Here is a 56,931-nt window from a genome sequence, read left to right on the forward strand (position 1 = left end):
GCCCGGGGGGGGGGGGGCGGGGCACGGGTCCCCGCCCGCCGCCCCACGCCCATGGGGGAAGTACGGTGGTCGGCGCCGGCTCGCCCGACCGGCACCGCCGCGGGTTCCCCGGAGGCAGTTCATGACCGACGCGGTCGCGTCGCGGACGTCCGCGCTCGTGGTGGACGACGGCACCCGGATCGCCTTCCACCTCTGGGAGCCGGCCGCAGGGGTGAAGCCGGATCCCGTCCCGGTGGTGCTCCAGCACGGGTTCTCCGCCCACACCCTGGTCGAGTGGGCGGACAGCGGCATGGTCGCGGCGCTCACCGCGGTCGGGCGCAGGGTGGTCGGGATCGACGCGCGCGGGCACGGGTCGTCCGGGAAGTCGGCGGACCCCGCGCGGTACGGCGAGCCGCGGATGGCGCGTGACCTGCGGGCGGTGGTCGGCGCGCTCGGGGTCACGGCGGTGGACGTGGTCGGCTATTCGATGGGCGCGGTGATCGCCCTGCTCACGGCGGCCGAGGAGCCCGCGGTGCGCCGGTTGGTCGTCGGCGGGGTCGGTGCCGGGGTGGTCGAGGTCGGCGGCGTGGACACCCGCGTGCTGCCCAACGACGTCCTGGCCGAGGCGTTCCTCGCCGACGGGCGCGGTCCCGTGCCGCCGGAGGTCGCGGGCATGGTCGCGTTCGCCCGGCAGGCGGGAGCGGACTTCCCCTCCCTGGCCGCGCAGGCCCGCGCGGCGCACCAGGGCGGCGTCGACCTCGCGGCCGTCACGGCCCCGACGCTGGTGATCGTCGGTGACGACGACTCGCTCGCCCGACGTCCCCAAGTGCTGGTCGACGCCCTCGCCGACGCCCGGCTCCACGTGGTGGCGGGCGATCACGGCACCGCGGTGGGCAGTCCCGCGTTCCGGGCGGCGGTGCTGGACTTCCTCGCCAACTGATCACTGGGTGTTAGCGCTAACGATCCCTCGGTACCCGACCGTCGGTCTTGTCGACCGCGAACGCCGTGCGCTACGGTCGGCCTGGGAACGCTCCCAGTCGTGCTGACCCGGCACTCGGCGACGACCGCAACGCACCTGCTCGCAAGGAGGCGAAGCATGGTTTCACGTGCGCGTACCAGTCCCGGGTCGTTCCCGTTCCGCTCCAGACCCGGCCAGGTCCTGTCCGCGACCGCTGCCCGGCGCATCTAGGAACAACTTCCGCTCGACCCCCCTTCGGTGCACGTCGACCGCCATCGACGCGGCATTCCGCCGCCTCATTTTGTTAGCGATAACAAGGCGATTGGCCTTGCCTTCCGTGAGAGGAAGACCATGCGAGACCCCCTCGCGAGCAGGAAGAACGCCGCCCACCGCCCGCGCCGCCGAGCGGTCTGGGTGGTGGCGTTGTCGGTGCTCGGCGTCGTGCTCCCGGTCCCCGCGGCGACGGCCGCCACCGTGGACACCAGCGCCTCGTACGTGCTGGTCAACCGCAACAGCGGCAAGGTGCTGGACGTGTACGGGCGCAGCACCGCGAACAACGCCCGGATCTCCCAGTACAGCCGCAACGACGGCGCCTGGCAGCAGTGGCAGTTCGTCGACTCCGGCGGCGGCTACTACCGGATCAGGTCCCGGCACAGCGGCATGGTGCTGAGCTTCCCGTCCACCGCAAACGGCGCCGGCCTGGTGCAGACGACCGACGCCAACCTCGCCGGGCAGCAGTTCCGGTTGGCCGACTCCGCCGGCGGCTACGTGCGCCTGCTCAACCGGGCGAGCGGCAAGGCCGTCGACGTGCTGAACTCCTCCACCGCCGACGGCGCGCGGATCGTGCAGCTGCCCGACACGGGCGGCGCCAACCAGCAGTGGCAGCTCGTCCGGCTGGGCACGGACACCACGCCGCCGACCGCGCCCGCCAACCCCCGCACCTCGAACCTGACCTGCACCGGGGTGACGTTCTCGTGGTCGGCGTCGACCGACGACGTCGGGGTGGCGTTCTACGACGTCTACCACGACGGGCAGCTCATGACCTCGGTGCCGGGCACCGCGCTGTCGGCGAACCTGACCGTCAGCCCCGGCGCCACCTGGGGCCTGTACGTCAACGCCCGCGACGCCGCCGGCAACGTCTCCCAGGCCAGCCCCACGGTCACGATCACCGTGCCGCAGTGCCAGGCCGACACCACGCCGCCCAGCACGCCCACCGGCGTGACGGCGACCGCGTCGGGCACCTCGGTCATGGTCCGCTGGTCACCCGCCACCGACAACGTCGGCGTCACCGGCTACGAGGTGCTGCGCGACGGCGTGCAGGTCGGCTCGACCAGCGGCGCGACCACGACGTCGTTCACCGACAGCGGCCTGGCCGCCAACACTCGCTACGAGTACCGGGTGCGGGCGCGCGACGCGCAGGCCAACCGCTCGGCCCTCAGCACGGCGGTCGCGGTCACGACGGGCGCCTCCTGCGCCACGGCGCTGTGCGCGGTCACCAGGGTGACCACCGAAACCGACCTGCCCTGGGGGCTGACCACCCTGCCCGACGGGCAGGTGCTGTTCGGCCGCCGCGACACCTTCGAGCTGGTCCGCCTCGACCCCGCCACCGGCGCGAAGACCGTCGTCGGTCGCGTGCCGAACGCGGCCGGGACCGACGGGGAGGGCGGGGTCCTCGGCATCGCCCTGGCCTCGGACTTCACCGCCGACCCGTGGGTGTACGTCATGCACACCAGCTCGACCGACAACCGCGTGGTGCGCATCCGCTACACCGACGGCGTGCTCGCGGGCACACCGCAGGTGCTGCTCACCGGCATCCCGCGCAACAAGTACCACAACGGCGGGCGGCTGCGCTTCGGGCCGGACGGCAAGCTCTACATCGCCACCGGCGACGGGCAGAACGGGCAGTGGGCCCAGGACCGCGCCAACCTCGCCGGCAAGGTCCTGCGCATCAACCGCGACGGCAGCGTCCCGTCGGACAACCCGTTCGGCACGCCGGTGTGGAGCTACGGCCACCGCAACCCGCAGGGCTTGGCGTTCGACTCCCAGGGCCGGTTGTGGGAGCAGGAGTTCGGCAACTCCGTCATGGACGAGACGAACCTGATCGTCCGCGGCGGCAACTACGGCTGGCCCGCCTGCGAGGGCACGACCGGCAGCTGCGACGAACCGGGTTTCCTCGCACCCAAGCGCACCTACCCCGTGGCCGATGCTTCGTGCAGCGGCATCGCCGTCGTCCGGGACGCGCTCTACATCGCCTGCCTGCGCGGCGCGCGGCTGTACCGGGCCGAGATCTCCGGCGAGAGCCTGACCAACGTCCAGCAGTACCTCACCGGCACCTACGGGCGGCTGCGCACGGTGGAGCCCTCGGCCGACGGCAACCTGTGGCTCACCACCAGCACCCGCGGTGACAAGGACAGCATCGCGAACAACAGCAACGAAAGCATCCTGAAGGTCGAACTCGGGCGATGAACCGGGCCGCCACCACGAAAGGGAGTCTCCCCATGACTCACCGCACGACACCGCGCCGCCACCGCACGCGGACGCTCGCAGCGGCGGCGATCGCCATCGCGGGCACGGTCTTGCCCGCCGTGCCCGGCGCGTCCGCCCAGGCCGCGACGGCCTGGCCGTGCACACCCGGCGCGGTCTACGGCCAGCCGCTGCCGTCGGCGTCGGTGACGGCCCAGCTCGTCCGGGGCGGGTTCAACTTCCTCGAAGGCCCCACCTGGGACCAGCGGACGGGCACGCTGTTCCTGTCCAACATGCAGAACCCCACCGGCCCCCAGGGCGTGCAACCGTCCTCGGTGCTGCGGTTCACGCCACCCGCCACGTTCGAGACGTTCATCGCCAACTCCGGCAGCAACGGCCTCGCGATCGCACCCGACGGCTCGCGGCTGCTCGCCGCGACCCACGACAACCGCACCGTCTCCTCCTACACCCTGCCCGACCGCGTCCGCACCACGGTGGCGGCCAACTACCAGGGCCGCGCGTTCAACTCGCCCAACGACCTGACCATCGGCCAGGACGGCACGACGTACTTCACCGACCCCAACTTCCAGCGCGGCAACCGGGCCGACGAGCAGGGCGGTCGGACCAGCGTCTTCCGCGTCCGCAACGGCGTGGTCAGCCTCGTCGACGACACGTTGTCGCAGCCCAACGGCGTCGTCCTGTCCCCCGACGGCAAGACGCTCTACGTGGGCGGCAGCAACTCGATCGTGAAGTACGCCGTCGCGGCCGACGGCTCCACCAGCAACCGCACGACGTTCGCGAGCATCCGGACGCCCGACGGCGCGACCATCGACTGCGCGGGCAACCTGTACTGGGCGTCGTACGAGGAAGGGCTCGTGAGGGTCTTCTCGCCGTCCGGGGCCCGGCTGGGCACCATCTCCGCGGGCCGCAACATCACCAACGCGGCGTTCGGCGGTCCGGACGGTCGGACGCTGTACATCACGTCCGGTGTCCCGGGCTCGTTCGGCCTCTACCAGGTGCGACTCAACGTGCCGGGGAACCCGTACTGAGGGCTGTCGCCGATCTCGGCTGACGGGGAACGGCGTCGACGAGAAGTCCACTGTGGACCACACAGTGGACTTCTCGCACGACAGCGGACATTTCACGACGTATGCCGCATACCGCGAGACGTCTTGACAACCGGTGTGGTCTAGTCCAATTCTGGGGACCGGTCGCCACCGCCGGGCCCCACCGGGCCCGCGTCCCTTCCCCTGCTGGAGCGCACATGCGTCCGTCCAGAGCCCTGGTACTCCTGGTGGCCTTGCTCACCTCCCTGCCCCTCATCCCGACCACCGCCGGCGCGGCGGTCACAACGGCGGCCAAGCCGCTGCCCGACCGGGTGTTCGCGCCCTACTTCGAAGCCTGGACCGGCGAGAACCCGGCCACCCTGGCGCAGCAGTCCGGCGCGAAGTACCTGACCTTCGCGTTCCTCCAGACGGCGACCAAGGGCTCGTGCACGCCGTTGTGGAACGGCGACACCGGGATGCCGATCTCGTCGAGCGTGTTCGGCAGCGAGATCAACGCCCTGCGCGCGAACGGCGGCGACGCCATCCCGTCGTTCGGCGGCTACACCGCCGACCACACCGGCACCGAGATCGCCGACAGCTGCACCGACGTGGCCAAGATCGCCGCCGCGTTCCAGAGCGTCATCACCACCTACGACGTGAGCCGGCTCGACCTGGACATCGAGGTCGAGTCGCTGGACAACGCGGCGGGCATCGACCGCCGCAACAAGGCGATCAAGCTGACCCAGGACTGGGCCGCCGCCAACGGCCGCAGCGTCCAGTTCTCCTACACCCTGCCCACCACCCCGACCGGCCTCGCGCCCAGCGGGCTGGCCGTGCTGCGCAACGCGGTCACCAACAACGCCCGCGTCGACGTCGTGAACCTGATGACGTTCGACTACTACGACGGCCGGCAGCACCAGATGGCCAACGACACCAAGACCGCCGCGCAGGGCCTGGTCAACCAGCTCGCCACGCTGTGGCCGGGCAAGACCGAGGCCCAGCGGTGGGCGATGGTCGGCGTCACGGAGATGATCGGCGTCGACGACTACGGCCCCGCCGAGACCTTCCAGCTCGCCGACGCCCGCACCGTGTACGACTGGGCGGTCGCCAAGGGCATCAACACCCTGTCGTTCTGGGCGCTCCAGCGCGACAACGGCGGCTGCCCCGGCGGCGCGGCGGCGGACAACTGCTCCGGCATCGCGCAGGGCACGTGGGAGTTCACCCGGATCTTCGCGCCGTTCAGCGGTGGCGGGCCGCCGAACCCGGTCAACGACTTCGCCCTGGGCGTCACCCCGGCGGTCGCGGCGATCGACCCCGGCGGCTCGACCACCGCGACCGCGGGCACGACGGTGGTCTCCGGCACCGCCGAGACGGTGTCCCTGACAGCCGGCCCGGCCCACACCGGTCTTACCGCGACCCTGTCGGCCTCCAGCGTCACGGCGGGCGGTTCGGCGACCTTGACCGTCGCGGCGGCGACCACCGCGGTGCCCGGTGACTACACGGTCACCGTCACCGGCACCACCCCTTCGGCCACGCACTCCGCCTCGTTCTCGGTGAAGGTCAAGGGCACCGTGCCGGACGGCGCGGTCGTCAACGGCGGCTTCGAGGACGGCACGCTGACGCCGTGGACCGCACCCGGTGACGCGATCGTCGGCACGCCGGCGCACTCCGGCACGCACGCGCTCCAGGTCACGCCGACCGGGTCGGGCAACGGCCAGGCGTCCCAGACGGTCACCCTGACCCCGAACAAGGCTTACACGCTCAAGGGCTGGGTGCGCGGCAATTACGCGTTCATCGGCGTGAGCGGCGGGGCGACCGCCGGCGCCTGGACGTCGGCGAGCGACTGGACGCAGCTGTCCGTGCCGTTCACCACCGGGACGTCCGGCACGGTCACCGTCTACGTGCACGGCTGGTACGGCCAGCCCGCCGTCTACGCGGACGACTTCACGATCAGCTAGCGGATCGACGGGTGAAAACGGCGGGTGTGTCCTGGATCAGGGCACACCCGCCGTTCTCCGGTCATGTCCTTTTCTGTCGACAGTTCCCCTTCCCGGCCGACCATAAGTGCGGTGGATGCCCACCTTGAATGACCTTTCGAGTCGCGGACGCGCAATGGTGCAGAGGCGACCGGGTACGCGCACCCGGGCCGCCCGCGCGAAACCCGCCCTTCCCGGTGTCCGCGTGGTCCCTGTCGCGCGATCGAGAGGCAGACCCATGAGAAGCGCTCGCCTGTTGAGCCGTGCCGCCGTCCTCGGCGCGGCCCTGGCGCTGGTGGCCGGTGCAGGGCACGACGCCTTCGCCGCGCCCGACGAACCGCCGGTGGAGGTGCAGGTCATCGGCGGCCACAACGCCACCGAGGTCTACCCGTTCCACGCCCAGATGAGCAACGGCTGCGGCGGCAGCCTGGTGGCACCGCAGTGGGTCGTCACCGCGACGCACTGCGGCAGCGCCGGTTCGGCCCGGCTCGGGTCCAACACCCGCGGCTCCGGCGGCGAGGTCCGCGGCGTCGACCGCGTGGTCAACCGCCCGGGCACGGACCTGACGCTGATGCACCTGTCCCAGTCCTCGACCTACACCCCGGTCCGGATGGCCACCGCCAACCCGGCCGCGGGCAGCCCGGTGCGGCTGATCGGCTACGGCTGCACGAGCTGGCCCTCGTGCGCCAACCCGGTCACGCTCCAGGAGATCGACCTGACTGTCCTGCCGTCCAGCCGGTGCGCGGCGGGCGGCGGCACGGCCACCGACGTCTGCGTCTCCGGTGACCGCACGCACTCCGCGTGCCACGGCGACTCCGGCGGCCCGGCCCTGGTGGGCACGCGCGGCGACTGGACGTTGGTCGGCGAGACCCACGGCCCGGGTGACAACAACGGCGAGTGCGCCACGACCACCCTGTACACGGGCATCGCCGCGAACGTCGCGTGGATCAACCAGCAGACCGGCGGCACCACCCCGCCCGTGGGCAGGAAGTTCGAGAACACCGACAACCTCGACATCCCGGACTACGGCGCGGCCGTGACCAGCCAGGTCACCGTGTCCGGCCAGGCGGGCAACGCCCCGGCCGGGCTGAAGGTCAACGTGGACATCAAGCACCCGTACCGCGGCGACCTGGTCCTGGACCTGGTGGCACCGGACGGTTCCGCGTACCGGATGAAGTCCTCGTCGTCGGACTCGGCGGACGACGTCCTGACCACCTACACGGTCAACGCGTCGTCCGAGGTGGCCAACGGCGTCTGGCAGCTCAGGGTCCAGGACGTCGGCCCGCAGGACGTCGGCTACCTCGACGCGTGGAGCGTCGAGCTCTGAGCACCGAGGGGCGGGGGCCCCGCGCCCCCGCCCCGGTGGGTTCAGAGGTAGCCGACGCCGGTCAGCTCCTCGGCCGCCGCCCAGAACCGCTTGCCGACGGCCGGGTCGGCGGCTTCCCGGCTGAGCCGGGCCTCGGTGACGCTGCCCCGCGTCTCCCAGAGCCCGGACGGGCCGAAGAACTGGCCGCCCCGCACACCGACCCCGGTCGCCGCACGCAACTGCGGCAGCGCGCCCTGCTCCACCGACTGGGTGGCCAGCAGACCGAGCCGCGCGATCACCCGCCCCAGCCGACCGCGGTGCTCCCAGGCACGCGGGGTCAGGTTGGTGCGGGTGAGGCCGGGGTGGGCCAGCACGCTGAGGATCGGTGATCCGGCGGCGCGCAGGCGACGGTCCAGCTCGACGCCGAAGACCGTGGTGGCGAGCTTGGACCGGCCGTAGGCGGCGGTCGCCCGGTAGTCGCGCTCGGACATCAGGTCGTCGAAGTCCAGGTGCGCGGTCTTGTGGGTGATCGAACTGAGGTTGACCACCCGTGCTCGCGGCGCCGCGGCCAGGTTGTCCAGCAGCAGGCCGGTCAGCGCGAAGTGGCCCAGCGCGTTGGTGGCGAACTGCAGCTCGAAGCCGTCGGCGGAGGTGCGGCGCGGGCCGAGCAGCACCACGCCCGCGTTGTTGACCAGCAGGTCGATCGCCGGGTGGTCGGCGGCCAGCTTCGCCGCGAAGGCCCGGACGGAGGCGAGGGAGGCCAGGTCCAGCTCGCGCACCTCGACGTCGCCCCCGATCCGGTGTGCGGCCCGTGCGCCGGCGGCGGTGTCGCGCACGGCCAGCACGACGTGCGCGCCCCGGCGGGCCAGCTCGGTGGCGGTGACCAGGCCGAGGCCGGAGTTCGCGCCGGTCACGACGGCGACCCGGCCGTGCTGGTCGGGGATGCGGTCGGCGGTCGGTTCGGTCATCTGCTGCTCCTGGGGCTGGTCGGTGCGCTGCACCGCCGAAGCTAGGAGCGATTTGGGGCGGGTCGCTGGTCCTCGCCTGCCTGGGTCTGGGCGACCTACCTTCGGCCGTCGGGGCCGGGGCACACTGGCGGCGTGAGCAGTCCTCGTCCCCACGCCCGTGAGCTCGGTGACTTCCTGCGCGCCAGGCGCGGCCGGCTGCGCCCGCACGACGTCGGCCTGGAGCCGGGCGGCCGGCGCAAGGTCACCGGGCTGCGACGCGAGGAGCTGGCCCTGCTGGCGGGGCTGAGCACCGACTACTACCAGCGGATGGAGCAAGGCCGGGAGGTGCGCCCGTCCGACGACGTCCTGGACGCGCTCGCCGGCGCGCTCGGCCTCGACGACGAGGAACGCCGGCACCTGTTCGCGCTGGCCCGTGCCGCCCGCCGGCCGGTGCCCGCGCGGGTGGACCGCGACCCGGAACGGGTGCCGGACAGCACCCGGCGCCTGCTGCGGGTGATGGACACCCCGGCGGTCGTGCTCGGCCGGCACCTCGACCTGCTCGACTGGAACCCGATGGCACAGGCCCTGCTCGGCGACCCGGACGCCTACCCGTCCGACCGGCTCAACATGCTCCTGCTGCTGTTCGACGACACGCTGACCGGCCGGCGGAGCTGCCCGGACTGGGAGCGGCAAGCCTTGGACTACATCGGCATGATGCGCACCGCCGTGGCCACCGACCCCACCCACCCCCGTGCCACCGCGATCGTCGGTGAGCTGAGCATCCGCAGCGCCGAGTTCCGGAGGCTGTGGGCCCGGCATGACGTGCGCGAGTCGGTCAGCGGCACCAAGACCTTCCGGGTACCGGAGGTCGGCGACATCACCCTGGACTGGGACACCTACCCGCTGCCGGGCAACCCCGGCCCGGTGATGCTGGTCTTCACCACCGACCCCGACAGCACCGACGCGGACCGCCTGCGCCTCCTGGCATCGCTGCACGCGACCCGCTCAGCGCTCCCCCACAACCACTCCTCCCAGGCCGGCACCACACCCAGACCGTGCCGTGCCGACGGATGAGCGGGCAAACCCAACCTCGCCGAGGTGTACCACGAAGTCGGCTACGTCCACCGAGCGATCATGCTCAGCACGGAGGCGCTGCGGTCCATGGAGGAGACACCCGCGTCGACGGAACCCCGGTACGCGTGGATGCGCACGAACCTCGGCAGCATGTTCCCTGGCCGCCGCCAGTGAGGCGTTGGCGGCGCTGTACGTGGACCAGCGCCGTCTCACCGACGCGGAAGCCGCGTCGCGGTCCGCGCTGGAGGTCCGCCGAAACGCCGGACAGGCCGAGAGCACGGCCTGTGCGGCCGGCATCGGCTCGCTCGCCAACCTGTACCTGAGCAGTGGGCAGCTCGACCAGGCGCGGCGCATGCTGCTGGAGAGCGATCCTCGACCGACAGGTCGGGCCCGTGCGTCCGGCCGGCGCCACGGTGCTCATCAACCTCGGCCACGTCCACGTGATGGAGGGTGATCTGCGCGGTGCTTTCGACCTGACCTTGCAGCCGAGGAAGCCCACTACGGGGCGCGGCTACACCTACCTGCACCCCGCGGTCGACGGCTTCTCCCGACCGGACACCGAGGTCCTGCCGAGTACGCGAGATCGCGCGGCTGTCCCTCCAGGTCGGCGGCGAGTCCGGCTTCGTCGCCGACCCGCCGACCGGGCGGGTCATCCGTCGCTCAGATCGGGTGGCCGATGGCCTGCTCCGGGAGTTGTGCCGCAACCACATCGGAGCCGACACCGTGCTTCGCGCTCAGGTCGAGTCCACGAAGCGGGCGCCGGGGCCGGGCGTGCGGTGGATCGCGGACGGCGGCAGGTCCCGGTGCCCGGCCGCGCACTCCAGCGAGATCCGCACCGGTTCCTCGCAGGCGTGCTCGTCGTCGGCGGAGTGGTGGCGGACCACGACCGACGGTCCCTCCGGGTCGGCCAGGTACCGGTCACCCCATTCCAGCAGGGCCAGCAGCGTCGGCCGCAGGTCGAGACCGCGCCTGGTGAGGCGGTACTCGTAGCGCTGCCGGGTTCCCGGCTCCCGGTACGGGACGCGCAGCAGCACGCCGGCCGCGACCAGGCTGTCGAGGCGGGCGGCGAGCAGGTTGCCGGCGATGCCCAAGCGGTCGCGGAAGTCGTTGAACCGGGTCACGCCGTCGATGGCCTCGCGCACGATCAGCAGCGACCACCGTTCGCCGACCACCGACAGCGCACGTGCCACCGAGCAGTTGACCGGGTCGATGCGCCGTGTTCCGCCCATGGGCTCACCTCACCGAGCCTGAGTTGACAACCTGCACTCAGCGATCGTAGCGTGCCGAGCCTGAGTTGAGAAAGTAAATCTAGGAGGCTCCCGTGCCGATGCTGGACGTCCACATCCCGGAAGGCACGTTCACGGCCGACCGCGAAACGGCGCTCATGAACCGGATCACCGAGATCCTCATCCGCCACGAGGGGTTCGACCCGACCGATCCGACCACGCGATCGGTCTCCTGGGTCTTCCTGCACCGCCCGGCCGCCGTCTACGTCGGCGGCGCGCCCGCGGACGCGCCCCGCTACAAGGTGGTCCCCTCCGTCCCGGAGGGGCAACTGGACGCCGCCGCGCGTGCCGGAGTCGTCCGCGAGGTCACCGAGGCGATCCTCGACGCCGAGGAGGGCGCGTGGCCCCGCGACCCCGGCCGGGTCTGGGTGTTCCCCACCGAGATCCCCGAGGGTCACTGGGGCGGACGCGGCGAGATCACGCCGCTGGAGCGCATCCTCGGCCGACTGACCGGCGGCGACGCCGACCTGGCGGCCGAACTCGCCGCGAAGCGCATCGCCGCCAGCCGCGCCGAACGCACCCGACTCCCCGACGGCCCTCGCTGAACCTCCGGTCCGCGGTCACGGAGCGGGCCCGTGGCCGGTCACCAGGCAGGCGACGGGGAACGGAACCGGTCGGAACGTCACTCGCCGATTCGTCAAGCGCTATTCCAATTCGATGCGATTGTCGCCGGGACGACCGGACGTCCCGCTCTCAGTGGACAATCCCGCGGTTGCCCCAATCAGCGGCACGTCGACCACCGCACTCCTTGTTGAAGTATTCGCGCAGACCTGCGCCCAGGGTGGCCGGCTGATCGGCTGGTGCCAGGCAGCCTCCGGCGCAATGGGGGAACTTGCGTCGATGGAATTGTCTCGAGATTGACTTGACGCCCCCCGGGGGTCACCCACGAAATGGGGCACACGCTCGGCCTGGGCCACAACACGTGGTCCGGGGACGTCATGCACTACGCGGCGAACATGCTTGAGGACATCGGCGGCGAGAACCCGGCGTTGTTGGCCTCGATCCACTCGATCTACCGCTGGTGCCGGGTCATCGACAGGGCGGCATCGGCTCGGAAGTCCGTTCCGGGGCGGGCTGCGGGTTGGTGCCCGCCTCCGCTGTCGTGGGCGTCGCGTCGTTCGGGCTGGTGACGCTGCGCAACCTGATCCGGCGGCGGCCGGGGCGCGGTTCGGGGTGCCGGTGGCGTCGGCCGACGGGGATTGATCATGCGCGGGCGATGCGGAGATCGCCTGCCGGGATCCTTCCTGGACAGCGGCCGCGCGGGGAGCACGGCCTCCGGCCGCACCTCCGAGGGCCGGGTGAGGTCGGCGCGTGCCCCGAAGTCCGCCCTCGTGGACGTCGACGTGTGGCGGTGGCGTGGGTAGGTTCGCCGGACCGCTTGAGGGAGGGGTGATCCACCGTGCTCGTGCGCGCGCAGGGACCGCAGACCCAGGGGTTGCACTACTACGAGGACACCAGGACGCCGGCGTCGATCTTCGACTCGATCGACGCCAAACCCGGCTGGTACCTGGACCTCACCAAGAGCCGGGAGGTGCGGTACCTGACCGACACCCACCAGTACCAGTTGGCCGGCGGGCTCTGGTGGGACCCGGTCCACGACCGGGAGTTCACCGAACAGGGTGGCTGGTACGCGGCCACCGACCAGTCCGGTGACTACCGCTACGACGGAACGCACTACCGGTCACGGGTCGACCTCACCAAGGAGTGGCTCGCCGAGAACTTCGCCGACACGCGGTCGAAGGCCGTCCAGATGATCGGCGCGGCGCGCTGGTCGGACCGGAAGAAGGCGTGGGAGCTGCTGGACAACTGGAACTTCGCCTACCCGAACCAGTCGATCACCCCCGAGCAGGTCGAGCTCAAGGCCGCCGACCGGGCGCGTGACCTCGCCCAGGCGCCGCAGCCCGCGCAACCCGAGGTCCAGCTTCCCAAGTTCACCAGCCGGTCCTACCGGCTGCGGGACAAGCCGACGCCCGGTGCCCCGATCGACCTTCCCAGCGACCAGGAAGTCCAGGCCAACACCGACTTCTACTGGCGAGGCCGGGGTGACGAGATGGGCGGCGACGCCGCCGGGCGCAAGCAGGAGAAGCACGGCTTCGACCCGTTGGCGGGCTACCGGTTCGCTCGGCAGAACCGCGCGCGGTGGTTCGCGCAGCGGGGCACCAACCACATCATCTTCCACAACTACCCCAACCCGGGTGGTGTAGTGCACATGGCGGTGTGGGACTGGACCACCGGGCAGATGGTGACCTACTACGACGTCGAGCCGAGCCGGGTGGGCGACGTCGGCCAGTACCTGAGGGACAAGGGGATGTAGGCCGCGCTCACGATCCGGACCTCGCCCGCACAACGCGACTGACGCGTTCGTTCGGTGGTTGTCGGGAAAACCGCCTGATGGCAAGATCGGCCGGGCCGCCACCGCCGTCGTCGCGGCGGACGGCACCGCGAGCTACCGGACCGTGCAGGCCGCGGTGAACGCGGCCGGCGCCACGATCTCGATCGGCAAGGGCACCCACCGGGGGACGGTGACGATCCCGAGCGGCAAGACCGGCCTCACGCTCGTCGGCGCGGGGTTCCGACGGAGGGAACCCGGTCGGGTGACCGTGCCACCAACGAAGGCGGAGGGGTAATCGTGCTGGGGAGAAGACTCGTCATCGGAGCCGCGGTCGCCGCGGTGTTGTCCGGCGGCGTCGCGGTCGCGACGGCGTCCGCGGGAACGGTCGGGCTCGGGCTCGACTACACCTGCGGACCCGGGGTCGTCGTGCACGCCGACGTCACGGCCGTTGTGCCCGACGAGGGGATGGCGGGCGGGAACGTCCCGTACCTCGAACCCGCGTACATCGACGTGGACGTGACGTTCGCCCTCGACCGCGCGCCGGCCGGCGTCCGGATCGACGGTGACAGCACCGCGTCGCTGGCGGCGACCGTCGTCGGCCCCGCCGGGACCACGGCCACCGCGGCCGCGCTGAGCTTCGCGCCGACGCTGCTCACGTCGTCCGGCGGGTTGGTGAAGGCCGCCGGCGGGTTCCCGCAGCTGGGCCTCTACCCGGCCGGGGACTACGCGATCCACCTGGGCGACCTCACGCTGTCCCTGCGGCCGGAGCGCGCGGACGGGACGCCTGCGGGCGCCGCCACCACCGTGACCTGCCGGCGCTCCGGTCCCGACGACCTGCTGACCGTGGTCAAGTCCGAGTCGAGCATCATCGAGCACCCGGTGCGGCCGTCGCAGCTGCAGGTGACGGCCGTGACGCCGACCAGCGTCTCGCTGAGCTGGTACTCGACCTCGTGGTGGTTCCCCACGATCGGCTACGACGTGTTCCTGGACGGCGTGAAGGTCGCCTTCGTGACCGACAAGCAGGCGACGCTCACCGGGCTGAGCCCCGACACCCAGCACCGCGTCAAGGTCACCACCAAGGATTCGTACGGCTTCTCGTCCCCGAAGAGCCAGGGGTTGGTCTTCGCGACGCCGCCGCGCGGCCGGTGATCGTGAAGGGCCGGAGGAGCTAGACATAGCTGCCCTGGGCACGTCCTTTTAGCCGGCGGTCGCCGGTCGCGTTCCGACGCCACCGTCACGGTCTGCTCGCAGCGGTCGTGGAGCCGGGAGTCCTTCGCGGCCTCCCGCTTCGGCCACCGCGATCGCCGGCGGCGAGGTCGTGGGCCGGAGGCCGCCTCCGAAGTCCGCGCTCGGCTTCCCGGTCACCTCGATCGTCGCCGCGGTCCACCTCGACACCGTCGCGAGTCGCGCGACGCGGAGTGGCGGCCGGTCGGCGTGGTCGCCGCGCCGATCCCCGTCGTCCTCCGCGTCGCGCTGAACCTCCCGGCCGTACTGGTCAGCGATTCCCCTGGTCCAGGGCTCGCCGTGCGTAGGCCCGCACGTCGGCGTCGCTGTCGGTCGCCGCCGCCGTGAGCCCGGACCGCACGGCGGGGACCCGGACCCACTCGGCCAGGGCACGCACTGCCGCCTTGCGCACGTCGCTGTCCCCGTCCGCCAACAGGGGCAGCACGGCCTCCGGCTCGTCCAGCGCCCAGGCCGCGCCCACGCGCACCTGCCAGGCCGGATCGGTCGCCGCCGTCCGCGCCGCGGGCTGGAGCACGGCGGGCCTGCCGATCCGCCCCGCCGCCTCCAGCGCCGCCGCACGCACCAACGGGTCACCGTCGTCCGCGAGCACGCCCAACGTCGCCGCCGCGCCCCGATCGCCCAGGCTGCCCAGTCCCTTGGCCACCTCCACCCGCAGCTCGCGCCGGGGGTCACCGGCCAGCGACTCGACCAGCCACCGTTCCCGCAAGGAGACCAGGCCGCGCAACGCCGCCGAGCGCACCTCGTGATCGGCATCGGCCAGCGCCGCCGCGTACACCTCCGCGGTGCCGAGCTTGAGCGCCCACAACACCTCCAAGGCCACCGACCGCGCGGGCGACTCCTCCAACGCCCGCCGCAGCGCGTCACCACGCGGCACGACCTCGACCAGCTCCCGCAACCCGGCCGCGGCCGCCGCGCGGACCGCCTCCTCCCCGTCCGACATGGCCCGCACCAGGGCGAACTCGAACCCCTCCGGCACGACCTCGGTCAACGCCACCACCGCGGCCCGCCGCACCGCCGGGTCCGAGTCCGCCAGGTACTCCTCGAACCGCGCCAGCCCCGGCCGCTCCTCGGTCAGCGCCACCAGTTCCAGCACCCGACCGGACCCCGCCACCCCACCGCCCGCGCGGGTGCTCGTGACCGAGGCCGCGCGCACCGACAGCGTCCCGAGCTCCTCGACCTCGCCCGACCGGTGCTCCAGACCGTCCACCGGCACGAGGTACGGGTGCACCGGCCGCTTCACGAACTCCATCTCCCCCGCCGCGTTCTTGCGCAGGTTGAGGTGGTGGAACCACTTCTCGTCGTCGCGGTCGGGCGTGTCGAGCCGGTCGTGGTAGAGACCCCACCGGCTCTCCGTGCGCACCAGGGAGGACGTGGCGGCCATCTCGGCGCAGTCGCGGATGAACGTGACCTCCGCGCACCGCATCAGCTCGTGCGGCGTCGTCGCGCCCATCGCCGCGATCTCGCCCTCCATGCGCGCGAACGCCTCCCGCGCGATCTCCAGCCTTGCCTCGGTCTTCGGCGGCGCCACGTAGTCGTTGACGAACCGCCGCAGCTTGTACTCGACCTGGTGCTGCGGCGGGCCGCCCGGGTTGCGCAACGGCCGGTAGACCAGTTCGTGCGCGGCGGCGACCTGATCCTCGGGCAGGGGTCCCGGCGGCACGCCGTGCGACGCCGCGTGCGCGCCCGCGAGGTCGCCGAACACGAACGCCCCGATCATGTAGTTGTGCGGCACGCAGGCCAGGTCGCCCGCCGCGTACAGGCCGGGCACGGTCGTGGCGCCGTGCTCGTCGACCCACACGCCGGACGCCGAGTGCCCACCGCACAACCCGATCTCGGAGATGTGCATCTCGATGTCGTGCGTGCGGTAGTCGTGCCCGCGGTTCGCGTGGAACGTGCCGCGGGTCGGCCGCTCGGTGGTGTGCAGGATGCCTTCCAGCGCCGAGATCGACTCCTCCGGCAGGTGCGTGACCTTGAGGTACACCGGCCCGCGCGGCGAGGCGATCTCCCGCGCCACCTCGGCCATCATCTGCCCGGACCAGTAGTCGCAGTCCACGAACCGCTCGCCGAGTCGGTTGACCTGGTAGGCGCCGAACGGGTTGCCGACGTACGCGCACGCCGGGCCGTTGTAGTCCTTGATCAGCGGGTTGACCTGGAAGCACTCGATGCCGGACAGCTCCGCGCCCGCGTGGTAGGCCATCGCGTGGCCGTCACCGGCGTTGGTGGGGTTCTCGTAGGTGCCGTAGAGGTAGCCGCTGGCGGGCAGGCCGAGCCGCCCCGCCGCGCCGGTGGCGAGGACGACCGCACCGGCCGAGACGGTGACGAACTCCCCGGTGCGGGTGTTGAACCCGGCCACGCCGACCGCGCGGCCGTCCGACACCAGGACCCGCACCGGCATCACGCGGTTCTCGATGCGGATGCGGTCGCGCATCCGGCGTTCGCGCATCACCCGGTACAGCACCTTCTTGACGTCCTTGCCCTCCGGCATGGGCAGCACGTAGCTGCCCGAGCGGTGGACCTGGCGCACGTGGTAGTCGCCGTAGGAGTCCTTCTCGAACTTCACCCCGTACCGCTCCAGCCGCTGCACCATGTCGAACCCGCGGGTGGCGGTCTGCATGATCGTGCGCTGGTCGACGATGCCGTCGTTGGCCCTGGTGATCTCGGCGACGTAGTCCTCCGGGGTGGCCTTGCCGGGGATGACGGCGTTGTTGACGCCGTCCATGCCCATCGCCAACGCGCCTGAGTGCCGCACGTGCGCCTTCTCCAGCAGCAGCACGTCCTTGCCGTGCTCGGCGGCGGTGATCGCGGCCATGGAGCCCGCGGTGCCGCCGCCGACCACGAGGACGTCGCAAGACAGGTGCGTCCGCTCGACGAGGTCCGGGATCTCCATCACGACCGCACCGCCGCCAGGATCGCCTCGCGCCGCACGTCGACCTCGCCCGTGCCGAGCACCACGACCCGGTCGCCCAGCCGCACGGCCTCGTCCACGTCGTGCGTGACGAACACCGTGGTCGTGCCCGCTTCGCGCAACACCTCCACCACCAACTCCTGCATGTCGGCCCTGGTCTGCGCGTCCAGGGCGGCGAACGGCTCGTCCATCAGCACCACTTTCGGTCGTTGGGCCAGCGTGCGCGCGAGCTGCACGCGCTGCCGCATCCCGCCCGACAGCTCGCGCGGCAGGTGCCGCTCGAAGCCGGCCAGGCCGACGCGGTCCAGCCACCGCCGGGCCGCGGCCCGCCACCCCGACCGGTCGACCCCTTGCAGGGCAAGGGGAAGCTCGACGTTGCGCTGCGCCGTGCGCCACGGCAGCAACCCGTCGTCCTGGAACACCATCGCCCGGTCCCGGGACGTGCCGCGCACCACCTGCCCGTCCACGACCACCCGACCCGCCGCGACCGGGACCAGGCCCGCGACCGCGCGCAGCAACGTCGACTTGCCGCACCCCGACGGCCCGGCGACGACCAGCAGCTCGCCGGTGCGCACGGCGAGGTCGAAGTCCCGCAGCACGACCGCGTCGCCGAAGCGCACGGTCAACCCCTCCACCAGGACGCTCACGCCGTCGCCTCCCTCGGCAGCCACCGGGTGGCGCGGCGGCCCGCCAGCTCCACCGCGGCGGACGTCACCCAGCCGAGCAGGCCGATCGTGACCATGCCGACGATGACGCCGGGGTAGTCCACGATCGTGTAGGCCTGCCAGGTGCGGTAGCCGACTCCGTACCGGCCGGAGATCATCTCGGCGGAGATCACGCAGATCCACGACACGCCCATGCCGACCGACAGGCCGCCGAACACGCCGGGCAGGGTGCCGGGCAGCACGACGTTGAGCAGGACGTGCCGCCGGTCGCCGCCCATCGTGCGGACGGCGTCCTCCCACATGGTCGGCAGCGCCCGCACCGCGTGCCGCGTGCTCACCAGGATCGGGAAGAACGCGGCCACGAAGGTGATGAACACGATGCCCTGCTCGTCGGTGGGGAACAGCAGGATCGCGATGGGCACCAGCGCGATCGCGGGGATCGGCCGCACCACCTCCAGCAACGGCTGGAGCACGTCGCCGAGCACCTTCGACCGCGCCACCACGATGCCGAGGGTGATGCCCAGCGTGGCGGCGAGCAGGAACCCGACGGCGATGCGGCCCAGGCTCGCGGTCAGGTCGGTGTAGAACTCGGCGGTGCCTGCCTGCTCGACCAGCCGCTGCGCCACCTCCACGACGGTCGGCAACCGGTCGAACCGCAGCCACGCGGTCGTCCCGGTCGCGGTCAGCACCTGCCACAGCAGCAGACCGGCGGCCAGCGAGCCGATCCGCACCACCCACCGCGCGCTCATGGCGCACCCGCCGCGGTGTCCACCCGGGCGCTCACGGCGTGCCCGCCGCGGCGAGGGCCTGCGCGTAGTCCAGCGCCCCGGCACCGGCGGCGGCCTTGGTCGTGTACGGCTTCAGGGTGCCGTCGTCCGCGCGGACCCAGTGCGCGTGGTCGGCGAACCACCGGGTGCCGGTCCCCGCGTCGGGCACGTAGGCCACGCGGACCTTCTTGCCGCTCTGGTTGATCAGCTTGAGCAGGCAGGTCGGGGTGGCGGCCGGGCGGGTGGCCTCCTCACCCTCGAACCACACCTCGCTCGCGGTCGCCGGGTCGGTCACCTCCACGCCGCACGCGGTGTCCGTGCCGGTGATCCGGGCCGGGTTGGCGGTGTCGGCGGTGCCTTCACCGACCGCGGCCTTGAGCGGGCCGTCGTCGATGAACCGGTCGACGTCGAGCTCCTCGATGTTGCCGATCGACTTCAGCAGCGGCACGTCCTGCTTCAACGCCTCGCGCAGCAGCGGCTTGAGGCTCAGGTCGAACGTCGCGATGCCGTTGGGGCCGTTGTAGAGGTACACGACCTCGACCGGCAGGCCGGTCGCCTTCGCCACGACCTGCGCCGCCTCCAATGGGTGCACGTGCAGGTCGCGGGTGGAGTCGGCCTGGGCGCGCAGGAACTCCGCGAGCACCTCGGGCTGCTCGCGTGCGAACCGGTTGCGCACCACGACGCCGTGCAAGGTCGGCAGGTTGAGCGCCGCGCCGTCGTAGAGCAGCTTGGCCTGCTTCGCGAACACCAGTTGGCCCGGCCACGCGACGAACTGGGACAGCGCGGCGACGTTGCCCGCCTGCAACGCGGACGTGCCGACGGAGGGTTGCTGGTTCTCGACGGTCACCTCGATGTCGCCCAGCGCGCGCACGAGGGTGCCGTGCCCGGCGGAGCCGACGCTCGCCGACACCCGTTGCCCTCGGAGGTCTTCCAACGTGGTCGCGGTGGAGTCCGGCGGCACGACGACCATGTTGAGCGCGCCGCGGGCGTTGTAGCCGGTGATCGACACCATGCGGGTGCCGTCGTCGCCGAGACCCTGCGAGCGGGATCCGTTGATGAGCAACGGGTAGTCGCCCATGGAGCCGATGTCGATCTTCCCGGCCAGCATCTGCGCGGTGATGGGCGCGCCGGTGTCGTAGTCCTGCCAGGTGACCTCGTACCTCTTGCCGGTGCGCGCGCCGAGGTCGGCGAGCCTGCGCTCGAAGTGGCCCTGCTCGCGCAGGAGCGTGCCCGCGGTGACGGTGTTGATGGTCTTGGACTGGTAGCCGACCACGACCGGCACCACGTCCGCGGACGCCGCGCCGACGGCGCAGGAGGACACCGCCGCGGCCACGAGCGCGGTGCCGAGGATTCGCGTGAACATCGTTCTTCCTTTCACCCGCAACGGTTCAGCGCAGCAGGTAGGGCATGTTGACCTGGACGGCGCCCGTGGGGCAGCGCGCGGCGCACGGCCCGCAGTACCAGCACTCGTCGACGTGCATGAACGCCTTGCCGGTGTCGGGGTTGATCGCGAGCGAGTCCAGCGGGCAGATGTCCACGCACAGCCGGCAGCCCTCGATGCACAGCGACTGGTCGATGGTCACCGGCACGTCGGCGCGGTTGTTCACCAGAGCCACAGCGGTTCTCCTGGAAGTGGGCGTGACAGGACGGCTCCGCCCGGGTGGGCGCAGCTCGGGGGTTCGGCGTGAGGTCGGCGCGAGGTCAGCGACAGATGGCGCTGGCCTGGCGGCACAGGTCGACGTGCAGCCGGAACCGCGGTGCGACGTTCACCGCGCCTCCGACGGGTTTCGCACCAGTTCGGCGCGCATGGTGAGCCGGTCGCCGCGCATCCGGATGTACTCCAGGTCGACCGGGCGGCCGTCGGCGAAGTGGCTCAGGCGTTCCACGACCAGCAGCGCCGCGCCCTGCGGCACCTCCAGCACCACGGAGGCGTGCAGGTCGGCGTTGACGGCCTCCAGCGTCACCGCGGCGGTGCCGAGGCGTCGGCCGCTGGTGCGCTCGATGAGCGAGAAGATGTCGCGGTTCTCCAGGTCCTGCTCCAGCAGCGGCTCACCGACGTCGCGCGGGAGGTAGGTGAGGTCGAGCGAGAGCGGCAACCCGTTGAGCCGTCGCAACCGTTCGATGTAGACGACCTGCTCCCCCTCGGCGAGGCGCAGCCGCTGCGCCACCGGGCCGGGCGGTCGGATCAGGCCGGCGGCCCGCACGTCGTTGCCGACCTCGCCGTGCTCGCGCAGGGTCTCGGCCAGTCCCATGAGGTGGTTGAGGCCGTGCGCGTACTTCTCCGCCACCACGACCGTGCCGACGCCCGGCACGCGTTCGATGAGCCCTTCCTCGCGCAGGAGGTCGAGCGCTTGGCGGATGCCGTTGCGCGAGGCACAGAACTCGGCGGCGAGGAAGCGTTCGTCGGGCAGCACGCCGTTGGGGAACGCGCGCTGGACGACGAGTTGGCGGATGACGTCGGCGGCCTGCCGCGCCCGGTCGGCGCGCAGGCGTCGCTCGGACGGGGCCGGTCGCGGGCTGCTCACGCGGCACAGTCTGCGGTCTGCCGCCGAGATGCCGGGTAACGACCCGATTACGCCACCTGGAGCGGGGTGTTTCCTGCGACAACGGTGCCGTTCCGCCACCCGCGTCGCGGTCCACCATGTGGACTGCCGCGTTCCGCCCGCGATCACGCGACCGACCGGACCGCCATCCCGCCCGCCGCGAGCGATCCATCGGTGTGCGCAATGGTCGCACACCGATATTCGAACCGCCAGTGCCCGCACGCCCGTGCCCACCGCCCAACCGCGAGCAGGAGCGGACCGCGGTGCCGCAGCGGCGCACCACCGCACCTGGCCGGCGGGGATCGGGACCGAGTCCGGAGTGTTTCCGGCCGACGAACAACGAGACCGACGTAACCGGGCGCGGATAAAATCCATTGGAGTGAATAGACCGGAAACCCCTCTGTCGCCGGGCGGAAGTTCCTCGCACCGGACGGTGTGCTCGTCCCATTCGGGTGCCCGACCGTAACTCCTTCGGTTGATTGTCGTCGCTCAGCGCACGTGGTCGGGTGGTCGTGGCTTGGCATCCGCGTGGGAGGAGACGTCAGTGCCGATCCACCGGAACCCGGTGCACCGCCTGTCCTCGAACGGCTCGCACCGGGAACCGGCCGGCGGTGCGGTCACCAGCGCCACCGGCACGGCCACCAGCCTCGACGGCGTGCCCGACAACGGTCGCTCGCGCCGCGGACGATGTGCCGCAACAAGGGCTTGTCGTGCGCACCGGCCGATTCCAGGGGAAGCACCGGTGTCGGCGGTGCGAGCGATCGAGGCGATCAAGAGGCGGAGTTGATGCACCATGGAACAACACAGGTCGGTTGCGACGCACTGGGGCAGTTTCGTCGCCGTGGTCGATTCCGGTCGACTGCTGAGAATCGAACCGAGACCCGACGACCCCGCTCCCTCGCCCATCGGCCCCGGAATGGTGGCAGCCGCCGATGACAGCGCCCGGGTGTTACGCCCCGCGGTGCGCAAGGGCTGGCTGAACGGCGAACCGCGCACCCGCGGCGCCGCCAGGGGCACGGACGCTTTCGTGGAGGTGAGCTGGGACGATGCGATCACGCTGGTGAGCGATGAACTCCGCCGCGTCCGGTCACGGCACGGGGACAGCGCGGTGTTCGGCGGGTCCTACGGTTGGGCGAGTGCGGGCAGCTTCCACAACGCGCAGGGACAACTGCACCGGTTCCTGGCGCTGGACGGGGGGTACACCGACTCGCGCAACACCTACAGCACCGCCGCTTTGGAGGTCATCCTCCCCCACGTGATCGGCGGCCACCCGTGGAGCTACCAGAGCCGGATGCCGATGTGGGACGAGATCGCCGACGACTGCGAACTCGTGGTGGCGTTCGGCGGACTGGCCCTCAAGAACAGCCAGATCAACCCCGGCGGCCTGGCCAGGCACCAGACGCGGGACCTGCAACGCCGCTGCCGTGACGCCGGGGTGGAGTTCATGAACGTCAGCCCCATCCGCAGCGACGTCGCCGACTTCCTCGACGCCGAGTGGCTGCCCGTCACCCCGAACACCGACACCGCCGCGATGCTCGGCATCGCGCACACGATGCTGGTCAACGGGTGGCACGACGAGGACTTCCTCGACCGGTGCTGCGTCGGGTTCGACCGCTTCGCCTCCTACCTGGTCGGCGAACTCGACGGCGTCCCGAAGGACGCCGCCTGGGCCGCGAAGATCACGGGCATCGGCCGCGACGCGATCACCGACCTCGCCCGCCGCCTCACCACCCGACGTTCCCTCATCATGGTCAACTACGCGGTGCAACGAGCGGACCACGGCGAGCAGCCGATCTGGATGTCCGTCGTGCTGGCCGCCATGGCCGGCTCGATGGGGCGGCCCGGTGGCGGCTGGGGCGCGGGTTACGCGACCATGGACGCGACAGGTGTCGCCCCCGGACGCGCCTTCGTGGCGGGGATGCCGAAGGTTCCCAATCCGGTTCCGGATTTCATCCCCGTCGCGAGGATCGCCGATGCCCTGCTGCACCCGGGCGAGGTCATCGACTACGACGGCAGGCGCGTCACGCTGCCCGACCTCCGCCTGGTCTACTGGTGCGGGGGCAATCCGTTCCACCACCACCAGGACCTCCACCGGTTGACCCGCGCCTGGCAGGTCCCCGACACGGTCGTGGTCCACGAAGCCTGGTGGAACACCTCGGCCAAGTTCGCCGACATCGTCCTCCCGGTCGCCACCACCCTGGAGCGCGACGACTTCGCCGCCGGGTTCTCCGACCCCCACCTCGTGGCGATGCCGAAAGTCCGCGAGCCGGCGGGCGAGTCGCGCACCGACCACCAGATCTTCGCCGCTCTGGCCTCCAGGCTCGGGTTCGAGCGGGAGTTCACGGAATCGCGCTCGGAAGCCGACTGGGTTCGGCACCTCTACGAGCGGACCAGGGCCGGGCTCGGCGACGACGCCTTGCCGAGCTTCGACGACTTCTGGCGGAACTCCACCGCCGAGCTGCCCGCGTTGAGCGGACCGTTCCCCGGGAGTTTCCAGGATCTCCGATCGGACCCCCGGCGCTTCCCGCTGTCGACGCCGTCGGGCCGGATCGAGATCTTCTCGGAGGAGATCGACTCGTTCGGCTACGACGACTGCGCCGGGCACCCGAGGTGGTTCGAGCCGACCGAGTGGCTGCACGCCGACCTGGCGGACCGGTTCCCGCTGCACCTGATCTCGAACCAGCCCGCCTCACGCCTGCACAGCCAGTACGACAACGGTGGCCACAGCCTCGGTTCGAAGGTCCGCGGTCGCGAACCGGTAGCGATCAACCCGACGGACGCCGCGGCACGCGGCATCGAGAGCGGCATGGTCGTGCGCGTCCACAACGACCGCGGCAGTTGCCTGGCGGGCGCGATCCTGTCGGACGACGTCATGCCGGGCGTCGTCCAACTGTCCACGGGCGCGTGGTGGGATCCGGTCCAACCGGGCCTGAGCGGAACACTGGACCGCCACGGCAACCCCAACGCCCTCACCGCGGACCGACCGTGCTCGCGCCTGTCCCAAGGACCGAGTGCCCTCAGCGCGCTGGTCGAGGTCGAACCCCACGACGGCCCCGTTCCCGACGTACTCGCCTTCGCACCACCGGAGCTCGTGCCACCCGACTGACGCACGCCCTGGCCGACGTGCCGATCCGGTCGACCCACCACCGACGGGCGCGCCGTCACTCGAACGAGTGATCAATCTTCTCGGTGGTCGCGTCGCCTTGGTTATGCGGCGATTGCCTTACTACGTTGCGCAACCATGACAGGAGTTCGGGAGCTCAAGTACCGCCAGTGGTTCAAGGGCGCGGACGTCGACGGCGACGGGGTGATCACCCGTGAGGACGTCCGGTTGATGGGCGAGCGCTACATCGCGGCCCGCGAAGCCGGGCCGGGGTCCGAGACCGCCCGCCGGCTGACCGACGGGTTGGACGCGTTCTGGACCACCGTCATCGCGCCGATGGACCAGGACGGCGACGGGCAGGTCGACCTGCGGGAGATGACCGAGGGGTTCCGGCGGGCGCTGGCGGATCCCGCCCTGTACCCGCAACAGGTCGGACCGGTGGCCGACTGCTACTTCGACCTGATCGACCTCGACGGGGACGACAGGGTCGACCAGGCGGAGTTCGGGGAGATCTTCGGCCTGGCCGGCAACGTGTCCCCGGAGGACTGCGCCGAGGTCTTCGACGCACTGGACCTGGACGGCTCGGGCGGCCTGAGTCGCACCGAGTTCCACCAGGCGCTCGCGGAGTTCTTCTACGGCGACGACCCGAACGCCCCCGCCGCACACCTGTTCGGCAGGTTCGCCGACTGACCGACCGGCGCGCCTCCCCGGCCCTTATGCCGGTTCCAGCTCCCACTCCTGCCCGTCGTAGCCGGGCTGCGAGCCGCGCTGTTCGACGGACGCGGAGCCTCGGGAATCGACGTGCAGGATCAGGCCGCTGTCCCGGTTCGCGATCCGGTACACCGGAGCGCCGGTGCTCGCGGAGGTCACCGGGAGCAGCCGCCACTGCTGGTGCCGTGCGCCGGCACAGGTGCGTGCTGCTGCGGACGTTGATCCACGAGACCACGGTGCCCGAGGCGGGCAGCCCGGCGTCCTTGGCCGCGGTGATCCTCACGATCCGCCGAACCCGATGACAGGACTCCGGGACACGGCGCTGTGCCCTGGAGTCCCGTTCCCGCGTCGGGTCAGCCGTTCCTGAGCCGCCAGGTCTCGAGCCTGGTCGGGGCCAGTGTGCTCTGCGGGTAGTAGCCCCACTCCTCGCAGCCGGCCGTGCCGGGAGCGGGCGGAGGCGCCGCGACGGCCACCGGCCCGCGCCACCGCCACGCCTCGATGTAGTAGGTGACCTGGTAGACATCGGTGCCGTACTCGGCGATCAGCCGGGTGCGCGGCGGGACGACCGTGGAGAAGGTCACGCCGATCTGGGTGGTGACGCTGGACTCGATGGAAGTGCTGACGTTGAAGTTGAGGAAGTCCTTGACCTTCTCCGCCGACACCCCCGTCGTCGCCGAGATCTTGTAGGTCTTCGACACCGACGAGGTGACGGAGTAGCTGACGGGTGCGTCCGTGCCGTTGTCCAGTGCCCGGCCGTCACTGACCAGGAACTGCGGCACCGCGGACACGAGCGTGTAGCGGTAACCCTCCCAGAGGTTGCGCCAAGGCGGAGCGCCCGAGGGAGAGGCTTCGGTGTCGAGCGAGCCCTTGGGATCCTGGAAGCCCTTGGGACGGACCCCCGCCAAGAGCTTCCACTCGGTGATGCCGGACGGACAGGCGACGATCGCACCGGCGCTGGCCACGCCGGGAGCGATCACCACGAAGAACCCCGACAACAGGGCGCCGATCGCGGCCAGGGCAACGGGCCTGCCCTCCTGCCGTTTTCTCGCGAACCACAGCATGACGACTCCTTGTCTCGTCGGATCGCACCGGATGGGGTGAGGCGGCGGGCGTTCCCTGACCGGGAGCTTCGGCTACGTCTCTGGAAGGGGAATGGACGCGGACTGGACGGGAACCGGTCGGCGCGCGACTCGACCTCGGCGAGACCGGGGCGTCCGTCGAGGTCCTGCACCCCCTGTCCCGGGTGAGTGCGAATCACGCGGGCGGTGTCGCCCGCGCAGCCTGATCGACCCCGACGAGTCCACCGCCCGCGAGATCGCCGCCGGTCCGCGCGCAGCGCCGTCGTCGCACCGAGACGAGCAGCACGGTCTCAGCCGTACCGTTCGACGAGTGCCTTGCCGATCGAGGCCAGTTGGATTCGCACGCCCGGAGGGCCGGTCACCTCGATCCACTCGACCAACCCCGCGAGCTCGCCGGCGAGCGCGTACTCGTTGTAGCCGCGAATCACGACCTCGACGCGGCCGTCGGTGGTGACACCTCCCACCTTCAGCCGGTCGCCGAGCACCATCCGGAGCCGGGCCATCCCGTCGGGTGCGCAGGTCGCCTGGATCTCCAGGGGCGTCCGCCTGCGGTCGACCTCGTCGGTGATCTCGCGCCAGCTCGCGGCGAGGTCGAAGTCGTCGGGTCGGTGCACGGGATCGCCGGTCGGGTCGGCGGACGACACGCGGTCGATCCGGAAGGTCCGCCGGCCGGCCTCGGTGGTGCAGACGAGGTACCACCACGGGCCTTTGGCGACGATGCCCAGCGGGTGGACGGTTCGCTCGGTTCCGGCGCCGGTGCCGTCCACGTAGCCGAGCCGCACCCGGACGCCGCGGATCACCGCGTCCTGGAGCTCGTCGAGGAAGCGGGGCGGCGGCCGGCGCTCGACCCGGCTCGACCCCCACCGTTGCGGGTCCAGCACCAACGACGACGCTGCCGCCTCGGCCTGCACCCGGAAGGGCTCCGGCAGGGCGCGGACGAGCTTGCGCAGCGCTGCTTTCGCGGCCGGCGTCGCAGCCGAAGCCGGGCCGGCGACCAGGAACAGGGCGCGGGCCTCACCCGCGGTCAAGCCGGACAGGTCGGTGCGGGCGCCGCCCACGAGGCGCCAGCCACCGCCCCGGCCTTGTCTGGAGTACACCGGCACCCCGGCCATGGCCAGGGCGTCGAAGTCGCGGCGGGCGGTGCGCTCGGACACTTCCAGCTCCCGGGCGACGTCCGCTGCCGTCAGCTGCTCGCGCTGTTGCAGCAGCAGGAGGATGGCCATCAGCCGGTCGGCTCGCACACCGGCAACACTCCCACAGCAAACCGGTCACGGGGTGACCGGTTTCGGTCGGCACGATGGCGACATGACCGCATCGGCCGTCGACTGCTTCGACGCCGACGCCCCCACGACAGAGGAAGTGCGATGTTCGATCCGACCGACTTTCCCGACCCCACCTTCGTCTCCGTCAACGGTGTGGAGCTCGAGGTCTTCGAAGCGGGCCGTGAGAACGCGGGAAAGCCCATCGTGCTCTGCCACGGCTGGCCGGAGCACGCCTTTTCCTGGCGTCACCAGGTGCCGGCCCTGGCCGCGGCGGGCTACCACGTCATCGTCCCGAACCAGCGGGGCTACGGCAACTCGTCCCGTCCGACCGCAGTGACGGACTACGACATCGGACACCTCACGGGTGACCTCATCGCACTCCTCGACCACTACGGCTACGAGGACGCCACCTTCGTCGGCCACGACTGGGGCGCGTTCGTCGTCTGGGGCCTGACCCTGCTGCACCCGAACCGGGTGAACGGCGTGGTGGCGCTGAGCGTGCCTTACCAAGAACGCGGAGAGGTGCCCTGGATCGAGTCCATGGAGGCCGTGCTCGGCCCCGACTTCTACTTCGTCCACTTCAACCGGCAGCCGGGCGTCGCGGACGCCGTGCTCGACGAGCACGCGGCCCGGTTCCTGCGCAACCTGTTCCGGAAGGACGAAACGCCGAAACCGCCTCAGCCGGGTATGGCGATGATCGAGCTCGCCAAAGCGGAGACACCCCTCGGCGAGCCCGTCATGAGCGACGGTGAACTGGCCGTCTTCGTCTCCGCCTTCGCGTCGACGGGCTTCACGGGCAGCATCAACTGGTACCGCAACCTCGACCGCAACTGGCACCTGCTGGCCGACGTGGACCCGGTCATCCGACAGCCCGCGCTCATGATCTACGGCGAGCGTGACGCGGTCCTGAGGTCTGCGCGGCTGGCGGAGTTCGTGCCCGAGGTGGAAGTGGTCAGCCTGGACTGCGGGCACTGGATCCAGCAGGAGAAGCCGGACGAGACGAACCAGGTGATCCTGAGGTGGCTGGACCAGCGGGATGGGACGATCAATTAGCCGGAGGACGATCACTTCCGATGCAGCGATTTCGACCATTCATTCCCGGCGGCGCGGGCTATATGCGGAGTGTTACCGGTCGCCCGCCGGGGACCGGCGGCATCGCTCAATGGGGTGCGGTGAGCTGAGCGGACGACCTATGGCCGGCCTGCCGACCACCGGCGAGGTACGGTGTTCGGGTCAGCATTTTCCTTTACCCACAGGAAGATGATCGCCCATGCGTTTTCCTGTCTGGCTCGGCGCGCTGATCATGACGTCGGCGTTGGCGGCCGGTCCGACCGCGGCGTCCGCCGAGCCCATTCACGGCCCGGGTGACGCACCGGGTGCGGAACGGGATGATTCCTGCTTCGCGAAACTGAAGGACTGGGCTCCCCTCTACCGGAGTTGGTCGGACCCCGAGGCCGGCAAGTGGGGCTACTACGAGGCGGAAAAACGACCTCCGAGAACTTGCCTGCCCAAGTGGACCTCCTATCATGAAGGTCGGTTCGAATACGACGCATCGACCCAGAGGTTCACCGCGGTGGGGCGGCCCTGGGGACAGTACGAATATTTCTACACCATGCGCACGTTCAACAACCTGGTCTTCAACTCCCGCGACGTGGAGTGGCAGTAGCCCTGCCGGCATCGACGATCACCCGAACCAGGAGCGGATCTTGAGCGGATCGGGTGTTCGGAATGAGTTTCCGGGCCACCAGGAGATGTCAATGACAAAGAGGATCGCCGAAATCCTTCCCATTGCCATTGCGGCATTGTTGATCACAATGTTCACCGTGGCCGCGGAGGCTTCGGCGGCCGTTTCGATGCACGCATCGACGGTCGCGCACAACGCCACCGTGAACCAGCAGGAACCCCCGTGCCCGTGGAAAGCGGGCTGCCACCCGCCGGATGGCGAACTGTGCCCCCCGGGCAGCAGCAACGCCGGCAACGTGGGGAAGCAGCGCCGCGTCACACTGGAAAACGTGAAAGTCGCCCAAGGTCAGTGGCGGCTCATGTGGTGGGACAACTGCAGGGATTTCAAGGACAACTTCTGCCACAACATCTGCTTCAACTACCCGGAGTTCGCGGGAAGTTACTGCAAGAAATGCCTGGGAGGCGGGCCGTTCTGAACTTCCCACCGCACTCCCCGGGCTTGTTGCCCAACTCCGGGCTGCCCGACATCACGAGCACCGACGAGGCCGAGCTGGTCGCCGCGCGTCGACGGATCGCCGCACTCGAGGCCGCGGTGATCGCCCCGGAGGGCCGGCCCATCCGACTCGCCCGTGCGTGGCCGGAACATCCGAGTCCGACAGGCATTCCCTCACCACACGGCCCACCGGGGGGCCGGCCATTCGGTGGCTTGCGCTGACGGCACGCGCGGCGCGAAGCTGCTGTGGTCCGCGAAAACCGGCCGGGTGGGGCGACGAGTGGACGAGCTGGAGACCTTAGACGATCTTCGTGCCCGTCACGGGCCATCTTCCGACGCAGACCGGGTGTGCTCTACGTGGGCGAACCGGCCGAGGCGAAAGCCGTTCTCGCCAACACCGGGTCGCGTTACCGCGAGCATTCGGACTTCTTCCAGACCAGCAAGGGAATCCTCGGGCCGCGCTCGACGCAGCAGGAGATCGGCCGGACGGCGCGGAACCTGCTGCGGGATCACTGGGTCGCCCAGGCAGACCGACTGGCGGCGACCGTCGAACGGGAGATCGGGCCTCACAGCCGGTGGCCTGACGCGGGGAACCTGTTGCTGTACAGGTGCTTCCGCGACGTGCTGGCGCCGGGAGGCGAGTTGCGCCGGCTCGTCGACCAGGTGGTCCGGCACGCGGTGCGGGCCGGTGCCCGGGATCGGCGGTCGGTGCTGTCGCGGGCCGTGCTGCGGGGCAGGGTCCGTCGCGCCCTGGTCGCCGAGTTGTCCCGCCGGCGCACGCGGGGCGTGCGGACGCCGGGCGACTTGCTGGACGTCCTCGCCACCGCGGCACCGGACGCTTCCTCGCGCGTGGCGCTGGTGCGCTTGGCGGAGGTGTTCCTGTCGTTCCTGTTCGCCGTCACGGGGTCGACGGGGTTCCTGCTGGGCTGGTCGGTGTACCTGCTGGGCACCCGGCCCCAGGCGGGCGGCGACCCGGCCGGTGTGGTGCGCGAGGCGCTGCGCCTCTGGCCGGTCGCCTGGAACTTCGGCCGCACCCCGGTCGAACCCCACCGACTGGCCGGAACCGAGGTCACGGCGTCCGACGAGGTGGTCGTGTGCAGCTACCTCGTGCACCGGGACAGCCGGTTCTGGCCCGACCCCGACGAGTTCCTCCCGCAGCGGTGGTCGGCCGGCATGCCGCGGGGCGGTGCGGAGGCGTTCATCCCGTTCGGTTGGGGAGCCCACACCTGCGTGGCGGCGGGTTTCGCCGTCCAACTGGTCGAAGACGTCCTGCGGCTGCTGCCGCCGGCCGAGCGGTGGCGGGTCGAGGCCCACGGGCACCGGCCGCACGTCGCGGCCGCCCTCGCGCCACCGGATTTCACCCTGCGCACGAACGGTGCCCGCGCACGTTGAGGGAGGTGAACATGGCCAAGATCATCCACGCCGCACTGGTGGCGCTTAACATCCGCAAGAGCGACTCCCAGTACCGCTGGTACTTGTACCACCACATCTGACCGGTGCGGGTGGGGAGCACAGCCACACGCTCCCCACCTTCGGGGGAGGCACACGATGACCCAACGCGACGACCCGGACCTGCTGGCGGACCTGCGTGCCCCCAACGCCGAGCACGACGGTGTCTTCTGGCACGGCGACCAGCGGCTGATGGTGTTCGACGCCGACGCGGCGAGCCGGGCCAACGCCGAGAACTTCGCCGACCTGACGCTCCCCGACCGGTTCGTCGACCGGGTCCGCGGCCGTCGCAGCCCGGCCGTGTCGTGGCGGCAGGTGCGCTCGCTGTGGCTGTCCCGGATGCGGGTGCTCAGCGAGGAGAACCGGCTGCGCGAGCTGACCGACCGCATGGCCGCGATCCTGGACCACCGCCGCGACCAGCACGTGGACTTCGCGTGGCTGGCGCACGAGGTGACGTTCCGCGCCCTGGTGCCCGTGGTGCTCGACGGACTGTCCACTTCGGATCAGGCGTGGCTCAGCCGCGACGCGATCGCGAAGCTCACCCGGCTGGACGCGGGACCGGGTGGTCAGACCCGCCGGCAGAGGTGGGAGTCCGTCGTCGCCCAGTTGCACGTCGGTCGGGTCGTGCGCGCGGAGCTCCGCCGTCGGACGCGTCACGGGCGGACCCGCATCGACCTCACGCAGCCCATCGTGGACCGGTTGCTGCCCTCCCTCGGCCCCGACCGCGCGGTGGAGGCGGTCACGACGGTCCTCACCGCGATCGCCGGGCCACCAGGCGCGGTCGCCGGCTGCCTGATGTACGAACTGGCGAAACGGCCCGAGTGGGCGGCCACGCTGACGGAGGAGTTCGCGTCCGGTCCCGCCGAGCTGCTGCACCGGACCGGCACCAGGTCCGCGCCGACAGCGCACCAGTTCGTGAAGGAGGTGCTGCGGATGTGGTCGGCACCGCTGCTGATGACCCGCAGCGCGCGGGTCCCCCTGACGATCCGCGGCCACCGGCTCGCCGTGGGCCGGCACTTCCTGGTGAGCCCTTACCTGGTCAACCACGATGAGCGCCACTGGTCCGACCCGGACGTGTTCGACCCGAACCGGTGGTCGGCCGGAGCGGCCCACCGTCCGCCCGGAGGGAACCACTACGTGCCGTTCGGCTGGGCACCCACCGCGTGCATCGGCGCCGGGCTGGGGAGCATCCAACTGGTCCTGCTGACGTACCTGCTGTGCACCCGATTCCGGCTGGAGCTGCGCGCACCCGATGCCGCTCGGGTATCCCTGGGCGCGGTGCCCCGGCCCCTGGACTTCGACGGGTGGGTTCGCCGTCGGGAACCCGCTCGGACCAAAGCCGCGTAGGACGTTGACGACTTGCGTGAGTCCGAGGCGGGCGCCCCTCACCCCCGGTCGTGGGGTGTGGGGCGCCGGCTCGATCGGATGAGGCTGCGTCAGGCGCTCAGCGTCGCAGCGTCAGCAGGCCCGGTCGGTAGGGCAGCAGGCCGTAGTCACCACCGGAGTTGGGGCTGCGGCCCTGGTAGAGCAGTTGCAGGTTGCAGGGGTCGATGGTCTTGGTCTGGTCGGGGTTGGCGCGGATCAGGTCGCCGTGGCTGATGTCGTTGGTCCAGGTCGCACCGCTGTTGGCCTTGCCCGCGAACGGGTTGCTCTCGGTGGCGGCCTGCGGGGTCCAGTTGCCGCTGAGGCTGCTGGAGGTGAACGAGCGGAAGTAACGGCCGTTCGCGCCGATCGCCTCGACGATCATCAGGTACTGGTTCTGACCCTGCACCTTGTACACCTCGACCGCCTCGAACAGGTTGTTCGTGGTGTCGCTCATGATCGTGGTGTAGGACGAGCCGAAACTGCCCGGGAAGTTCCCGATCGGCATCACCTGGCGGTAGATCTTGCCGTTGTCACCGGCGAAGAACAGGTACATGTTCTGACCGTCACCGATGATCGTCTGATCGATCGGACCCGTGCCCGAACCGCTGATGCTCGCCGTCGAGAGCACCTGCGGCGACGACCAGCCGTTGGGGTTGGTCGGGTCGGTCGACGTCCGGTAGCTGAACGCCGTCCCACCCCACTGGTACGCCAGCACCCAGATGTTCTTCGGCGCGAAGTAGAACAACGTGGGCGCGACGGTGCCGCTGTTCATGGCCTGCTGCGGCGCAGACGCCATCTCCGACCAGTTGCTGAACAGCCCGAAGTTCATCGAACCCCAGCGCGTGCCCGTGTCGTGGGTCGTGGCGTAGACCAGGTGCTTGCCGTTGTAGGGCACGTAGGTGAAGTCCTTCAACGACACCCACCCGGACCTCGGCTGGGCCAACGCACCGGTCGAAGTCCAGCGGTAGGTCGACGGGAGCGAGCAGCCACCGCCCGGCTGGGTCGTCGTCGTGGTCGTGCTCGTGGACGTCGTGGAGGTCGTCGAGGTCGTGGTTGTCGTGGTCGTGTCACCGGTGCACGCCACGCCGTTCAGGGCGAAGCTCGTCGGGACCGGGTTGCTGCCCGTCCACGACCCGTTGAAACCGAACGACACCGAACCGCCGGTCGGGACCAAGCCGTTGTAGCTCACGTTCTTCGCCGTCACCGCCGAACCGCTCTGCGTCAACGACGTGCTCCACGACTGCGTCACCGCCTGCCCCGCGTCGAACGACCACGTCAGCGTCCACCCGTTCAGCGGATCACCCAGGTTGGTGATCGACACGTTCGCGCTGAACCCACCCTGCCATTGCGACCCCACGGCGTAGTTCACCGAACAGCCCGCGGCCGCGGCACCGGCGGGCACCGCCACGAGAACCGTCGCCGAAGCGAGCAGTGCGGCGCTCACCGCGGCGACACCGACCGTGCTCGATTTGAATCTGGTCATGAAGTTGCGTCGTTGCACTGACATGACTTCTCTCCTCTGCATGTGGGCGTTGCGCGACCTGCCGTCCGTGCGCGTGACCTTCGGCAACGGCGGGAATCGAGCCGTGCGTCGCCATGGCTTGCAGTGTCGCACCACGATGTTCACGCTCACAAGACTCCGCACGGTACGAACGTCCGATTCGCCGGTGCGAAAGAATTGCGACGCGAATCCCATGGCTTCATGCAGGTAATTCGATAGTATTCGACCACAGGCTTTCGAACGGCGGCGCTAAAGTTATCGCTCACATCTTTAGCTCGTGCCCGGGCACCAAGGGCACAACGGAGGCGTCGATGTGAATGGGCGCGTGGCCGGTGGTGTCGAGGACGTGGACCCGGTAGTCGCCGCCGAGGTTGAGGCTGCTCGGTGTCGTGGTCGGGGTTGTAGAGGCAGTCCAGCAACCGCGGCTTTGGAGCGCTGATCCACTTGGCGCCGCGCCGGAAGCAGTCCACGAGCAGGGGGCCGGTAGGCTCGAAGTAGCGCGACCTCCAGGCCGCGAAAGGGCGGCGGTGGTCCACCGGTTACGGGCGGACGACTCGCACGGCCCTGGGGACGTCAGCAGCTCGGCGAAGGCGTCCAGCTCGTCGGCCGCGCTCGACGTGCTCCGCCGGGAACCCCGACCCGCCTGCCCGGGCCGGGTGCTCACCGAACCGCTCCAGGCCGTCGGGGGTGCGCAGCAGGGCGTCCCGGGTGGCGTCGTCGCCGGTGCCGGTCGACCTGCCGACGCCCAGGTCGATGCGGCCGGGGTGCAGCGCCTCCAGCGTGCGGAACTGCTCGGCCACGTGCAGCGGCGCGTGGTTGGGCAGCATGATCCCGCCGGAGCCGACGCGCAGGCGCGTGGTGCGGTCCGCGATGTGGCCGATGACGACCTCCGGCGCGGCGACGGCCATGTTGCGCACGCCGTGGTGCTCGGCGAGCCAGTAGCGGGTCAGGCCGATCTCGTCGGCCAGCCGGGCCAGGTCCACCGTGTGCCGCAGGGCCTGCGACGGCGGGGTCTCCTCGGACACGGGTCCTTGGTCGACCAGGGAGAGAGCGACCACGTCACACCCCCACCGCGGTACGGCGGCGGACGGCCGGCAAGGGCAGCCCGTGGTGCTCGCGCAGGGTGCGGCCGCGGTATTCGGTGCGGAAGATGCCCTTGCGCTGCAGGATCGGCACCACGTGGTCGACGAAGGCGGGCAGCCCGTCGAACGTCACGTCGGGCATGATCGTGAAGCCGTCGACCGCGCCCGCGCGGAACCACGCTTCGATCCGGTCGGCCACCTGCTCGGGCGACCCGACGCCGAGGACGTGCCCGCTGCCGCCGCCGCGGGCGATGATGTCGCGCACGGTCAGGCCGGACTTCGCCAGTGCGACGGCGTGCCCGCCGTGCCCGGACGGCACGGGCAGCGCCTCGCGCAACGACTCGGGCACGGGCCGGTCCAGCTCCAGCGCGTCGGGTGGCAGGCCGAGCCGGGCCGCGACCCACCGGACCTGGTCGGTCACGTTCGCCAGCTCGTCGAGCTCGCGGCGGCGGCGCAGCGCTTCCTCCTCCGTGCCGCCGAGGGTGGTGATGAAGCCGGGCAGGAACAGGAACGAGTCCGGCGCCCGGCCGAACCGCACGGCCCGCGCGCGGATCTCGGCCAGGTCGGCGGCGGCGGCGTCCACGTCGACCACGGCGGTGAACATGGCTTCCGCGGTGCGCGCGGTGAGCGTCCAGACGTCGTCGGACACACCGGCGTGGTAGATCACCGGGTGGCCCTGCTCCGACGGCGGCAACGTGATCGGGCCGCGCACGTCGAAGTGCCGTCCGTGGTGGTCGATGGGCGCGATGGCGTCCATGTCGGCGTAACGACCCGCCTCGACGTCGAGCACGAGCCCGTCGTCGCCCCAGCTGTCCCACAGCCGGCGCACGACCAGGACGAACTCCTCGACGCGCTCGTAGCGGGTCCGGCCGTCCGGCTCCTCGGCCACGAAGTTGGCCGCGACCCGCGGGCCGGAGGTGGTGACGGCGTTCCACCCCGCGCGACCGTGGCTGATCAGGTCCAGCGCGCGGAACCGGCGGGCGATGTTGTACGGCTCGTTGAACGTGGTGGAAGCGGTGCCCACCAGGCCGACCCGCTCGGTGACCACGGCCATCGCGCTCAGGATCAGCGTGGGCTCCAGGCCGTTGACGATCGGGTAGTCGGTCAGGTCGGCGTGCAGGCCGGGCACGTCGGCGAGGAAGATCGCGTCGAGCAGGCCGCGCTCGGCGACCCGCGCCACCTCCAGGTAGCCCTCGACGCGGGCGAACGAGACGGGGTCCGCGCCCGGCCACCGCCATGCACCGGGGTGGTTGCCCGCCCCCACCGGGTGCACGTTCAGGTGCAGTTCCCGGACGTCCGGACGACTCACTGGCTCTCCTCCCGTGACACGCGACGTCCCGGTCGAGACGTCGCCGCGACCTTGGCAGCGGGCGCTAAAGCCGCTCTTGGGTGTTCAAGGGGTGGACGGACTTGCCAGGCCGAGGCAGCCTCGGGTTAACTGCCGGAGATAGATCGAGGCGGTCTCGACTTAAGGAGTTCTCCATCATGACCACCAAGGCCGGCACCGGGGCCGACGCCCGCGCGGCGTCCACCTCGCCGTGGGGTCTCGCGCTGGCGGCCATCGTCGGCGCCGAGTTCCTGCTGCAACTGGACGGCACGATCGTCAACGTGGCCCTCCCGTCCCTGCGCGCCGACCTGGGCGTGGACGTGGCCGCGGCGTCCTGGGTGCTCAACGCGTTCTTCGTCGCCTTCGGCGGCCTCCTCCTGCTGGCCGGGCGACTCGGCGACGTGCTCGGCCACCGCAAGGTGTTCCTGTCCGGGATCGCTCTGGTGACCGTCGCCTCGCTCGTCGCGGGCCTCGCGCCGACGTTCGAGGTCCTGGTGGTCGGCCGCGTGCTCCAAGGCGCGGGCGCGGCCATCGCGGGCCCCACCGGGCTGGCCCTGCTGGCCATCCTGTTCCAGGGCGAGCGGCAGGCGAAGGCGTTCGGCCTCTACTCGACGGTGACCGGCCTCGGCGCGGCGTCGGGCATGATCCTGGGCGGTCTGCTCACCGCGGCTGGCGACTGGCGGTGGAGCCTGCTGGTCAACGTGCCCATCGGCGTGGTCATCATCGCGCTCGCGCTGCGCGCCGTCGGCACCCGCGACGACGGCACCCGGACCCGCTCCCTGGGCGCCCCCAGCGCCGTGCTCGTGACCCTGGCCCTGGCTTCCGGCGTGTACGGGCTGGTCCGTGCCGCCGAGCACGGCTGGCTGCACACGTGGACGCTGATCCCGCTGGCGGTGGCGCTGGTGCTCATCGCCGTGCTCGTGGTGGTCGACGGGCGGGCCGCCGAGCCGCTGCTCCCCCGGCGGATCTTCGCCAGCCGTGCCCGGATCGGCGGGTTCGTCAACCTGCTGCTGCTCGCCTCGGTGCTGACCGGCTTCCTGTTCTACGCCAGCCTGTACCTCGCCGGACCGCTCGGCCTGGACCCGCTGCGCACGGGCCTGGCCATCCTGCCGTTCGGCCTGGCGCTGCTGGTCACGACGCAGGTGCTCACCAAGTACGTGGCCGGGCTGCGCCTGGAGGTGCGGGCGATCATCGGGCTGGTGCTGGTGATCGCGGGCTTCGCGTGGCTGTCCCGGTTGGACGGCGACAGCACCTACGCCGTCGGCGTGCTGCCCGCGATCGTCGTGCTCGGCGTCGGCGTCGGCCTGGCGATCATCCCGTTCAACATGATCGTGCTGTCCACTTCGGACCCGGCCGACACGGGCGTCACCGCGGGCATCCTCCAGACCTCCCTGACCGTCGGCGGGTCGATCGGCCTGGCCGTGCTGCTGCTCCCGTTCTCCGCGGGCACCGGCCGGATCGACGACACCATCTCCTCGGTGTTCGCCTGGAGCACGGCGATCGCCGTCCTGGGCGTCCTCGTGTCCCTCGTGTTCTGGTTCGGTCCGGGCACCCGCAAGGCTCCCGGCGCCCAGCAGGGCTGAACCCGCCGTGGCGCCGCCCGACATCCTCGGCCGGGCGGCGCCACCCCAGCCGGTTGGAGGCACTCGTGACGGCCTACCTGGCCCGACGGCCCAAGCGCGCGGACGGGCGGCGCAACTACGACCGCATCCTGGAAGCCGCTCGGGAGGCGTTCGACGCCCGCGGCACGGACGCCGCACTGGAGGACATCGCCCGGGCGGCGGGTGTCGCGATCGGCACCCTCTACGGCCACTTCCCCACCCGCGAGACCCTGATCGAGGCGTCGGTGCGCGAAGGTCTGGACGCCTTGCGCGCCAGCGCCGAGCACCTGGCCGCGGCCGACGACCCGGTCGGCGCGCTCACCAGGTGGGTCCACCAGACCGTGGCGCATTGCAGCACCTTCCGCGGCCTGGTCGGGTTCCTCGCGGCCAGCACCTACGACGAGGGCACGCCGCTGCACCACTCGTGCGTGGAGATGCACGCCGGCGGCGGCATGCTGCTCGCCCGCGCCCAGGGGGCGGGCCTGGTGCGACCGGACCTCACCGCCGAGGAGCTGTTCGCCGCCATCACCTCGGCCGCGTGGGCGCGGGAGAACTCACCGCCGGGCCACGACCACAGCGCCCGGCTGATCGAGCTGCTGATCGACGGGTTCCGGACGGGTGCCCGATGAGCCTGCTCGCCGACAAGGTCGTGCTGGTGACCGGCGCCAGCAGGGGCATCGGCGCCGAGGCCGCCCGGCTGTTCGCCGCCGAAGGCGCGCACGTCGTCCTCGGCGCCAGGGGCCGGGAGCGACTGTCCGAAGTGGCCGCGCACATCGACGGCGCGGTGACCGTGCCCGGCGACCTGAGCACCGCCGAGGGCGTGGACCGGCTCGTCGATGCGGCCCTGCGTCGGCACGGCCGCATCGACGGCGCCTACCTCAACGCCGCCGTGGGCCACGCCCACGCGGGCACGCTCGCCGAGCTGACCGAGGCCCAGTGGGACGAGGTGCACGCGACCGGGCTGAAGGGCGTCTGGCTGGCCCTGCGCGCCCTCGTCCCGCACCTGGTCGGACGCGGCGGGTCGGTGGTGGTGGCGGGCAGCGTCGCGGGCCTGGCCGGTGGCATCGGCGACGCCGGCTACCAGGCCGCCAAGCACGGCGTGATCGGCCTGACCCGCGCCGCGGTCGCCGAGTTCTCGCCGGCGGGCGTGCGGGTGAACGTCGTGGCCCCCGGCGCGATCCTGACCGAGAAGGTCCGCCAGGACTTCGCCGCGATGCCGCACGCGCGCGAGGCGTTCGAACAGCACACCCCCATGCGCCGTCCCGGCGTGCCGACCGAAGTCGCGGAAGCCGCGGCGTGGCTGCTCAGCGACCGCTCGTCCTACGTCACCGGCGCGGTGCTCCCGGTCGACGGCGGCCTCACCGCGACCCGCCTCTGAGACCGAGGGGAACAGCTTTTCGTCTGGCCGGCGAACACGTCGCCGCGGATGGCGTGCGGATCCCAGATCACGGGAGCACCTGCCAATCCGTTGCCGTTGTACTTGCTGCCCAAGGCATAAATGTCCACCCACGTGGAGGCGAGGACACCGTGCCCCTCGGAGCAGTAGTCGTGCACGATCGCGTAATCGTCGTTGCTGCCGCCGCCCGGCGCGCCTTCGCCGTAATCGACGAACTCGACCGAACCGCAGCCGTCCAGCGTCCACACCTCGAAGCCGTCGTCGTGAGCGGCCGAGGCCGGGCTCGCCGCCTGGGCGTGCAGCAACGGGGCCGAGGTCGGGTCGACCCCGCGCAGGTTCACGTAGAGCTGCCCGTCGGGGAAGTGCCCAGCGTTGCGGTGCGCCCAGTGCAGCGCCAGAGCGGTCTTGCCCACGCCCGCCATCCCGTCGATCACGGCCGTCGGCGTGTCGTGCAGCAACACGTCGAGCGCGTCCAACTCGGCGTGCCGCCCGCTGAACCGCGGGCTGTGCCGCACGACCTCGTCGTGGAACCAGTCGGAGACGACCAGCACGAGCGGTGCGGTCGACTCGCCGAGCGCGGCCTTCACCGGTGGGGCGTCGAGCAAGCGGAACGCGTGGTTGACCGCGACCCCGACCACCCCGTGGTCGTCGAACTGCACCTCGCCCGCGTGCACCGCCACCCGCAGCCGCATCCGCCCCGCGGCCCCGCGCCCGGCGTCGTGCCCGCGCACCTCGGCCAGCAGAGCGTCCGGCAACACCTCCGTGAACAGGCCCTTCACCACGTCCGGCGGGGCCGGCACGAGCACGCCGTCACCCCGGTCCTCGTGGTGGCACGCCTCCCACGGGATGCCGCACGCCCGGAACGCCGAGAGCAAGGCCGAGTACAGCCCGTCGCGCACCGCGACCCGGTCGCGGTTGGAGCGGCCCTGATCGCCGAAGCCGGCGACGTCGACAGCCGGCACGGTGCGGTGGACGGCAGGCTTCACACTCGCACTATCGGCCCACCCGGGCACCGCGTTCCCGACGAGGCGGTCTGGCACCGCGGTGCCGGGTGTCGCTCGCGCCGTACGGGGACGGGTGACAGGGTGGACCGGTGTTGAACGAGGTGGCGGACGGTGTCTGGGACCGGCAGAGCGGGTGGGTGTGGAGCAACGCCGTCGTGGTGCGCGGGGAGGGCGGGTTGGTCCTGGTCGATCCCGGCATCGACGGGGCCGACCTCGACCAGCTCGCCGATGACGTGGACCGGCTCGGGGTGCCGGTGGTCGCCGGGTTCTCCACCCATCCCCACTGGGACCACCTGCTGTGGCACCCCCGGTTCGGGGACGTGCCGCGTTACGCCACCGCAGCGTGCGCGCAGGTGGCCGGTGAGGCTCGGGAGCGGGCGCGGGACATGGCCGCGCGGAGCGCGGAGGGCGTCCCGCTCGACCTGATCGGGCGCCTCACCCCGCTGCCCGCGGACGGTGGGCCGGTGCCGGGTGAGGTCGTCGAGCACCAGGCGCACGCCGTCGGCCACGCCGCGCTGCTGCTCGCCGACCGCCGCGTCCTGATCGCCGGTGACATGCTCTCCGACGTCCTGATCCCGCTGCTGGACCCCCGCCGGTCCGGTCAGGTGGAGGTCTACGCGGCGGCGCTCGACCGGTTGGGCGAGGTCGCCCGGCAGGTCGACGTCGTGGTCCCGGGGCACGGGTCCGTCGCCGAGGGTGCCGAGGTGGCGGCCCGCGTCGCGGCCGATCGCGCCTACGTCGAGGCGTTGCGGCGCGGCGAGGAGCCGGTTGACGTGCGGCTCGAACAGGAGTGGCTCGCCGCCGCGCACCAGGCGAACCTGCACCAGGCTCGACGCTCCGTCGGGTAATGACCTCCGGTGACGGTCCGGGGCACGCCCCGCGGGACGGCCCGGGTGCGGGGTGACGGGGGTCAGGCCAGGCGCGGCCACAGGTGGGCGAGGGTGGCGGCTCCGGCGAGCAGCACGTCGACCGACACGCGCTCGTCGCTGTCGTGCCACCGGTCTTCGGGCAGGCCGGTGCCGAAGAACACGACCGGCGCGTCCAGGCTCCGCGCCAGCAGTTCCGCCGGCCCGCCGCCCGCGTTGCCCATGCGGCCCGGTGGGGCGCCGAACCCGTCGTGGACGGCGGCGGCGAGGGCGTCGAGCGCGGGGTGGTCCTCCGGGGTGCGGTACGGCTGCTGCCCGTTCTCCTCGGCGACGGTCAGCTCGTGGCGCACGCGGTCGCTGAGGTGCTCGGCGACCCAGTGCCGAAGCTTCGCGGCCACGGCGGCGACCGTCTGGTCGGGCACCGTGCGGATGCTCAGGTCGGCGACGGCGACGGCGGGGGTCGCGGCCCTCGGCACGCCGACCGGGTCACCGGCGACCACGGTGAGCACCTCGGCCGCCGGTCGCGCCCACAGCCGTTCCAGCACCGTGAACCCCGCCTCGCCGCCGACGCTGCGCGTGTCGGACCGGGCCGGCCAGTCCTCGGTGAACGGCAGCGCGGCCAGGTCCGCGCGCACCCGATCGGACGGGTGCACCACGTCGTCGTAGAACCCGGGCAAGGCGATGCACCCCTTGTCGTCGTGCAGCCGTCCGAACAACTTGCACAGCTCCTCGACGGGGTTGGGCGCGGGCCCGGACACCGCGCCGCTGTGCACGTCGCGCACCGGGCCGTGCACCTCCAGGTAGGCGTTGACCTGCCCTCGCACGCTGGTGCAGATCGCGGGGTGGTCGGCCCGCCACAGCAGGGTGTCGGAGAACACCACCAGGTCGACGTCGAGCCGGTCGCGGTGGTCCTCGACCAGCCGCGCCAAGTGCGGTGACCCGGCTTCCTCCAAGCCCTCGACGAGGAACTTGAGGTTGACCGCGGGTGCGCCGCGACCGGTCGCGGCCAGGTGGGCCCGCACACCCCAGAGGTGGGCGAGAACATGTCCTTTGGCGTCGGAGGCTCCTCGCCCGTAGAGGCGTCCGTCGCGCAGCGCCGGTTCGAACGGCGGTGTCTCCTCCCACTGCGCGTAGACCGCGGGCCCGGTGTCGCGCAGTGCCGCGGCGAGCCAGTTCGCCGACCGGAGCAGGTCGATCCCGTGCTCGGGCACCCCGGCGACCGAACGCGGGCGCACCCACCCGATGAGCTCCTCGACGATCCGGTCCCGGTGCTCGGCCAGGTAGTCGTGCACGCGGCTGTTCGGCCTCGCGGGTGCCATCGGCTCATCCTCGTCACGAAACCACCGGACAGCTGGACGGAGGAGCCCGTGATCATCCACAACCGTCGTAGGAGCGCTGGAATACCACCATCCGACCTGCGCAAACCGGTTTCGGGCGGTGTGCTCAGCGGCGCTGGTCGGTGGTCGCCGGTAGGCTCGTGGCGTTGCGCGCCGACGTCGTCACCGGTCACGTAGAACCGGAACCACAGCATGCCGCGCACGCCCAGTTCACCGGCGTCCGGCCAGGTCCTCGTGCCGACCGCGCCCCCCGCTGACGCCACCCACCGCCGGACTCCAGTCCTCGAAGGGCTGCTCCACGTGTCAACGCTGTTCACCCGAAGCCCTCGACGCCTGGGGTTTCCACGATCACGCGGCGAGGGGACCGGGCTCACCTGCCGCCGTGGCCGGGCTCCGGGCGGCGCTTCGGCACCCGCACGTTGACGATGTTGGCGGTGTCCAGCACGGAGGTGGTCCGGTCGGGCCGCATCACCGGCACCCACTCGTGCCCGGTCTGCGGGTCGACCACGTGCGGGCCGGTGACGATGCCGCGCACGTAGACGGTCGGGTGCATGACGTCGGGGTTGAGGTAGGTGACGATGGCGCCGCGGGCGGGGCACGGGGTGGGGGCCATGGCGGGTCCAGTGGTCGGACGGGTCGCCGGCTGTTCGACGTGCCGCTGGAGTACCCCGACCGGACCGGTGAAACACCCGATCGTGGCCCGACCCCTCGAACGATCGGGGGTCGGGCCACGTCGGGCGGGCGCCGCCGGCGGGTTCAGCTCGGTGGCGAGGTCTGGTCGTCCGGGCTGTCGCTGGGCGGCCGTTCGGACACCTCGCGCTCGGTGTCGGTCAGTGGTGTGCCGCTCGCCTCTTCCGCCGCGCCGCGTTCCACGGTCTCTTCATCACGCCGGGGTTCGGTCATCGCAGGTCCTTCGTTCACGGGTCCGGACCGACCGGCTACCCCGTTCCCGGGGCGGCAACCGGATCGCCCGTGGCGGCGAGCGGCAGGGCGGAGGTCACCACCAGGCGGTGGCGTTGTTCGCGGTGCAGGTCCCGTTCGGGTCGGCCACGTAGCAGGCGCGGAAGGCCCTGTTCGGGTCCGTGCTCGTCGGGTAGGCCTGCGTGTAGTTGCGGCTGCCCGCCGTGTAGGTGGAGAAGTCGTCCGCGATCCGGTCGCCGTTCAGGTCGACCTCGAAGCGGATGAACTCCGGGCCGGTGTAGTCGAGGATCCGGCCCCAGCCGTACTGCGCGCCGCCGCAGTTGCCGTAGCGGACCTGGACGACCCGGTTGTCGACGGTGCGCTGGACCGCGGTGAGCGGGTTGGTGCACGTCGCGGGGTCGCTCCACCACGGTGCGGCCGCGGCGGCCGAGGCCGAGGCGGACCCGGCCGTGGCGGCGAGCAGCGCGGTGGTCGTGGCGGCGGTGGCCAGGACGGCGGCCACCTTCGTCGTGTTCCTCATCGTTCCCCCTGGTGTCGTTTCGACGGGGCGGTCGGCGCTCGGCAACTCGGCGCTCCGGCACAGCCCGTGTCGTCGCTCCCCCGCCGACACGAGCGCTTCACCGCCCGTCCCCATAGTCGCACCACTACGGGAGGATTGACACCAACACGATCGGGTGAATGTGGCCGCTTCTTGCTGCGCAGCGCTACCACAGTGGGGGCCGGCGATCCCGACCGTCCACATTGGACTCTTTCACCGGATCGGAACGGCGAAGGGATGCGGCGGACGGGCGTTGCGCGCGTTCGCGGGCGGCCGTTAGCGTGCCGAGAATGCTCGCCGCCCTTCGTCACGGAGGAGAACAGTGGAGCTCAAGAACGCGTTGTCGGCCGTCCTGCCGGCCGTGGCCGGTGTGATCGCGCTGTCCACCACGGCTGCCGCCGCGCCCGAGCCCGGGAACGTCCGGGCCCAAGCCCAGTTCGAGTGCCGCTTCGAGTACACCATCCAGGATTTCGGGTTCGGCTTCAACGCCCTGCTGAAGGTGACCAACAACGGCCCGGACCCGGTGAGCGGCTGGTGGGTCGAGTTCGACCTGTCCCCCGACGCCCTGATCCAGACCACCTACGGCGGCCGGTTCACCTCCTACACCGGCCACATCCAGGTCAACTCCCCCGACTGGCTGCCCACCCTGGCCCCCGGCCGGTACGCCAACGTCGGGTTCAACGGCCGCAAGCCCGTGGGCACCAGCGTCACGGCCACCAACGTCACCCTCAACGACGTGCCCTGCACCGCCTGACGCCGGAACTCACAGGTCGAGCACCAGCCGAGGGCCGCGCGACCTCGACACGCAGATCATCATCACGTCGCAGGCCACCCGCTCCTCGGCGTTCAGCACGGAGTCCCGGTGGTCCGGAACGCCTTGCAGCACAACGGTCTCGCACGTGCCGCAGGTCCCTTCCCGGCACGAGGACAGCACCGCGACCCCGGCTTGTTCCACCGCGTGCAGGATCGACCCACCTTCCGGCACCACCACGGTCCGACCCGACCGGGCCAGCTCGACCTCGAACGACGTGCGCTCGCCGTCGTCGGCCTCGGGCGTGAAGCGCTCGACGTGCAGCCGGGCCGGTGCACGCCGCTCCACGGCGGCGAGCAGGGGTTCCGGCCCGCAGCAGTAGACCTCGGCGTCGGCCACCAGGAACGAGTCCAGGTCCAGCAACCCGGACTCGTCCTGTGGCCGCACGAGCACCCGTTCGCCGTACCGCTCGCGCAGTTCGGCGGCGAACGCCATGGACGACCGCGTCCGCCCGCCGTACAGCAACCGCCACCACGCGCCACGAGCCGCGACGGCCTCGACCATGGGCACGAGCGGCGTGATGCCGATGCCGCCCGCGATGAACAGGTAGCGTTCGGCCGCCACCAGCGGGAAGTGGTTGCGGGGCCCGCGGACGCGCACCGTGCGACCTTCGGCGAGCGCCGCGTGCACGTGCCGGGAACCGCCGCGCCCCGCGGGCTCGTGCAGCACCGCCACCTGGAACACCGAGCGGTCCGCCGGGTCGCCGCACAGCGAGTACTGGCGCACGAGGTCCGGCGCGAGCACCAGGTCCACGTGGGCGCCGGGTTCCCAGGCGGGCAGCGGTTCGCCGCGCGGGTGGCGCAGGGTCAGCCGCACGACGCCGTCGGCGACGACCTCCTTGCGCTCCAGCAGCACGTCGAACTCCACCAGGGCACGCGGCTCGGCGGACACGGTCATCGGGTCTCCTGTTCAGACGAGGGCGCCGGCCGGCCGCCGGTCGGGTGGCGGTGGCGCGGCCACCGGCGGTCGGTGGCCCTCCGGGTGGGCCAGCAGCCAGTCCCACAGCTCCACCGGGTCCTCCGAGTCGTGCTCGGCTCCGCAGTGGCACACGCCCACCAGCAGGTCGGTGCCCAGCTTCCAGTGGACGCGGTAGACCGCGTCGCCGCGCAGCATCGCGACCCGCTCGTTCATACCGCGACGCCCTTCGCGGGGTCGTCGGCTTCGGCCGCCATGCGCTTGAGGATGCGGCGCGCGGCGAGCCCGCCGGTGTCGATGTTGATCGACAGCTCCTGGTAGTCCGGCGGCTCGGCCTGGATCACCCGCTCCAGGATGTCGAGCGCGGTGACGTCCTGGAGCACGACCGTGCGGTTGCTCTCCCGCAGGAAGTCCGACACCTCCTGGTCGTCCAGCGCGAAGTCCCGTGCCACGGCCCAGAAGTCGTGCGTGCTGTGCTCGGTCTCCGGCGTGATGGCGTAGACGACCTCGACGTGGAAGCCGTGCGGGTCCGAGCCGTCGGCCTCGGGCAGCACGCCGACCGGCGCGACCCGGCTGTGCAGCAGGTACAGGCACGGCGGGTGGTACTCGATGTCCTGCCAGCGCGTGATGCGGCCGTCGATCCCGGTGGACTTGGCGTAGAACGGCGGGCACGCGGCGTCGGCCATGTGCCTGCTGACGTAGATCACCCGGTTGTCCTCGTCGACCTCGGTGGTGATGGGCGTGTTCGCGACCTCGGGCGTGCCGATGTACCCGCCGTGCAGGTAGGTCTCGTGCGACAGGTCCATCAGGTTGTCCACCAGCAGCTCGTACCGCGCCGCCAACGGCTCCATCCCGCTGACCGTCGTGTAGGCGGGGTCGGCGAGCCAGGGCGCGCGCGGGATCAGCGCCCGGTCGGCGCGGTCGCGGTCGCCGATCCACACCCAGACGAACGAGTCCTGCTCCACCACCGGGTAGGACGGCACCCGCGCGGTGCGCGGGATGAGGGCCTGGCCCGGCACGAAGACGCAGCTGCCGGCCTTGTCGTAGGTGAAGCCGTGGTAGCCGCAGACGATCGTGTCGCCTTCCAACCTGCTCTCCGAGAGCGGGTAGCGCCGGTGCACGCACCGGTCGGCCAGCGCGACCACCTCGCCCGCCTCGCTGCGGTAGAACACCAGCGGCTCGCCCAGGATCGTCCTGGCGAACAGCTCGCGGCCGATCTCGCGGCCGTAGGCGGCCACGTACCACTGGTTACGCGCGAACGTCATGACTGGTGGTCCTCCTGGGGGTCAGCTCCCGCCGTAACGGGCGCGCACGAGCTTCTTCAGCAGCTTCCCGGTGGCGCTGTGGGGCAGTTCGTCCACGAACACCACGGATTTCGGGATCTTGTAACCGGCCAGCCGGTCGCGCAGGAACGCCAGGACGTCCGGCGCGCTGGGCTCCTCCGCACCGGGCTTCACGGTGACGACCGCCCGGCCCACCTCGCCCCACCGGGCGTCGGGGACGCCGATCACGGTGCACTCGGCGATCGCGGGGTGCTCGTGCAGGGCGCTCTCGACCTCGGCGGGGTAGATGTTCTCCCCGCCCGAGATGATCACGTCCTTGAGGCGGTCGACCACGGCGATGTAGCCGTCCTCGTCCGGTGTGGCGATGTCGCCGGAGTGGAACCAGTCGTCGGGGCCGAACGCCCGCTCGGTCTCCGCGGGGCACTGCCAGTACCCGCGCATGACCGTGGGACCGCTGATGACGATCTCGCCCTTCTCACCGGGCGCGACCTCGGTCAGGTCCGGTCCGACCACGCGCACGTCGGTGAAGAAGTGCGGCACGCCTGCGGTGCCCGCCTTGGCGCGGCTCATCTCCTTGGTCAGGTAGAGGGCGCCGGGCGAGGTCTCGGTCATGCCGTAGCCCTGGCTGAAGGACAGGCCGCGTCGCTGGTAGGTGCGGATGGTCGACTCCGGCACGGGCGCGCCGCCGCAGTTGACCTGCCGCAGGCTCGACAGGTCGGCGTGCTCCCAACGCGGGCTGGCGGCGATCGCGTTGTACATGGTGGGCACGCCGAACATGTAGGTGACGCGGTGGGCCTCGATCCGGTCGAGCACCTCGGCGGCGTCGAAGGCGGGCATGAGGACGACCGTGCCGCCCTTGATGAGGGTGGGCAGGCAGGTCATGTTCAGCCCGGCGGTGTGGAACAGCGGCGCGACGACCAGCGTCACCTCGTCGGCGGCCAGGTCGACGTCGACCAGCACGTTGACGGTGTTCCAGGTGATGTTGCCGTGGGTCAGCATCGCGCCCTTGGGCCGACCGGTCGTGCCCGAGGTGTACATGATCAGGCAGAGGTCGTCGAGGGTGACCGGCTCGTCGATCGGGTCGGTCGGGGAGGAGGCGATGACGGCCTCGTACGAGGTCTCGCCTTCGGCGGGCTCGTCGAGCGCGATGAGCCGCAACGGCCCGACCTCGCCGCGCAGCGCCTGGACGAGGGACGCCTGCTCCGGGGCGTGCACCAGCACGTCGCTGCCCGAGTCGGTCAGGACGTGCGCCACCTCCGCGGGCGCGAGCCGCGTGTTGAGCGGGACGAACACCGCGCCCAGCACGCCGGCGGCGAACAGCGTCTCCAGGAAGGCGGGGTGGTTGGGCCCGAGGTAGGCGACCCGGTCGCCGGGGCCCACACCCATCCCGCGCAGGCCGTGCGCCAGCCGGAGCACCCGTTCGTGCAGTTGCCGGTAGGTCCACCCGCGGTCCCCGTGGATCACCGCCACCTTCTCCGGCGTCTTGCGGACCCGACGGGCGGTCCACGAGCCGATGCCCTGGTTGCGCATGACGCCCCTTCAGTGCTCGAACCGACCTCGCTCGAAGTTAGGCTGGTTCGTGTCAGCCGTCAAGTTTTTGCCCAATGTCCAGGCGTGAAGGGGCGTCGAGGGCGCTGGAGGGACGGTCGGCGTTCGGCTACCCCGTGGTCACGGGTTGACGGCGAGGAACAGGAACGCGGCCAGCAGCACCAGGTGCACGCCGCCCTGCAGCCGGGTGGCACGTCCCGGCACGACGGTCAGCACGCTCACCACGACGGTGAGGAGCAGCAGCACCATCTGCGTCGACCCGAGGCCGAGCACGAGCGGGCCGTCCAGCCAGATGGTCGCGAGCGCGATCGTGGGGATGGTGAGGCCGATGCTCGCCATCGCGGAGCCGTAGCCGAGGTTGAGGCTGGTCTGGACGCGTTCGCGCAGGGCGGCCCGGGCGGCGGCGATGGTCTCCGGCAGCAGCACCAGCAACGCGATCACGACACCGACGAACGACGGCGGGAACCCGGCGGCGCGCACGCCCGCCTCGATCGCCGGCGACTCGACCTTCGCCAGGCCCACCACGGCGATCAGCGCGACGAGGAGCAGCACGAGGCTCGACAGGGTCGCGCGACCGGTCGGCACCGGGGCGTGCTCCTCGGACTCCACCACGCCGTCACCGGTGACCGGGAGGAAGAAGTCGCGGTGCCGGATGGTCTGGGTGAACACGAACATCCCGTACAGCGCGAGTGAGGCGAGCGCGGCGAACACGAGCTGCGCGGGGGAGAACTCGGGCCCCGGGTGGCTCGTGGTGAACGTCGGCAGCACGAGGCTCAGCGTCGCGAGGGTGGCCACCGTGGCGAGCGCGGCACCGCTGCCCTCGGGGTTGAACAGCGTGACGCCGTAGCGCAGGGCACCGAGCAGCAGCGAGATGCCGATGATGCCGTTGGTCGTGATCATGACCGCCGCGAACACGGTGTCCCGCGCCAGCGACGCCGTCTCGGGTCCGCCCGACACCATCAGCGTGACGATGAGCGCCACCTCGATCACGGTCACCGCGACCGCGAGCACCAACGAGCCGAACGGCTCCCCCACGCGCAGCGCCACGACCTCCGCGTGGTGCACCGCGGCGAGCACCGTGGTGGCGAGGACCACGGCCACGAGCGCGACCAGGAAGCCTCCGGGGTCGCGGCCCCACGTCGCGGCGAGCACCACAACGCCGAGCAGCGGCGCGATCGTCGTCCAGGACAGCAGCGGCGAGCGAGCGGTGGCGACCATGATCCTCACCTTCGCACATCACGCGGCACGTCGCCCATCAGCGGCAACGCATCTCACAGCGACCGCTTGGCGCACCCGACGGGCAAGCACGACGGCACCGACATCCCGGGGCCGAGGGTCGAGATCCGCGACCCGATGGTGCACACGCAAGCCCCGGTGCCGGCTCCCGTGGCGTGCCCGGAACGTGAAGGGGCCATCCGTCCGGTGAGACCTTCCGACGGGTGACGTGGCGGTGACGCCGACACCCGCTGTTCCGCCAATGTGGACGGTCCGACACTTTCGCGTGCACCTCGGCCTGCGCGGGTTCGTCGAGGCCGTCCGAGGAATCCCGCGCTGCGGGTCGGTGGACCCGACGCGACACCCGAAATCGATCAGGAGGACACCATGCGCTTCGCGCTCGTCACCGCCGTAGCGGCCGCCGCTCTGCTCGGCGGAACCGCGTCACCGGCCAACGCCGATCCGGACCACGTGACCCTGTACAGCGGGACGGAGACGGTCGACGTGCCCGTCCAGCCGTACCGGTGCGTGACGCTGGACAAGCCGGTCCGCACGCATCACGCCCGCAACTCCACCGACTACCCTGCGGGCCTCTACACCGGACCGGACTGCACGGGTCCATCGAGGTTCATCGACCCGCACAGCGCCGAGTTCCTGGACGGCGCGTGGGTGGGATCGGTCATCGTCGGATGGGGCTGATCGGGTAAGGACCGCGTGCGCGACGGCTCTCGCCCGTGGCGAGGGCCGTCGCGCGCCACCGGCCCGACAGCGCGGTACCTACTCCGCTGAGGAATCGTCCGGTTCGCCGCGGAAGCGTGGTCGCCCCGGTCCACGCAACCGTTGCACCGCCGGCGGCCCAGCAGTTCGTCGTACCGATCCCACCGGAGGGTTCAACGGTCAGGACTTGTCGGTCGGGGCCCGGATCCTGACCTCGCAATACATGCATACATCGCAATATGCATGTCGAGGGGTGCTCCTCGATGGGACACGACCGGGAACATCACCGTGCGCGCCGCACACCTGGAGGTGCCGTCCGACCTGCCGGGTTCGCTCGGCGTGCCTCGTCAACGGCCTGCTCACGCCGCTGTTCGGCCGGCGCCACTCGGACCCGGTGATCAGCCTGGTCGTCCTGCCCCGCGTGCGCCGGGGTGACCGGCCGAGATCCCCGGCGTCGTCGATCCGCACGACGTCCGGGTGTCAACGCCGACCCCGGCATGGTGGTCGCACCCCGGGGTCCGGCTCGTGGAGTCGCGGTGGATGATGCCCAGCCGTGACCCGGTACAGGTCACGGCCGCTGCGCAGGGGTGCGCTACCGTGGACGGGACGGCGGTGTTCAAACCAGCAGCATCCCGGATTCCGTCCCAGCGCCGGCCCCGCCGCCGCACGGGGAACGCCTGTCGAGGAGCCGTTGATGTTGCGTGATCCGGATGTGCTGGTCCGCGTGCGCAGGTCAGGCTTGGTGGACCGGACGTCCGGCCTGGGACCGCACGACCACGTGTGCTGGCGGTACACCGCCCCCGACGAGCTCCGCGAACGCGCCCGCGACTTCCTCGCCGACGGCCTCGCCCGCGGGCTCCAGGTCTGGTACGTCGCCCCCGGCGCGGCCGCCGACCTGGCCCGGGACCTGCGCGGGGTCGACGCGCTCGACACGGGGCTGCGGACCGGGGCCGCCCGGGTGGTGTCGCTGGACGCCACCTACCCGATGGGCGCGGTCGTCGAGCCCGACGCGCAGGTGCGCGCCTACGCCGAGGCCACCGAGGCCGCGATCGCGGCGGGGTTCGCCGGCCTGCGCGTGGCCGCCGACTGCACCCCGCTGGTGGGCACCCCGCGGCAACTGGCGGCGTTCGCCCGTTACGAGCACCGCATCGACCGCTACATGGCCGACCAGCCGTTCTCGGCGCTGTGCGCCTACTCCACCGCCGAGGTGGACGACGCGGCGTTCGCGCAGCTGGCCTGCATGCACCCCGGCGCCAACAGCGACCTGCCGGGGTTCCGGCTGCACGGCGCCGGCGGCCGGTCCACCGCCCTGGGCGGCGAGCTGGACCTCGGCAACGAGGAGCTGTTCGCGCTGGCGCTGGAGCGCGCGCAGCTGCGCCCGCACGACGGGCTGCTGGAACTCGACGCGACCGGCCTGGTCTTCCTCGACCACCGCGCTCTGACGCGGCTGTCCGAGCACGCCGCCGCCCTCGGCGCGACCGCGGTGCTGCGCACGTCGTGGCCCGGCGCGGCCAAGCTGGTGGACCTGCTCGACCTGACCAACATATACGTGGAGTGCGCCCCATGACGATCAACGACGTGGCGACTCCGGGCGACTTCGTCCACCCCGCTGTGTTCTACGGCTCCGACGAGCAGTACCTCGACCTGCTGGTGCCCTTCGTCACCGACGGCCTCGCCTTGGGCCACGCCGTGGCCGCCTCGGTGCCCAGCGCGCGGCTGCGGCTGCTGCGCGAGGCCCTGGGCGATGCCGCCGACGACGTGCTGCTGCTGGACATGGAGGCCGAGGGCCGCAACCCGGGCCGCATCATCCCCGGGGTGCTGCGCCACTTCGCCGACGCCCACCGGCACACCCACGTGCGCATCATCGGCGAACCGATCTGGCCCAGCCGCACCGACACCGAGTACCCCGCCTGCGTCCAGCACGAGGCGCTGATCAACCACGCCTTCGCGGGCCGCGACGTCACCATCGCCTGCCCCTACGACACCGCGGCGCTCACCGACCGCGCCCTGGCCGACGCGCTGGCCACCCACCCGCTGGTGTGGGACGCCACCCGGCGGTTCGACAGCGACCGCTACGCACCCGACGCGGTCGTCGAGCGCTACAACCTCCCCGTCACCCCCGCCGCGGACGGTTGCGTGCTGCCGGTCGCCACGACCGCCGAGATCCGCGACGCCCGCCGGCTCGCCACCGCCGAGGCGCACCGCCACGGCCTGTCCGCCGAGCGCACCGCGAACCTCGCGCTCATCGCCACCGAACTGGTCACCAACAGCCTCCGGCACACCGACGGCGGCTGTCGCCTGACCCTGTGGCGTGACGCCGACCACGTCGTCTGCACCGTCGAGGACACCGGCCGGCTGACCGACCCGCTGGCCGGGCGCCACCCGGCGAGCCCCGACCAGTATGGGGGTCGCGGCCTGTTGATGGTCAACGCCCTCGCCGACCTGGTCCGCCTGCACACCACCCCGCACGGCACCGCCGTGCACGCCTTCATGCGCCTCGCCCCGTAGCCCGACGGATCTCCGTCGCCCCCCGCGCACCGGAGGCGGCACCAACGCGAACGCCGCACTACCACCTGCACCTCCGTGCCGGAACTCGCAGGCACGTCGAAAACCAACGGATCGAGAAGGTCATCAGGCATGGCGAGGGATGCGGATCCGCTCCGGGAGGTCCCCGGCCGCGTCCGGGGCGGGCGGTGGGTGCCGCCGGACCCGAACGGCGCAGGTCAGGCAGCGCGCGGGTGGTCGTCGTCGCACCGCTGGAAATCGGATGGTTGGGTTCGCGGGGATCGGGGTAACCGACCGATCACCGTCAGCGCGCGTTGTCTGCACGGTAGGACCAATCCCCCGGGGGCGGTCCGGGCCGGACCGGCCGGAATGTTGATCGCACAGCACCCGCCCCGGTCCGGCCTTGTCCTGCCTCCACCACCGCTTCCGGCCGCCGCACGGGGTGGCCGACCGTCGCTGGTGGCATCGGACGTGATCGGGTACGCAGGGGCGCGGGGTTCGGCACGGGGTCCAGGCCGGTCGGGTGTGGACTGCGGGGTGTTCGGCGCACCGGGTGGAGGTAGACTGGCTCGTTCGGCACCCAGCTTGCAGGGCATCCGTCACGCGGTCGGGCTGTTCGGTCGTGCACAGGGTCGGGACGGGGGTTGACGGATGGATGAGCCGCAGAGCGCGCGGATGCGGCTGCGCGCGTTGGAAGCCGTGACCGACAGCTCCCTGCGCGAACTCGACGTGGACAAGCTGTTCGAGGTGCTGCTGTGGCAGGTGCGCGACCTGTTCGAGGTCGACACGGCCACCGTCCTGCTGACCGACGTCACCGGCGAGCAGTTGGTGCCCACGGCGACCTGCGGCCTGGAGGAGGAGGTCTTCCAGGGCGTGCGGATCCCGGTGGGCGCGGGCTTCGCCGGCCAGGTGGCCCAGCGGCGGACCCCGGTGCAGATCAACCGGGTGGACGAGTCGACGGTGGTCAACCCGCTGCTGTGGCAACGGGGCCTGCACTCGTTGCTCGGGGTGCCGATGATCGCGCAGGGCGACCTGACCGGTGTGCTGCACATCGGCAGCATCGTGACCCGCCGGTTCAGCGACGAGGACATCGCCCTGTTGCAGCTGTTCGCGGACCGGCTCGCCATGGCGGCGCACGTGGACCGGTCGCACTCCCTGCGCGCGGCGGCCTCCGTCCTGCAGGACAGCCTGCTGCCGGGGCTGCTCCCCGCCACCGAGGAGTGGGGGATGGCCGGCCGTTACGTGCCCGGCACGGACAGCGGGGTCGGCGGCGACTGGTACGACGTGTTCCACCTGCCCGGCGGGCGCATCGGCCTGGTGATCGGCGACGTGGTCGGCAACGGCCTGTCCGCGGCGATCGTCATGGGGCGTCTGCGCAGCGCGTTGCGCGCCTACGCCCTCGAGTTCATCGACCCCGCCGAGGTGCTGGGCAAGCTGGACCGCAAGGCCAGCCACTTCGAGAACCACCACATGGCCACGGTCGCGTACACGGTCATCGACACGGCGAACGGCCGGATGGACCTCGCCCTGGCCGGTCACCTGCCTCCGGTCCTGGCCGTGCCCGGGCAGCCGAGCGCCTTCGTGGACGCCCCGGTGGGGCCGCCCATCGGCTACAACCTGGCCGTCACCGGGCGTCAGGGCATCAGCGTCGACATGCCGGCCGGCGCGCTGGTCGCCCTCTACACCGACGGCCTGGTGGAGCGTCGCGGCCTCGACCTGGACGAACGCCTGGAGATGCTGCGCGACGCCGTGGCGGCGGTGCCGGCCGAGGCGGCGTGCGTCCGGATCATGGCGGCCCTGGTCGGCGACCAACCCAGCCCCGACGACGTCGCCCTGCTCACGATCCGCCACAACCCCGTGTCCGGTTGACCCGGTGACGCCCCGGGCAGCGACGAGTCGCTGCCCGGGGCGTCGCCGGCGGGGCCGGTCGCCGGTGAGGTCAGTTGCCGCCCACCTCGACGGTGCCCGCGGCGGGCTCACCGGACGGGGACTCCTGCCGCTGGTCCAGCGAGCCGCCGGCGGGCAGCGTCGGCGCGCTCACGCACTCCGGCGCGTCGCCCTTGATCAACGCGGCGGCGAGGGTGACGCTCGTGGTCGACTGGGAAGCCGCCAACACCAGCGTGTCGCCCTCGGGGATGGCGTCGGGGTCGAACTTCAGCGCGCCGGTGCCGCCCCCGCCCGTGACTTCCATCGCCGACACCCCGCTGCCCCGGCTGTCGGTGTCCACCGGCAGGCTGCTCATGCCGGTGCACCCGGCGCGCATCGGCACCGCGACCGCGCGCACGCCCAGCCTGCGCAGTTCCTCGTTCGCGCCGGTCACGCCGGTGAGGTCGGTGATCGACACGGTCACCGCGCCGTCGGCTCCCGTGGTGACCGCGTAGGCGGCGGGTGCGCCGCCGGTGACCACCGTGCCGGTCAGCGCGATCACGCCGGCCGCGCCCAGCACGGTGCCGCCGATGCCGAGCGTGCGCCCCACCCCGCGCCGACGGGTCGCCGTGCGGACCGGCACGTCGTCCAGTGCCGACCCGTGCTCGCGCATCAGGTCGTCGAAGAGCTGATCCTCGAACTTGGCCATCATCGTCGTTCCCCTGTCGTCTTCCGGAGTTTCGCCCGGGCCCGGAACAACCGGACGCGCACCGCGCCCGCCGAGACGCCCAGCGCCTCGGCGGCTTCCTTCGGGCTCAGGCCGTCGAGGTCCACCAGCTCGACGACCTCGCGGTCGAGCCGGGGCAGCCGGGCCAGCCTGGCCAGCAGCGCCGCCCCGGGCCGCTGCGCGTCGATCCGGTCGACCAGGTCGTCCACCGCGTCGGCGTCGAGGACCCGCTGCCCGGCGATGCGCCGCACGCCGTGGCTGCGCTGGGTGTGCGCCTCGCAGTGCGCGGCGAACACCCGGCTCGCGATGCCGATCAACCAGGCCCGGGGGCTGCCCCGGACCGGGTCGAAGGTGGCGAACGACGTGATCGCCCGGACGAAGGTGTCCGCGGTCAGGTCGGCCACCGTCTGCGGGTCACCGCTGCGCCGCGCGAAGTAGGCCGTGACCAGGCCGACGTGGGCCCGGTAGACCTTCTCGAACTCGGCCGCCGCGCCCGCTCGTTTCCGGGGTGGGGGGTGCCGGAGCGGCTCCACCTGGTCCGCCACCGCGTCTGCCACTGTCTCGCTCACACCAGGAGGTTGCGCGGATCCGGCGATCCCGTTACACGGCAGGTCGGCTCAGCGGGCGGGTGTCGCGATCCCTTGCAGGGTGAGCAGGAGGTCGCGGACGTCGGTCGCGGCGATCCGGCCCGTCTTCTCCACGGTGTCCGGCACGACAGGGCTGGAGCACAACAGCACCGGGCCGTCCGCGGCACGGTCCGGGAGCCGGCCGTGGCTGCCGCGCACGCAGGTCGGGTCGAGGGGCACGACGTTCATCGCGTAACGCAGCCCCAGCTTCTTGCGGGCCAGGTTCAGGCCGGCCTTGGCCTTGGCCAGCCGGTCGGCCGGGTCGAAGAACAGCTCGGCCGGGTCGTAGCCGGGTTTGCGGTGGATGTCCACGCCTCGGGCGAAGTCCGGGGCGCGGTCGTCGTCGGTCCAGTAGTAGTAGGTGAACCAGGCGTCCGGCTCGGCCACGACGACCAGTTCGCCGGAGCGCTCGTGGTCGAGGTGGACGGCCGCTTGTGCTTCCCGGTCGAGCACCGCGTCCACGCCGGGCAGGTCGGCCAGGACCGCCCGCGCGCGGGGCACGTCGGCC

At 71.6% G+C, this 56,931-nt stretch carries 53 protein-coding genes and 1 pseudogene (1 of these 54 only partly in view); 27 read left to right on the forward strand and 27 right to left on the reverse strand.

Translation table 11 applies throughout. The features are described 5' to 3' along the window. Positions 1-121: 121 nt before the first annotated feature. The 5 genes from LZG04_RS15750 to LZG04_RS15770 all read left to right on the forward strand — a co-directional run bounded on the left by LZG04_RS15750 (position 122) and on the right by LZG04_RS15770 (position 7,749). Entirely contained in the window at positions 122-919 is a 798-nt protein-coding gene (locus LZG04_RS15750) for an alpha/beta fold hydrolase (RefSeq protein ID WP_233817586.1), read from the forward strand. Positions 920-1,288: 369 nt separating this feature from the next. Beyond that, positions 1,289-3,403 carry a PQQ-dependent sugar dehydrogenase gene (locus LZG04_RS15755; RefSeq protein ID WP_233817588.1) on the forward strand — a complete coding sequence of 705 codons (2,115 nt, stop codon included), beginning with the start codon at positions 1,289-1,291 and terminating at the stop codon, positions 3,401-3,403. Positions 3,404-3,435: 32 nt separating this feature from the next. After that, entirely contained in the window at positions 3,436-4,449 is a 1,014-nt protein-coding gene (locus LZG04_RS15760) for an SMP-30/gluconolactonase/LRE family protein (protein ID WP_233817590.1), read from the forward strand. A gap of 215 nt (positions 4,450-4,664) precedes the next feature. Continuing rightward, positions 4,665-6,404: a carbohydrate binding domain-containing protein gene (locus LZG04_RS15765; protein WP_233817592.1), complete on the forward strand. Its 1,740-nt coding sequence runs from the start codon at positions 4,665-4,667 to the stop codon at positions 6,402-6,404. Between the two features lie 256 nt (positions 6,405-6,660). Beyond that, positions 6,661-7,749: a trypsin-like serine protease gene (locus LZG04_RS15770; RefSeq protein ID WP_233817594.1), complete on the forward strand. Its 1,089-nt coding sequence runs from the start codon at positions 6,661-6,663 to the stop codon at positions 7,747-7,749. 41 nt (positions 7,750-7,790) lie between these two features. On the opposite strand, the gene LZG04_RS15775 is transcribed toward LZG04_RS15770, so the two are convergent. Beyond that, positions 7,791-8,696, reverse strand: coding sequence for an oxidoreductase (locus LZG04_RS15775; protein WP_233817596.1), 906 nt, complete (start codon positions 8,694-8,696; stop codon positions 7,791-7,793). A gap of 132 nt (positions 8,697-8,828) precedes the next feature. Here LZG04_RS15775 and LZG04_RS15780 point away from each other — a divergent pair, with 132 nt between their 5' ends. Both LZG04_RS15780 and LZG04_RS15785 read left to right on the forward strand, forming a co-directional pair. Further along, a complete protein-coding gene (locus tag LZG04_RS15780; protein WP_233817598.1) occupies positions 8,829-9,749 on the forward strand; it encodes a helix-turn-helix transcriptional regulator in 921 nt (306 codons plus the stop codon). Between the two features lie 24 nt (positions 9,750-9,773). Next, entirely contained in the window at positions 9,774-9,923 is a 150-nt protein-coding gene (locus LZG04_RS15785) for a hypothetical protein (protein WP_233817600.1), read from the forward strand. A gap of 560 nt (positions 9,924-10,483) precedes the next feature. Here LZG04_RS15785 and LZG04_RS15790 read toward each other — a convergent pair. After that, positions 10,484-10,978 (reverse strand): helix-turn-helix domain-containing protein, encoded by a 495-nt coding sequence (locus LZG04_RS15790; protein WP_233817602.1) that lies wholly within the window; start codon positions 10,976-10,978, stop codon positions 10,484-10,486. Between the two features lie 92 nt (positions 10,979-11,070). Here LZG04_RS15790 and LZG04_RS15795 point away from each other — a divergent pair, with 92 nt between their 5' ends. From LZG04_RS15795 to LZG04_RS15810, 4 genes are all read left to right on the forward strand, one after another. After that, positions 11,071-11,580, forward strand: a complete 510-nt coding sequence (locus LZG04_RS15795; RefSeq protein WP_233817604.1) for a hypothetical protein — start codon at positions 11,071-11,073, stop codon at positions 11,578-11,580. Positions 11,581-12,434: 854 nt separating this feature from the next. Beyond that, positions 12,435-13,349, forward strand: a complete 915-nt coding sequence (locus LZG04_RS15800) for a hypothetical protein (protein ID WP_233817606.1) — start codon at positions 12,435-12,437, stop codon at positions 13,347-13,349. A gap of 58 nt (positions 13,350-13,407) precedes the next feature. After that, a complete protein-coding gene (locus tag LZG04_RS15805) occupies positions 13,408-13,662 on the forward strand; it encodes a pectinesterase family protein (RefSeq protein WP_233817609.1) in 255 nt (84 codons plus the stop codon). Positions 13,663-13,664: 2 nt separating this feature from the next. Next, positions 13,665-14,516, forward strand: coding sequence for a fibronectin type III domain-containing protein (locus tag LZG04_RS15810; RefSeq protein WP_233817611.1), 852 nt, complete (start codon positions 13,665-13,667; stop codon positions 14,514-14,516). Between the two features lie 346 nt (positions 14,517-14,862). Here the strand turns inward: LZG04_RS15810 and LZG04_RS15815 are convergent, their stop codons facing one another. From LZG04_RS15815 to LZG04_RS15840, 6 genes are all read right to left on the reverse strand, one after another. Further along, a complete protein-coding gene (locus LZG04_RS15815) occupies positions 14,863-17,499 on the reverse strand; it encodes a fumarate reductase/succinate dehydrogenase flavoprotein subunit (RefSeq protein WP_233817613.1) in 2,637 nt (878 codons plus the stop codon). Beyond that, a complete protein-coding gene (locus LZG04_RS15820) occupies positions 17,499-18,164 on the reverse strand; it encodes an ABC transporter ATP-binding protein (RefSeq protein ID WP_233817615.1) in 666 nt (221 codons plus the stop codon). Before LZG04_RS15820 ends, LZG04_RS15815 begins: the two co-directional genes overlap by 1 nt. Then, positions 18,161-18,931: an ABC transporter permease gene (locus LZG04_RS15825; RefSeq protein WP_233817618.1), complete on the reverse strand. Its 771-nt coding sequence runs from the start codon at positions 18,929-18,931 to the stop codon at positions 18,161-18,163. The genes LZG04_RS15820 and LZG04_RS15825 overlap by 4 nt, the downstream gene beginning before the upstream one ends. Positions 18,932-18,962: 31 nt before the next feature. Beyond that, positions 18,963-20,312 (reverse strand): ABC transporter substrate-binding protein, encoded by a 1,350-nt coding sequence (locus tag LZG04_RS15830; protein ID WP_233817620.1) that lies wholly within the window; start codon positions 20,310-20,312, stop codon positions 18,963-18,965. Between the two features lie 25 nt (positions 20,313-20,337). Further along, positions 20,338-20,565, reverse strand: coding sequence for a ferredoxin family protein (locus LZG04_RS15835; RefSeq protein ID WP_233817622.1), 228 nt, complete (start codon positions 20,563-20,565; stop codon positions 20,338-20,340). Between the two features lie 150 nt (positions 20,566-20,715). Next, a complete protein-coding gene (locus tag LZG04_RS15840) occupies positions 20,716-21,474 on the reverse strand; it encodes a GntR family transcriptional regulator (RefSeq protein WP_233817624.1) in 759 nt (252 codons plus the stop codon). Positions 21,475-22,285: 811 nt separating this feature from the next. Here LZG04_RS15840 and LZG04_RS15845 point away from each other — a divergent pair. Together LZG04_RS15845 and LZG04_RS15850 are read left to right on the forward strand one after the other, a co-directional pair. Further along, complete coding sequence (locus tag LZG04_RS15845; protein ID WP_233817626.1) at positions 22,286-24,598, forward strand: molybdopterin-dependent oxidoreductase; 2,313 nt, start codon at positions 22,286-22,288, stop codon at positions 24,596-24,598. A 135-nt stretch (positions 24,599-24,733) separates the two neighbouring features. Next, a complete protein-coding gene (locus tag LZG04_RS15850; protein ID WP_233817629.1) occupies positions 24,734-25,285 on the forward strand; it encodes an EF-hand domain-containing protein in 552 nt (183 codons plus the stop codon). A 24-nt stretch (positions 25,286-25,309) separates the two neighbouring features. Here the strand turns inward: LZG04_RS15850 and LZG04_RS15855 are convergent. The 3 genes and pseudogenes from LZG04_RS15855 to LZG04_RS15865 form a co-directional block, all read right to left on the reverse strand. Further along, positions 25,310-25,477: pseudogene (locus LZG04_RS15855) on the reverse strand (hypothetical protein); the annotation flags it as partial. Positions 25,478-25,659: 182 nt separating this feature from the next. Continuing rightward, complete coding sequence (locus tag LZG04_RS15860; RefSeq protein WP_233817633.1) at positions 25,660-26,367, reverse strand: hypothetical protein; 708 nt, start codon at positions 26,365-26,367, stop codon at positions 25,660-25,662. A 308-nt stretch (positions 26,368-26,675) separates the two neighbouring features. Continuing rightward, the gene (locus LZG04_RS15865) at positions 26,676-27,626 is read right to left on the reverse strand and encodes a YafY family protein (RefSeq protein WP_233817635.1); all 951 of its coding nucleotides are present in this window, start codon (positions 27,624-27,626) and stop codon (positions 26,676-26,678) included. Positions 27,627-27,749: 123 nt separating this feature from the next. Here LZG04_RS15865 and LZG04_RS15870 point away from each other — a divergent pair, with 123 nt between their 5' ends. The 5 genes from LZG04_RS15870 to LZG04_RS15890 all read left to right on the forward strand — a co-directional run bounded on the left by LZG04_RS15870 (position 27,750) and on the right by LZG04_RS15890 (position 32,619). Beyond that, a complete protein-coding gene (locus LZG04_RS15870; protein ID WP_233817637.1) occupies positions 27,750-28,700 on the forward strand; it encodes an alpha/beta fold hydrolase in 951 nt (316 codons plus the stop codon). Positions 28,701-28,917: 217 nt separating this feature from the next. Further along, positions 28,918-29,313: a hypothetical protein gene (locus LZG04_RS15875; protein ID WP_233817639.1), complete on the forward strand. Its 396-nt coding sequence runs from the start codon at positions 28,918-28,920 to the stop codon at positions 29,311-29,313. Between the two features lie 91 nt (positions 29,314-29,404). After that, a complete protein-coding gene (locus tag LZG04_RS15880; RefSeq protein WP_233817641.1) occupies positions 29,405-29,806 on the forward strand; it encodes a hypothetical protein in 402 nt (133 codons plus the stop codon). A gap of 374 nt (positions 29,807-30,180) precedes the next feature. Further along, positions 30,181-31,215 (forward strand): cytochrome P450, encoded by a 1,035-nt coding sequence (locus LZG04_RS42560; protein WP_233817643.1) that lies wholly within the window; start codon positions 30,181-30,183, stop codon positions 31,213-31,215. Between the two features lie 156 nt (positions 31,216-31,371). Beyond that, complete coding sequence (locus LZG04_RS15890) at positions 31,372-32,619, forward strand: cytochrome P450 (protein WP_233817645.1); 1,248 nt, start codon at positions 31,372-31,374, stop codon at positions 32,617-32,619. A gap of 97 nt (positions 32,620-32,716) precedes the next feature. Here LZG04_RS15890 and LZG04_RS15895 read toward each other — a convergent pair whose 3' ends face one another. The 3 genes from LZG04_RS15895 to LZG04_RS15905 form a co-directional block, all read right to left on the reverse strand. Further along, positions 32,717-34,120, reverse strand: coding sequence for a non-reducing end alpha-L-arabinofuranosidase family hydrolase (locus tag LZG04_RS15895; RefSeq protein WP_233817647.1), 1,404 nt, complete (start codon positions 34,118-34,120; stop codon positions 32,717-32,719). Positions 34,121-34,677: 557 nt separating this feature from the next. Then, on the reverse strand, positions 34,678-35,196 hold the full coding sequence (locus LZG04_RS15900; RefSeq protein WP_308199112.1) for an MsnO8 family LLM class oxidoreductase: 519 nt from the start codon (positions 35,194-35,196) through the stop codon (positions 34,678-34,680). A gap of 1 nt (position 35,197) precedes the next feature. Continuing rightward, a complete protein-coding gene (locus LZG04_RS15905) occupies positions 35,198-36,529 on the reverse strand; it encodes an NtaA/DmoA family FMN-dependent monooxygenase (protein WP_233817649.1) in 1,332 nt (443 codons plus the stop codon). Between the two features lie 176 nt (positions 36,530-36,705). Between LZG04_RS15905 and LZG04_RS15910 the strand changes: the two genes are divergently transcribed. From LZG04_RS15910 to LZG04_RS15920, 3 genes are all read left to right on the forward strand, one after another. After that, positions 36,706-38,130 carry an MFS transporter gene (locus LZG04_RS15910; RefSeq protein ID WP_233817651.1) on the forward strand — a complete coding sequence of 475 codons (1,425 nt, stop codon included), beginning with the start codon at positions 36,706-36,708 and terminating at the stop codon, positions 38,128-38,130. A gap of 65 nt (positions 38,131-38,195) precedes the next feature. Then, the gene (locus LZG04_RS15915; protein WP_233817653.1) at positions 38,196-38,777 is read left to right on the forward strand and encodes a TetR/AcrR family transcriptional regulator; all 582 of its coding nucleotides are present in this window, start codon (positions 38,196-38,198) and stop codon (positions 38,775-38,777) included. Then, positions 38,774-39,526: an SDR family NAD(P)-dependent oxidoreductase gene (locus LZG04_RS15920; RefSeq protein WP_233817655.1), complete on the forward strand. Its 753-nt coding sequence runs from the start codon at positions 38,774-38,776 to the stop codon at positions 39,524-39,526. The genes LZG04_RS15915 and LZG04_RS15920 overlap by 4 nt, the downstream gene beginning before the upstream one ends. Here LZG04_RS15920 and LZG04_RS15925 read toward each other — a convergent pair. Continuing rightward, entirely contained in the window at positions 39,469-40,530 is a 1,062-nt protein-coding gene (locus tag LZG04_RS15925) for a hypothetical protein (RefSeq protein ID WP_233817657.1), read from the reverse strand. The genes LZG04_RS15920 and LZG04_RS15925 overlap by 58 nt on opposite strands. Positions 40,531-40,637: 107 nt before the next feature. On the opposite strand from LZG04_RS15925, the gene LZG04_RS15930 reads away from it, so the two are divergent. Then, complete coding sequence (locus LZG04_RS15930) at positions 40,638-41,396, forward strand: MBL fold metallo-hydrolase (protein WP_233817659.1); 759 nt, start codon at positions 40,638-40,640, stop codon at positions 41,394-41,396. Positions 41,397-41,458: 62 nt separating this feature from the next. On the opposite strand, the gene LZG04_RS15935 is transcribed toward LZG04_RS15930, so the two are convergent. The 4 genes from LZG04_RS15935 to LZG04_RS15950 all read right to left on the reverse strand — a co-directional run bounded on the left by LZG04_RS15935 (position 41,459) and on the right by LZG04_RS15950 (position 44,192). Then, positions 41,459-42,733 carry a M20/M25/M40 family metallo-hydrolase gene (locus tag LZG04_RS15935; protein WP_233817661.1) on the reverse strand — a complete coding sequence of 425 codons (1,275 nt, stop codon included), beginning with the start codon at positions 42,731-42,733 and terminating at the stop codon, positions 41,459-41,461. A gap of 388 nt (positions 42,734-43,121) precedes the next feature. Continuing rightward, positions 43,122-43,364: a hypothetical protein gene (locus LZG04_RS15940; protein ID WP_233817663.1), complete on the reverse strand. Its 243-nt coding sequence runs from the start codon at positions 43,362-43,364 to the stop codon at positions 43,122-43,124. A gap of 143 nt (positions 43,365-43,507) precedes the next feature. Further along, the gene (locus LZG04_RS15945) at positions 43,508-43,654 is read right to left on the reverse strand and encodes a hypothetical protein (protein ID WP_233817665.1); all 147 of its coding nucleotides are present in this window, start codon (positions 43,652-43,654) and stop codon (positions 43,508-43,510) included. A 94-nt stretch (positions 43,655-43,748) separates the two neighbouring features. Continuing rightward, positions 43,749-44,192, reverse strand: a complete 444-nt coding sequence (locus LZG04_RS15950) for a hypothetical protein (RefSeq protein WP_233817667.1) — start codon at positions 44,190-44,192, stop codon at positions 43,749-43,751. 340 nt (positions 44,193-44,532) lie between these two features. Between LZG04_RS15950 and LZG04_RS15955 the strand changes: the two genes are divergently transcribed. After that, positions 44,533-44,964 carry a cellulose binding domain-containing protein gene (locus LZG04_RS15955; protein ID WP_233817669.1) on the forward strand — a complete coding sequence of 144 codons (432 nt, stop codon included), beginning with the start codon at positions 44,533-44,535 and terminating at the stop codon, positions 44,962-44,964. Between the two features lie 9 nt (positions 44,965-44,973). Here LZG04_RS15955 and LZG04_RS15960 read toward each other — a convergent pair whose 3' ends face one another. From LZG04_RS15960 to LZG04_RS15980, 5 genes are all read right to left on the reverse strand, one after another. Next, entirely contained in the window at positions 44,974-45,918 is a 945-nt protein-coding gene (locus LZG04_RS15960; RefSeq protein ID WP_233817671.1) for a PDR/VanB family oxidoreductase, read from the reverse strand. 12 nt (positions 45,919-45,930) lie between these two features. Next, on the reverse strand, positions 45,931-46,152 hold the full coding sequence (locus tag LZG04_RS15965) for a hypothetical protein (RefSeq protein ID WP_233817673.1): 222 nt from the start codon (positions 46,150-46,152) through the stop codon (positions 45,931-45,933). Continuing rightward, positions 46,149-47,201 carry an aromatic ring-hydroxylating dioxygenase subunit alpha gene (locus LZG04_RS15970; protein ID WP_233817675.1) on the reverse strand — a complete coding sequence of 351 codons (1,053 nt, stop codon included), beginning with the start codon at positions 47,199-47,201 and terminating at the stop codon, positions 46,149-46,151. The genes LZG04_RS15965 and LZG04_RS15970 overlap by 4 nt, the downstream gene beginning before the upstream one ends. 21 nt (positions 47,202-47,222) lie before the next feature. Beyond that, the gene (locus LZG04_RS15975) at positions 47,223-48,749 is read right to left on the reverse strand and encodes a long-chain fatty acid--CoA ligase (RefSeq protein WP_233817677.1); all 1,527 of its coding nucleotides are present in this window, start codon (positions 48,747-48,749) and stop codon (positions 47,223-47,225) included. Positions 48,750-48,887: 138 nt separating this feature from the next. Beyond that, positions 48,888-49,985 (reverse strand): calcium:proton antiporter, encoded by a 1,098-nt coding sequence (locus LZG04_RS15980; RefSeq protein ID WP_233817679.1) that lies wholly within the window; start codon positions 49,983-49,985, stop codon positions 48,888-48,890. A 384-nt stretch (positions 49,986-50,369) separates the two neighbouring features. Here LZG04_RS15980 and LZG04_RS15985 point away from each other — a divergent pair, with 384 nt between their 5' ends. From LZG04_RS15985 to LZG04_RS16000, 4 genes are all read left to right on the forward strand, one after another. Further along, positions 50,370-50,681, forward strand: coding sequence for a hypothetical protein (locus LZG04_RS15985; RefSeq protein ID WP_233817681.1), 312 nt, complete (start codon positions 50,370-50,372; stop codon positions 50,679-50,681). A 712-nt stretch (positions 50,682-51,393) separates the two neighbouring features. Further along, positions 51,394-52,266: an MEDS domain-containing protein gene (locus LZG04_RS15990; protein ID WP_233817683.1), complete on the forward strand. Its 873-nt coding sequence runs from the start codon at positions 51,394-51,396 to the stop codon at positions 52,264-52,266. Next, positions 52,263-53,207 (forward strand): sensor histidine kinase, encoded by a 945-nt coding sequence (locus LZG04_RS15995; protein WP_233817685.1) that lies wholly within the window; start codon positions 52,263-52,265, stop codon positions 53,205-53,207. Before LZG04_RS15990 ends, LZG04_RS15995 begins: the two co-directional genes overlap by 4 nt. A 648-nt stretch (positions 53,208-53,855) precedes the next feature. Continuing rightward, positions 53,856-55,073: a PP2C family protein-serine/threonine phosphatase gene (locus LZG04_RS16000; protein WP_233817687.1), complete on the forward strand. Its 1,218-nt coding sequence runs from the start codon at positions 53,856-53,858 to the stop codon at positions 55,071-55,073. Positions 55,074-55,143: 70 nt separating this feature from the next. On the opposite strand, the gene LZG04_RS16005 is transcribed toward LZG04_RS16000, so the two are convergent. The 3 genes in view from LZG04_RS16005 to LZG04_RS16015 are tightly spaced (at most 48 nt apart) and all read right to left on the reverse strand, a layout consistent with a single transcriptional unit that may run on beyond the window. After that, complete coding sequence (locus tag LZG04_RS16005) at positions 55,144-55,779, reverse strand: hypothetical protein (RefSeq protein ID WP_233817689.1); 636 nt, start codon at positions 55,777-55,779, stop codon at positions 55,144-55,146. Next, a complete protein-coding gene (locus LZG04_RS16010) occupies positions 55,779-56,366 on the reverse strand; it encodes an RNA polymerase sigma factor (RefSeq protein WP_233817691.1) in 588 nt (195 codons plus the stop codon). Before LZG04_RS16010 ends, LZG04_RS16005 begins: the two co-directional genes overlap by 1 nt. A 48-nt stretch (positions 56,367-56,414) precedes the next feature. Beyond that, positions 56,415-56,931, reverse strand: partial view of an alkaline phosphatase family protein gene (locus tag LZG04_RS16015; RefSeq protein ID WP_233817693.1) — the end only. The gene runs 881 nt beyond the window's last position; only the last 517 of its 1,398 coding nucleotides appear in the window; the start codon falls outside the window, past its right edge; the stop codon is at positions 56,415-56,417.

This window comes from Saccharothrix sp. S26 (assembly GCF_021390395.1).
GTDB lineage: Bacteria > Actinomycetota > Actinomycetes > Mycobacteriales > Pseudonocardiaceae > Actinosynnema.

Bases quoted from the DNA above. Each gene is read 5' to 3' on its own strand.
- LZG04_RS15750 (WP_233817586.1), top strand. From the start codon at position 122: ATGACCGACGCGGTCGCGTCGCGGACGTCCGCGCTCGTGGTGGACGAC.
- LZG04_RS15755 (WP_233817588.1), top strand. From the start codon at position 1,289: ATGCGAGACCCCCTCGCGAGCAGGAAGAACGCCGCCCACCGCCCGCGC.
- LZG04_RS15760 (WP_233817590.1), top strand. From the start codon at position 3,436: ATGACTCACCGCACGACACCGCGCCGCCACCGCACGCGGACGCTCGCA.
- LZG04_RS15765 (WP_233817592.1), top strand. From the start codon at position 4,665: ATGCGTCCGTCCAGAGCCCTGGTACTCCTGGTGGCCTTGCTCACCTCC.
- LZG04_RS15770 (WP_233817594.1), top strand. From the start codon at position 6,661: ATGAGAAGCGCTCGCCTGTTGAGCCGTGCCGCCGTCCTCGGCGCGGCC.
- LZG04_RS15775 (WP_233817596.1), bottom strand. From the start codon at position 8,696: ATGACCGAACCGACCGCCGACCGCATCCCCGACCAGCACGGCCGGGTC.
- LZG04_RS15790 (WP_233817602.1), bottom strand. From the start codon at position 10,978: ATGGGCGGAACACGGCGCATCGACCCGGTCAACTGCTCGGTGGCACGT.
- LZG04_RS15815 (WP_233817613.1), bottom strand. From the start codon at position 17,499: ATGGAGATCCCGGACCTCGTCGAGCGGACGCACCTGTCTTGCGACGTC.
- LZG04_RS15825 (WP_233817618.1), bottom strand. From the start codon at position 18,931: ATGAGCGCGCGGTGGGTGGTGCGGATCGGCTCGCTGGCCGCCGGTCTG.
- LZG04_RS15830 (WP_233817620.1), bottom strand. From the start codon at position 20,312: ATGTTCACGCGAATCCTCGGCACCGCGCTCGTGGCCGCGGCGGTGTCC.
- LZG04_RS15845 (WP_233817626.1), top strand. From the start codon at position 22,286: ATGGAACAACACAGGTCGGTTGCGACGCACTGGGGCAGTTTCGTCGCC.
- LZG04_RS15850 (WP_233817629.1), top strand. From the start codon at position 24,734: ATGACAGGAGTTCGGGAGCTCAAGTACCGCCAGTGGTTCAAGGGCGCG.
- LZG04_RS15860 (WP_233817633.1), bottom strand. From the start codon at position 26,367: ATGCTGTGGTTCGCGAGAAAACGGCAGGAGGGCAGGCCCGTTGCCCTG.
- LZG04_RS15870 (WP_233817637.1), top strand. From the start codon at position 27,750: ATGTTCGATCCGACCGACTTTCCCGACCCCACCTTCGTCTCCGTCAAC.
- LZG04_RS15875 (WP_233817639.1), top strand. From the start codon at position 28,918: ATGCGTTTTCCTGTCTGGCTCGGCGCGCTGATCATGACGTCGGCGTTG.
- LZG04_RS15880 (WP_233817641.1), top strand. From the start codon at position 29,405: ATGACAAAGAGGATCGCCGAAATCCTTCCCATTGCCATTGCGGCATTG.
- LZG04_RS15890 (WP_233817645.1), top strand. From the start codon at position 31,372: ATGACCCAACGCGACGACCCGGACCTGCTGGCGGACCTGCGTGCCCCC.
- LZG04_RS15895 (WP_233817647.1), bottom strand. From the start codon at position 34,120: ATGACCAGATTCAAATCGAGCACGGTCGGTGTCGCCGCGGTGAGCGCC.
- LZG04_RS15910 (WP_233817651.1), top strand. From the start codon at position 36,706: ATGACCACCAAGGCCGGCACCGGGGCCGACGCCCGCGCGGCGTCCACC.
- LZG04_RS15920 (WP_233817655.1), top strand. From the start codon at position 38,774: ATGAGCCTGCTCGCCGACAAGGTCGTGCTGGTGACCGGCGCCAGCAGG.
- LZG04_RS15935 (WP_233817661.1), bottom strand. From the start codon at position 42,733: ATGGCACCCGCGAGGCCGAACAGCCGCGTGCACGACTACCTGGCCGAG.
- LZG04_RS15940 (WP_233817663.1), bottom strand. From the start codon at position 43,364: ATGGCCCCCACCCCGTGCCCCGCCCGCGGCGCCATCGTCACCTACCTC.
- LZG04_RS15945 (WP_233817665.1), bottom strand. From the start codon at position 43,654: ATGACCGAACCCCGGCGTGATGAAGAGACCGTGGAACGCGGCGCGGCG.
- LZG04_RS15950 (WP_233817667.1), bottom strand. From the start codon at position 44,192: ATGAGGAACACGACGAAGGTGGCCGCCGTCCTGGCCACCGCCGCCACG.
- LZG04_RS15960 (WP_233817671.1), bottom strand. From the start codon at position 45,918: ATGACCGTGTCCGCCGAGCCGCGTGCCCTGGTGGAGTTCGACGTGCTG.
- LZG04_RS15965 (WP_233817673.1), bottom strand. From the start codon at position 46,152: ATGAACGAGCGGGTCGCGATGCTGCGCGGCGACGCGGTCTACCGCGTC.
- LZG04_RS15970 (WP_233817675.1), bottom strand. From the start codon at position 47,201: ATGACGTTCGCGCGTAACCAGTGGTACGTGGCCGCCTACGGCCGCGAG.
- LZG04_RS15975 (WP_233817677.1), bottom strand. From the start codon at position 48,749: ATGCGCAACCAGGGCATCGGCTCGTGGACCGCCCGTCGGGTCCGCAAG.
- LZG04_RS15980 (WP_233817679.1), bottom strand. From the start codon at position 49,985: ATGGTCGCCACCGCTCGCTCGCCGCTGCTGTCCTGGACGACGATCGCG.
- LZG04_RS15985 (WP_233817681.1), top strand. From the start codon at position 50,370: ATGCGCTTCGCGCTCGTCACCGCCGTAGCGGCCGCCGCTCTGCTCGGC.
- LZG04_RS15990 (WP_233817683.1), top strand. From the start codon at position 51,394: ATGTTGCGTGATCCGGATGTGCTGGTCCGCGTGCGCAGGTCAGGCTTG.
- LZG04_RS15995 (WP_233817685.1), top strand. From the start codon at position 52,263: ATGACGATCAACGACGTGGCGACTCCGGGCGACTTCGTCCACCCCGCT.
- LZG04_RS16000 (WP_233817687.1), top strand. From the start codon at position 53,856: ATGGATGAGCCGCAGAGCGCGCGGATGCGGCTGCGCGCGTTGGAAGCC.
- LZG04_RS16005 (WP_233817689.1), bottom strand. From the start codon at position 55,779: ATGGCCAAGTTCGAGGATCAGCTCTTCGACGACCTGATGCGCGAGCAC.